The 57,671-nt window shown below is 49.0% G+C and carries 40 protein-coding genes (1 of these 40 running past the window's edge); 24 read left to right on the top strand and 16 right to left on the bottom strand.

What is annotated here, in order from left to right:
* Together MRY86_RS15505 and fucP are read right to left on the bottom strand one after the other, a co-directional pair.
* Positions 1-167, bottom strand: partial view of an ROK family protein gene (locus MRY86_RS15505; protein ID WP_293569271.1) — the 5' end (the start) only. 1,063 nt of this gene lie to the left of the window's left edge; only the first 167 of its 1,230 coding nucleotides appear in the window; its start codon is at positions 165-167; its stop codon lies off the left edge, out of view.
* Between the two features lie 363 nt (positions 168-530).
* Positions 531-1,754: an L-fucose:H+ symporter permease gene (gene fucP, locus MRY86_RS15500; RefSeq protein WP_293569273.1), complete on the bottom strand. Its 1,224-nt coding sequence runs from the start codon at positions 1,752-1,754 to the stop codon at positions 531-533.
* A gap of 292 nt (positions 1,755-2,046) precedes the next feature.
* Here fucP and MRY86_RS15495 point away from each other — a divergent pair, with 292 nt between their 5' ends.
* The 6 genes from MRY86_RS15495 to MRY86_RS15470 all read left to right on the top strand — a co-directional run bounded on the left by MRY86_RS15495 (position 2,047) and on the right by MRY86_RS15470 (position 9,845).
* Positions 2,047-2,940: a hypothetical protein gene (locus MRY86_RS15495; RefSeq protein WP_293569275.1), complete on the top strand. Its 894-nt coding sequence runs from the start codon at positions 2,047-2,049 to the stop codon at positions 2,938-2,940.
* Between the two features lie 39 nt (positions 2,941-2,979).
* Positions 2,980-3,852, top strand: coding sequence for a sulfotransferase (locus MRY86_RS15490; protein WP_293569277.1), 873 nt, complete (start codon positions 2,980-2,982; stop codon positions 3,850-3,852).
* A 12-nt stretch (positions 3,853-3,864) separates the two neighbouring features.
* Entirely contained in the window at positions 3,865-4,884 is a 1,020-nt protein-coding gene (locus MRY86_RS15485) for a hypothetical protein (RefSeq protein WP_293569279.1), read from the top strand.
* 77 nt (positions 4,885-4,961) lie between these two features.
* Positions 4,962-7,517, top strand: coding sequence for a hypothetical protein (locus tag MRY86_RS15480; RefSeq protein ID WP_293569281.1), 2,556 nt, complete (start codon positions 4,962-4,964; stop codon positions 7,515-7,517).
* On the top strand, positions 7,514-8,458 hold the full coding sequence (locus tag MRY86_RS15475; protein ID WP_293569283.1) for a hypothetical protein: 945 nt from the start codon (positions 7,514-7,516) through the stop codon (positions 8,456-8,458). The genes MRY86_RS15480 and MRY86_RS15475 overlap by 4 nt, the downstream gene beginning before the upstream one ends.
* Positions 8,433-9,845 (top strand): sulfatase-like hydrolase/transferase, encoded by a 1,413-nt coding sequence (locus MRY86_RS15470; protein WP_293569285.1) that lies wholly within the window; start codon positions 8,433-8,435, stop codon positions 9,843-9,845. The genes MRY86_RS15475 and MRY86_RS15470 overlap by 26 nt, the downstream gene beginning before the upstream one ends.
* On the opposite strand, the gene MRY86_RS15465 is transcribed toward MRY86_RS15470, so the two are convergent.
* Positions 9,826-11,256 (bottom strand): MBOAT family O-acyltransferase, encoded by a 1,431-nt coding sequence (locus tag MRY86_RS15465; protein WP_293571622.1) that lies wholly within the window; start codon positions 11,254-11,256, stop codon positions 9,826-9,828. The genes MRY86_RS15470 and MRY86_RS15465 overlap by 20 nt on opposite strands.
* Before the next feature lie 137 nt (positions 11,257-11,393).
* Between MRY86_RS15465 and MRY86_RS15460 the strand changes: the two genes are divergently transcribed.
* From MRY86_RS15460 to MRY86_RS15445, 4 genes are read left to right on the top strand one after another with little or no spacing between them, the layout of a single operon-like run.
* Positions 11,394-11,939, top strand: coding sequence for a carboxymuconolactone decarboxylase family protein (locus tag MRY86_RS15460; RefSeq protein ID WP_293571620.1), 546 nt, complete (start codon positions 11,394-11,396; stop codon positions 11,937-11,939).
* A 30-nt stretch (positions 11,940-11,969) separates the two neighbouring features.
* On the top strand, positions 11,970-12,764 hold the full coding sequence (locus tag MRY86_RS15455; protein WP_293571618.1) for an ABC transporter permease: 795 nt from the start codon (positions 11,970-11,972) through the stop codon (positions 12,762-12,764).
* A gap of 19 nt (positions 12,765-12,783) precedes the next feature.
* A complete protein-coding gene (locus MRY86_RS15450; protein ID WP_293571617.1) occupies positions 12,784-13,614 on the top strand; it encodes an ATP-binding cassette domain-containing protein in 831 nt (276 codons plus the stop codon).
* A gap of 49 nt (positions 13,615-13,663) precedes the next feature.
* On the top strand, positions 13,664-14,596 hold the full coding sequence (locus MRY86_RS15445) for a glycosyltransferase (protein ID WP_293571615.1): 933 nt from the start codon (positions 13,664-13,666) through the stop codon (positions 14,594-14,596).
* Positions 14,597-14,628: 32 nt separating this feature from the next.
* On the opposite strand, the gene MRY86_RS15440 is transcribed toward MRY86_RS15445, so the two are convergent.
* Together MRY86_RS15440 and MRY86_RS15435 are read right to left on the bottom strand one after the other, a co-directional pair.
* On the bottom strand, positions 14,629-15,441 hold the full coding sequence (locus MRY86_RS15440) for a hypothetical protein (RefSeq protein WP_293564710.1): 813 nt from the start codon (positions 15,439-15,441) through the stop codon (positions 14,629-14,631).
* A complete protein-coding gene (locus MRY86_RS15435) occupies positions 15,431-16,450 on the bottom strand; it encodes a hypothetical protein (protein ID WP_293564712.1) in 1,020 nt (339 codons plus the stop codon). Before MRY86_RS15435 ends, MRY86_RS15440 begins: the two co-directional genes overlap by 11 nt.
* 71 nt (positions 16,451-16,521) lie before the next feature.
* Between MRY86_RS15435 and MRY86_RS15430 the strand changes: the two genes are divergently transcribed.
* Both MRY86_RS15430 and MRY86_RS15425 read left to right on the top strand, forming a co-directional pair.
* Entirely contained in the window at positions 16,522-18,540 is a 2,019-nt protein-coding gene (locus MRY86_RS15430; RefSeq protein WP_293564714.1) for a glycosyltransferase, read from the top strand.
* A gap of 34 nt (positions 18,541-18,574) precedes the next feature.
* Positions 18,575-21,736, top strand: coding sequence for a hypothetical protein (locus MRY86_RS15425; protein WP_293564716.1), 3,162 nt, complete (start codon positions 18,575-18,577; stop codon positions 21,734-21,736).
* A gap of 67 nt (positions 21,737-21,803) precedes the next feature.
* Here the strand turns inward: MRY86_RS15425 and MRY86_RS15420 are convergent, their stop codons facing one another.
* From MRY86_RS15420 to MRY86_RS15400, 5 genes are all read right to left on the bottom strand, one after another.
* On the bottom strand, positions 21,804-22,187 hold the full coding sequence (locus MRY86_RS15420) for a hypothetical protein (RefSeq protein ID WP_293564718.1): 384 nt from the start codon (positions 22,185-22,187) through the stop codon (positions 21,804-21,806).
* Between the two features lie 118 nt (positions 22,188-22,305).
* Positions 22,306-23,640 (bottom strand): FAD-dependent oxidoreductase, encoded by a 1,335-nt coding sequence (locus MRY86_RS15415; RefSeq protein ID WP_293564720.1) that lies wholly within the window; start codon positions 23,638-23,640, stop codon positions 22,306-22,308.
* A 12-nt stretch (positions 23,641-23,652) separates the two neighbouring features.
* Positions 23,653-24,786: an acyl-CoA dehydrogenase family protein gene (locus MRY86_RS15410; protein ID WP_293564721.1), complete on the bottom strand. Its 1,134-nt coding sequence runs from the start codon at positions 24,784-24,786 to the stop codon at positions 23,653-23,655.
* Positions 24,786-26,285 (bottom strand): amino acid adenylation domain-containing protein, encoded by a 1,500-nt coding sequence (locus MRY86_RS15405; RefSeq protein WP_293564723.1) that lies wholly within the window; start codon positions 26,283-26,285, stop codon positions 24,786-24,788. Before MRY86_RS15405 ends, MRY86_RS15410 begins: the two co-directional genes overlap by 1 nt.
* The gene (locus MRY86_RS15400) at positions 26,269-26,532 is read right to left on the bottom strand and encodes an acyl carrier protein (protein WP_293564725.1); all 264 of its coding nucleotides are present in this window, start codon (positions 26,530-26,532) and stop codon (positions 26,269-26,271) included. Before MRY86_RS15400 ends, MRY86_RS15405 begins: the two co-directional genes overlap by 17 nt.
* A gap of 621 nt (positions 26,533-27,153) precedes the next feature.
* On the opposite strand from MRY86_RS15400, the gene MRY86_RS15395 reads away from it, so the two are divergent.
* Positions 27,154-28,914 (top strand): sodium:solute symporter, encoded by a 1,761-nt coding sequence (locus tag MRY86_RS15395; RefSeq protein ID WP_293564727.1) that lies wholly within the window; start codon positions 27,154-27,156, stop codon positions 28,912-28,914.
* 88 nt (positions 28,915-29,002) lie between these two features.
* On the opposite strand, the gene MRY86_RS15390 is transcribed toward MRY86_RS15395, so the two are convergent.
* Both MRY86_RS15390 and MRY86_RS15385 read right to left on the bottom strand, forming a co-directional pair.
* The gene (locus tag MRY86_RS15390; protein WP_293564729.1) at positions 29,003-29,878 is read right to left on the bottom strand and encodes a mechanosensitive ion channel family protein; all 876 of its coding nucleotides are present in this window, start codon (positions 29,876-29,878) and stop codon (positions 29,003-29,005) included.
* Positions 29,879-29,990: 112 nt separating this feature from the next.
* On the bottom strand, positions 29,991-30,596 hold the full coding sequence (locus tag MRY86_RS15385) for a hypothetical protein (protein WP_293571613.1): 606 nt from the start codon (positions 30,594-30,596) through the stop codon (positions 29,991-29,993).
* Between the two features lie 320 nt (positions 30,597-30,916).
* On the opposite strand from MRY86_RS15385, the gene tnpA reads away from it, so the two are divergent.
* The gene (gene tnpA, locus MRY86_RS15380; protein ID WP_293571611.1) at positions 30,917-31,315 is read left to right on the top strand and encodes an IS200/IS605 family transposase; all 399 of its coding nucleotides are present in this window, start codon (positions 30,917-30,919) and stop codon (positions 31,313-31,315) included.
* Here the strand turns inward: tnpA and MRY86_RS15375 are convergent.
* Positions 31,281-32,105, bottom strand: coding sequence for a hypothetical protein (locus MRY86_RS15375; protein WP_293566075.1), 825 nt, complete (start codon positions 32,103-32,105; stop codon positions 31,281-31,283). The genes tnpA and MRY86_RS15375 overlap by 35 nt on opposite strands.
* A 279-nt stretch (positions 32,106-32,384) precedes the next feature.
* On the opposite strand from MRY86_RS15375, the gene MRY86_RS15370 reads away from it, so the two are divergent.
* The 6 genes from MRY86_RS15370 (at position 32,385) to MRY86_RS15345 (ending at position 41,521) form a co-directional block, all read left to right on the top strand.
* A complete protein-coding gene (locus MRY86_RS15370; protein ID WP_293566077.1) occupies positions 32,385-33,035 on the top strand; it encodes an ABC transporter ATP-binding protein in 651 nt (216 codons plus the stop codon).
* Between the two features lie 12 nt (positions 33,036-33,047).
* Positions 33,048-34,523 (top strand): DUF389 domain-containing protein, encoded by a 1,476-nt coding sequence (locus tag MRY86_RS15365; protein WP_293566079.1) that lies wholly within the window; start codon positions 33,048-33,050, stop codon positions 34,521-34,523.
* Between the two features lie 15 nt (positions 34,524-34,538).
* Entirely contained in the window at positions 34,539-35,159 is a 621-nt protein-coding gene (pncA, locus tag MRY86_RS15360) for a bifunctional nicotinamidase/pyrazinamidase (protein ID WP_293566081.1), read from the top strand.
* A gap of 16 nt (positions 35,160-35,175) precedes the next feature.
* Positions 35,176-36,423, top strand: coding sequence for an ornithine--oxo-acid transaminase (gene rocD / locus MRY86_RS15355; protein WP_293566083.1), 1,248 nt, complete (start codon positions 35,176-35,178; stop codon positions 36,421-36,423).
* 249 nt (positions 36,424-36,672) lie between these two features.
* Positions 36,673-39,786 carry a tetratricopeptide repeat protein gene (locus MRY86_RS15350; protein ID WP_293566085.1) on the top strand — a complete coding sequence of 1,038 codons (3,114 nt, stop codon included), beginning with the start codon at positions 36,673-36,675 and terminating at the stop codon, positions 39,784-39,786.
* Between the two features lie 79 nt (positions 39,787-39,865).
* Positions 39,866-41,521 (top strand): hypothetical protein, encoded by a 1,656-nt coding sequence (locus tag MRY86_RS15345; RefSeq protein ID WP_293566087.1) that lies wholly within the window; start codon positions 39,866-39,868, stop codon positions 41,519-41,521.
* 79 nt (positions 41,522-41,600) lie between these two features.
* On the opposite strand, the gene MRY86_RS15340 is transcribed toward MRY86_RS15345, so the two are convergent.
* Entirely contained in the window at positions 41,601-42,434 is an 834-nt protein-coding gene (locus MRY86_RS15340; RefSeq protein ID WP_293566089.1) for an NINE protein, read from the bottom strand.
* A gap of 179 nt (positions 42,435-42,613) precedes the next feature.
* Positions 42,614-45,949, bottom strand: coding sequence for a WG repeat-containing protein (locus MRY86_RS15335; protein WP_293566091.1), 3,336 nt, complete (start codon positions 45,947-45,949; stop codon positions 42,614-42,616).
* Positions 45,950-46,252: 303 nt separating this feature from the next.
* On the opposite strand from MRY86_RS15335, the gene topA reads away from it, so the two are divergent.
* Positions 46,253-48,844, top strand: a complete 2,592-nt coding sequence (topA, locus tag MRY86_RS15330; protein WP_293566092.1) for a type I DNA topoisomerase — start codon at positions 46,253-46,255, stop codon at positions 48,842-48,844.
* Positions 48,845-48,848: 4 nt separating this feature from the next.
* Here topA and MRY86_RS15325 read toward each other — a convergent pair whose 3' ends face one another.
* Positions 48,849-49,367 (bottom strand): DUF4442 domain-containing protein, encoded by a 519-nt coding sequence (locus MRY86_RS15325; protein ID WP_293566094.1) that lies wholly within the window; start codon positions 49,365-49,367, stop codon positions 48,849-48,851.
* Positions 49,368-49,573: 206 nt separating this feature from the next.
* On the opposite strand from MRY86_RS15325, the gene sucC reads away from it, so the two are divergent.
* The 3 genes from sucC to MRY86_RS15310 all read left to right on the top strand — a co-directional run.
* Entirely contained in the window at positions 49,574-50,776 is a 1,203-nt protein-coding gene (gene sucC / locus MRY86_RS15320) for an ADP-forming succinate--CoA ligase subunit beta (RefSeq protein ID WP_293566096.1), read from the top strand.
* A 128-nt stretch (positions 50,777-50,904) separates the two neighbouring features.
* Positions 50,905-51,078: a DUF6435 family protein gene (locus tag MRY86_RS15315; protein WP_293566098.1), complete on the top strand. Its 174-nt coding sequence runs from the start codon at positions 50,905-50,907 to the stop codon at positions 51,076-51,078.
* A 1,002-nt stretch (positions 51,079-52,080) separates the two neighbouring features.
* The coding region (locus MRY86_RS15310) for an HYR domain-containing protein (RefSeq protein ID WP_293571610.1) at positions 52,081-57,671 on the top strand (5,591 nt) is incomplete at its 3' end.

Raw genomic sequence — 57,671 nt, 5'->3', positions numbered from 1 at the left:
GCCGTGACTTTAGGAACCGAAAGGTGCAAGGCTCTGCGAAGGTCGCCAATAGCAGCGGGGCCATGTTCTGCGAAGTAAGCCAGCAAGCGTTTTTTTTGATGGATCGACTTGTAGGCGACGCCGCTCATCTGATCGATGGATTGCTTTGTCAAAAACAACTTGTTCATACCAGGGTTCCTGTTTGATCATATTGACAAATGAAAGCAGTGAAGTTTCAGCATTTCCAGTAGCCAGGTGTCTATCTCAACCGCAATAACTCCATTTTGCTTACCTAAAGGGTCAGGTATTTATGGGCTCAATCGAACCAAGGGTAAATATCGCAGCTTGTTTTTTAAAAATATCAAAAAGAAGCATTTTATTTTTACGTATTTTTATTTTTACTGCTCTTTTTTGAAAATTTTTATTTCAAGAGGCAAATGTTCGGCAGCTATGATGGGCAGCTGGTGGAGCTGCCAAAGCCCTAAGTACAACAGCGCCATCAGGAAGGTTTTCCCTGATGGCGCTGTTGAGGTGAAAAGGTGGTCAGCAGTTTATTCCGCTACTACAAACCCTTTAGGGTGCATGTAGCCCCGGAAGCCATAGAAAGCCACAAACAGGAAGGACACCACGGGGATCCAGAAACTGGCCTGAATGTTAATAGACTCGGAGAGGATGCCCATGATCGGTGGGAAAACCGCTCCGCCCACAATGGCCATAATGATAAAAGACGAGCCCAGCTTGGTATGTTTGCCCAAGTCGCGGACGCCCAGTCCAAAAATTGTGGGGAACATAATCGACATAAAGAAGTTGACCGCAAGGATGGCGTAAACTGCCGCTGCGCCACCCAGCATAATACCCATTAGGCAAAGGCCGGCGGCAATCAATCCGTAAACGCCCAGCAGGGTGCTGTCCTTAATATAAGACATTAGGAAAGTGCCAATGAAGCGGCCGATCACGAACAGCAGAGTACCTGCTACCAGGTAAGCTCCGGAGGCTACTTCCTTACTCACGCCTGGCATCATTTCTGTAACAAAGTCGATGGTAATGCCCCAAAGCCCCGCTTGGGCACCAACATACAGCAACTGCGCAAGCACAGCCAGCATGAGGTGGCGAAACTTGAAAATGGCAGGGTCAAACTTCAGTTTATCGCCCTTGTCCGGCTCGGGCATTTGAGTGCGCCAGATCAGGAGGGCGACCACTAATACCGCCACGGCGATACCCACATAAGGTACGACCACTGCATTAGCGGCTTGTACTTTGGCCTCCTGCGTAGCCATGTCGCCTTCATTGCCAGAGAAGATAAGTAGTCCAGCCAGGTAGGGGCCGACTACCAGTGCAACGCCATTAAAAGATTGTGCAAAGTTGAGGCGCTGAGTGGCATTTTCTCTGGGGCCGAGAATGGTCACATATGGATTAGCAGCCGTTTCCAGAAAAGCCAGTCCGCTGGCAATGACGTAAAGCGCCAACAGGAAGAAGGCAAAGGTGAGCATCTTGGCTGCCGGTATGAAAAGCAGGGCACCTATGGCGTACAGCAGCAGGCCCAAAATGATCCCTTTTTTATAAGTGTATTTTTCCATGTACAGCCCGGCAGGCACTGCAATGGTAAAGTAGCCCAGGTAAAAGGCCGTCTCTACCAAGAGGGCCTGAGCCCGGCTGATGTCAAATACCGGCTGGAAGTGCGAAATGAGTGCCGAGTTGAGGATGTTGGCCAGGCCCCAGAGGAAGAACAAACTGGTGACCAGGATGAAGGGGATTAAGTGTGGATTCTTTTTCATGTACGCTAGGTTTTTTCGTTTCGTTAGTTTGATGACCGGCTATTACAGCGGTTTGTAATGCGATGATAGGATAATTTTTGGATTCAGGTGCAAAAAAAAATGGTGTACTATTAGCGAAACGAAAGAAGAACCGCATTAGGGCTTTGAAAGGATGACTTTGGTATGCAGCTGGGTTTTGGAGGAGGTAAAGTGCAGGAAATAAAGGCCTTCGGTTATATTCCGGAGTAGGAAAAACACAAAGTTTTTTTCTACTCTGGGAATGTCTGCCCGATAACCTATATTTGATTCCGTTATGGCAAAACTTATGCACTTCTTCAATCAAATACTTGGAAGGTCGACAGAGGTAGCCCCTTCACGGAATTGTTATATTCTTACCGGGATTCCGAGGGCTGGAACGACCTTAACCTGTAAGCTGCTGTCCGAACAAGAGCAGGTAGCAGGATTAAATGAGCCAATTCCCTTCCGTAACCTGCAATCCAGGCAAGATGGAGTTGACCGAATCTACAGAAGCTTTGCCCGTTTCAGAGAAAGTCTGATCCGGGACGCTTCCGCTCCGGTCCGTGGGCGCGACGGTAAGATTACTGATAACCATTTTGAAAGGGAGAAAGGGGGCGACCGAAAAAGGGTGATCAAGCGCACAGAAGTGGAATTTGAGCAATCCTTTAGAACTGATTTTAAGCTTTTTATTAAGCATAACGCTGTCTTTACACTTCTTTTAGAAGATCTCCGGCGGGCTTATCCCTGCTTTGCTGTAGTGCGTAACCCCCTTGCTCTGTTGGGTTCCTGGTCAACGGTGAGTGTGCCGGTCTCCCGTGGAAAGATAAGGTATTTGTCATTGCTGGACCCAGAGGCGCAAAGTGCATTGGAAAAAAGGCGGAAGCTGCTGGACCGACAACTGTTTTTACTCGATTACTACTTCAAGGCATACAGTGCCTTGCCAGGGCAACAAGTTTTGAGGTACGAGGATTTGATTGCCTCCAATGGCGGCATTTTGGCAAATATTATGGGGCAACCTTATGATCCTAAAACAGCGCTGTTCAGTAAAAATAAGGGTGAGGTGTACGCCCGCGATCACATGTTGAAGTGTGGGAGCACTTTGCTTGCAGATGAAGCGCACTATTGCTGGCATTTTTATGACCGAACTGAAGTGGAGGCGTTATACCTTTATTATGAAAGGCAAGCGTAGCCCGATTCTGTTTTAGAAGCCTTAATGTGTATAGGTAAGATGAATAAGCGTAAACGGATTATTACAAAGGACCATCCTCTAAAGGATATCCTTCCTTCACGATACTGGTCTCTTCGTGCTCATCTGGAAAGCAAATCTGCTTATGAGCAAATAAATCAGGGGCTGTTTTTTATTGGTTATCCGAGGAGCAGCCATTCTATCCTGGGCGCCTTACTGGATGCCCACCCTGAGGTAGTGGTGAGCCATGAACTGGATGTGCTTGCTTTTCTGGATGCTGGTTTTTCCAAGCGTCAGCTTATTCAAATGATGATAACCCGATCTCGTCAGTTTGCGAAAACAGGCAATCAATGGATGGGCTATAATTACAGGGTTCCCGGCGGGTATCAGGGCCGAGTGGAAACACTAAGGTTAGTGGGGGATAAACGGGGAGGGACCACTACAAAATGGTACAGAAAGGACCCCGCCTTATTTTCCAAACTGCATGAGCTTTTCCCGGAGACGGTCTTTGTGCATATGTACCGCAATCCCTTTGATTCCATCTCAACGAGCTATTTTCGGAGTGAGGCCCGGCGGCGCAAAAAATTCGGTGAAGCGGACTTGTATCGGAAGATCGATCACTTCTTTGATCATGCCAGGGTTATTCACGAATTTGAACAGCAGCAGCCTTTTGAGTTTCGGTCCATAAGGGCAGACGACTTTCTGGAGTCTCCCAAAGAAATTCTGACAGACCTGCTCGGTCATTTTTCCATCAGGGCAAGCCCGAAATACCTGGATAATTGCGCTAGCATCTTATTTGGAAAGCCGCCAAAAAGGAGGAATGAGTTAGAGTTATGGTCATCCCAAACGATTGCATACGTGCAAAAAAGAATGCCCGAAACACCCTATTTTGAAGGGTATCAATTTGCTGAATAGCGCAGAAAAGTTATGAATAGATCAGCACGCAGGGTTTTATTCCACCGGTCATGGACCAAATACAATGGGGGCACAAGCGGAGGGCAGCTCAAAGTCCGGGACGCGTTTGAGCATTTTGCTTCATCAGATCAGTTTGAACCTCAGGTATACTTTGGGCCGGAAACGGTTTGGTATGATAACCCTGGCAATGTTTGGTGGCCTTATCGGGAAAGGGCATTAGATAAATGGGAAATACAAGAAACGGACCTGCTCTTTTTCGCCGGCTGGGATTGGAAAGTGCTTCCGCCTGAGCAACGTGAAAAGCCTCCTGTTCCGGTTTTGAATATTGCGCAGCCTCGTCAGATTATGCTTCCGGATGCAAGACGGGATTTTTTAAAACACCCGGCTATCCGGATTGCCAAAAGCTCCCTGGGAAAGCAAAAGCTCGAAGAATACGGCGTCAATGGCCCGGTCTTTTTTATACCTGACGCGATTGACTTCAGCCTGATCCCGGAGCCACACCCCGAGCCTTCGCTGGATGTCCTCATCGTGGGCTTAAAGAACCCAAGAATAGCCAAAGTCCTGGAAAGGCGGCTGAAGTGGCACAATTTCCTCAAAAAGGATAAAATTAAGTATAGAATACAAGTACCGCCTAAGTTGCCTACCCGGCAGGATTTTCTAAACCTGGTCAATCAGGCCCGGATTGTAGTCTACCTCCCCCTAACAGAAGCGCAGGGTGCAGAGGGGTTTTATCTACCCGCTCTTGAAGGTATGGTCATGGAGAAGCTGGTAATTTGCCCTTACGCAGTAGGGAATGTGGACTTTTGTATACCGGGAGAAACCTGTCTGCAGCCGGTCTATAATGTGCGTTCTATTTTCGATGCCATCATTCATGCCTTTCGTATGCCTAAAGCAGTGAAAGCTGCCCTTATCCGTAATGGTAAGGCCATATCGAGCAATCATCAATTGGATAGGGAACGAGCCTCGCTGCTTAATCTGGCTAGCCAGGCAGATGAAATTTGGAACGCCCATTTCGGGCATAGGCTTGGCTAAACAGTCAAAATCTTTCTTAGTTTTGTAATCTGTTTTACCTTTTGTATTTGATACGATAAATCAAAACTTTGATTTTAATGTCTTTGATTTCTACACGATCCATTTCTGGAAGTACAGAATACACCGAAATGTCGAATATTTCCATTTCTGAAGGCATTCATGTTTTGATAGGGGTTCTGTCTGTCCTGGGGATGGTTCACTTCTTGAATATAGAGAAGGCACTTGGGCTTGAACAGCTATTATGGGTAGTAGTTATTGGCTTCATTGCTTACAATATTTTCTCGCAGTCTTTGAGGCTTCCTTTGTTGTTTGTTTTGAACGTGATTGCCATTTTTATACTTTTTGGTTGGATCGACGGTGGGCTGCTATTGCTTTTGGGGCTAGGGTTGTTTGCCATTGTTGATGCTGATACCTCAGTGCGCAACCGGACGGCCTTACTACTTATAATCACTGCTCTGTTAGCAACAGCCAGGCTTGGTTACCTCCCATTTTATCATGGTAGCACCCTGTTGCCGGTTTTGGGAGCGCTATTTATGTTCCGTTCAATTCTGTATCTGTATGAACAAAAGTATATTCAAGCATCCTCACCTATTTGGATAAGGCTAAACTACTTTTTCATTTTACCCAATCTGGTTTTTTTCATCTTTCCGGTAGTAGACTATAAGACCTTTACTCAGAGTTATTACAAAAAGCCAGCCTTTGAGACCTATAAAAAAGGAGTGTTGTGGATGGCAAATGGCGTCTTTCACCTCTTTCTGTACCGCCTGATTTACTACTACGCTATTCCGGATCCCGCAAAAATCAACAACGTTTATTCATGGCTGCAGTATGCAATCGCTTCATATGCGTTAATTGTGCGGCTAGCTGGAATCTTCCATTTCTCAGCTGGAGTTATTTGCCTTTTTGGGTTTGACCTGCCACCCACTTTCCGGCATTACTTTTTCGCCAACAGCTTCAGTGATCTTTGGCGTCGGATCAATATGTACTGGAGAGATTTTGTCATGAAAGTGTTTTATTACCCTATATACTTTAAGGTCAAGCAAATTGGAACAGTACGCGCAATTGTCGTAAGCATATTATTAACCTTTGTTGTCAATTGGTTTTTGCATGCCTATCAATGGCTTTGGTTAAAGGGGACCGTTTTGCTGACAGTACAGGATACGACTTTTTGGGCGATTTTTGGTTTAGCTGTCGCTGCTAATTCCTATTATCAGGCACACCGGCGGCCCAAGCGAAAAGACCCGAAATTGTTTTACTGGAAGGATAGTATCGAGTTATCTGCCAGGGTTTTAGGTGTTTTTAGTTTTATGACTTTTTTGTGGTCGTGGTGGACAGCTCCTTCAGTATCGGCTTGGCTCAAAGGGCTCCTGGTTTGGAAAACGGTCTCTCCTGCCCAATTGGGGGTGATTTTTGGAGTTGCCGGAGGTATTGTACTTGTAGGGACGCTTTTCCAGTTTTTAGAATTTCAGTACCGGCAAACAGCGAAACCTGTTGTGGGAGGGGGCAGCGATTGGAGGTATGCTTTTGCTACACTGGTCTTGCTCTTATTAGCTTCGGTTGGAGCAATTCCTTTTTTTCAGCAGTCAGTGGCTTCCAGTTTTGCTATTGATATTGAGCCTGTCCTAACGACAAAACTAAATGCACGCGATCGGAGTGCGCAGTTCCAGGGCTACTATGAAACCATGTTGGCTGAGAATTCAATATTGGATTCGCCTCTGGAAGAATTGAATAAAGATCGGCCCGAGCAATGGGAACAACTTCACACAACCGGAGCAATCATTAAAATGGATGACATAACAGCAAAGAGGCTTCGTCCAAATCTTGATATGGAATTTAAAGGTGGGCACTTTACCACCAATACTTTTGGCCTACGCGACCGGCCCACTACCCAACGAAAACCGGATGGTGTCTTCAGGATTGCTTTGCTGGGAGGGTCTATTGAGATGGGCAGCGGAGTAGATACCGACGAAACTTACGAAAACCTTTTTGAGGATCGGCTCAATGCCAGCAATTCTCTTGACAACTATGAAAAAGTTGAGATCTTAAACTTTTCAGTGTCCGGAATTCATCTTCCTCAGCACTTTGCGATTTTTGAATCTCGTGCAACTCCCTTCAAGCCAGATGCTGTCATCTACACTTCACATTCCAATGAAGCCAGCAGGATTGCTAAAAACCTGGCGAAGCTTCATTCAGCCGGGATAAATATTGAGGATGCTTATTTGAAAGAATTCTTTAGCTCACTAAGATTGCCTAAGGTGCCGTCTGCTGGAGATTACGCAGCGGCCCTTGAGCCCAAAATGGATACCTTCATTCATTGGGGGCTCAATAGGATAAAGACTCATGCTGACCAAATTGGGGCAATTCCGATATGGGCAATGGTACCTGCGCTGGATGGTGTAGAAACGCCGGCAGAGAATGACCGCTTGCTTAAATTGGCAAAACAGCTTGGTTTTCATATTCTGGATTTAAGGAACTACTACGAGGGGTATGAGGTCGAAGAGATTATTTTAGGCTCATGGGATAGACACCCTAACCAGCTTGGGCATCAGCTAATGGCAGAAAAGATTTACACTGAGTTTATGAACAATACCTCTCTTTTGGAAGCCATACGAAAAAATCCCCAGCAAAAATGAAAAGGTTTACAGCAAAACTTCTTCTTTTCCTTTTCCTCGTGGGCGGGGGGTACGGTGCCATTCAATACCGCATTAGCGCAAGTTCGGATGTTTACTACTGGAAGGCTACCGGGACAGCTTCGTCTATTGTGCTTGGAGGCTCCAGGGCAAAAAAAGGCTTAGTCACGTTTGTCTTAAAAGAGGAACTTGGACTTGAAGAACCCTTTATCAATTTTGCATTTAATGGAGCACAGTCTCCATATGGCTACGAGTATATGTCTGCTATAAAAAGGAAGATCGGACGTAGCTCGATGAAATCAGGTGAGCGCCGGTTCTTTGTTTTGTCGGTTTGTCCTGGCAACATTATGGACTTTGGAGGAGAACGCTATCCAAGAGAGAAGGACTTTGCTTTTTTTGACCTCTGGAATTTGACTATGCACCCCAACTTGGAATATTTATTCCGAAATCCAAGAGGAAGTAAAGCCTTGATGGAAGAGCTTGTTGAAGGAGAAAGGCAGAACAATAAAAAAATATTCAGAGATGGCACTGTGCTGTCCTTCGCAAGCAATAAAGATCAATTAAAACAACGACAAAATCATAAACGCAGAGAGAAGTTGATCAGATATGAGTTGATCCAATCGGATATAAGAGAAGCCGCATTATCAGAAATTATTTCCTGGTTATCGGAATATGGATACGTCGTTTTGGTCCGATTGCCGGTGAGCCCTTTAATGCTTAAGGAAGAGAACGAAGCATGTCCGGGCTTTGATAAAAAAATGGCGGCACTGGCAGAGGGCAACAGCAAAACGAAATATTTTAATTATACCACTCCAGATCTAATGAATAAGTACCTGTTTTTCGATGGTAACCACCACCTTGAAGGCAACAGTGCGATTCAGTTTTCTGCTGATCTAAGTGCAAAAATGCTACAGGAATATGGATTTCGCGCCATTTCAAAATAGGTTTCGGACCTTGCCGTTTACTCTTGCTTTGCTTCTCGTCATGGTTCTTGCATGTACCAACGAAAGGGAGGCCGTTTCACGCTCCGGAACATCAAAGCATCCTGATATCATATTCATCCTGGCGGATGACTTGGGCTATGGATCGCTAAGTGTATATGGCAGCAGAACGATTCATACCCCTCACTTAGACTCCATTGCTCGGGAAGGGATTCTCTTTACCCAGTTTTACGTAGCTAGTCCAGTTTGTTCCCCTAGCCGAGCTTCGCTTTTAACAGGTATGCAGCCATGGAGTGTGAATGTCCCAACCGTTCTGAGGCCTGGAAAGGTTGACCATACAAGCGGTATTGACTCTGAAGTGCCGCTACTTCCCCAAATATTGAAACAACAGAGATATCGTAGCGCGTTGATTGGGAAGTGGCATTTGGGGTATCAGGACACCCAGCATCCGCTTAAATTGGGGTTTGACCAATTTTCAGGCTTCCTGACCGGGCATATTGACTACATCAGTTATCAAGACCCTAACGGTATTTATAATCTTACGGACGGAGGGAAAGAAGTTAAGCCAGAAGGTAAACATCTCACCACATGGCTTACCGATAAAGCTATTGATTATATAAAGTCTTATGATGCGGCAGACCCCTATTTTCTGATGCTAAGCTACACCAACCCACATAAGCCTTTTTTGTTGCCGGGGGAAGCGCCTTTGTTCCCCCACAGAACTCGAAAACCGGATGTGTCTCCTGAAAAGTACGGAGCATTGGTAGAGCTGTTGGATCAAGAGATTGGCAAACTATTTGAAGTGATCTGGGAAAAAAATCCGAATACACTAGTCATCTTTTTGTCTGACCATGGCGCTCCGACAGGTGTGCGGGGCAATGGTGCCCTTCGGGGAGGGAAAGGAACCTTGCTTGAGGGAGGGATTCGAGTGCCTGCAATTGTACATTGGCCAGGTCATATCCACGGTAGCAAAGTGGTAAACACCCCTTACCACGTCTGTGATTTATACCAATCCATCATTAAGGCGGCTTCCTGTGTGCCATATGAAGAGGCGCAAGGCATTGTAATTTCAGCATTCCAAAATGCTGCCCCCCCAGAAGCCTCCTCTGCACCGGCTTTTAGATTCTGGTCTTTTCAAGATGTCCTGGCCATACGGAAGGGTGACCTTAAAGCGGTCTTTATTCCGGCAGAGGGATCAAAAAAAATGATTGATCATTACCTCAAGCCGGAGGAAGAACAGGTACTTCAACCGGTTACATCCAGGTATGGAGGGCATTACCCAATTTTGTTTGATTTGTCAGAGGACCCGTCTGAGTCTAATAACAAGGCACTTCTGGAACCGGAAATCACTTTGGAACTATATAACCTAATTAAAACTCAAAGTAAATAAACTGTACATCAGAAGGAATTCTCAGGAACCAAACTGCAAGCCCCATCAGAAGATAAAGGCTCCACCTGAGCCAGGTGTGCTTTAAGTTAAGCAACTCGAGGGTAGGGAGATGTTTGCGGGAGTATTCGAAAACTACGGCAAAGGCTAAGGCTGTTAGCATCACTTGTAATTTAAAGGAAGAAATCCCCGGATTCAGACTCACCGTAGGAGCCGTAAATATTTTACCGATCATCATGATGGCTTGCTCTGCCGAAGTTGAACAGAAAAAAATATTTGCAAGGGTAAAAGCGTTAAAGAAAAGCAGAAAGCCCAGAAATTTAATACCTCTTTTCCCAAGCAGTGCATTATCAAGAAAAGTACTTACAGGTTGCAGTGCCCGCTCAATGATCATATAAATGCCGTGCAATACCCCCCATATAATATAGGTCCAGTTGGCACCATGCCAAAGGCCAACAAAAAAGAAGATGTAGAGGGGCCCGATAGAGAGATGGGCAAGGTTCTTTTCATTAAGATTTAAAGGGATGTAGACATAGTCTCTTATCCAGTGGGTCAGGGTAATATGCCAGCCCCGCCAGAAGTTCCGGAATGAAGAGGAGAGCAGGATCAGCGGGTCGAAGTTTTTTGATAAACGAACGCCCAGTATCCGTGCTGTACCGACAGCCATATCCTGATAGGCCGAAAAATCATAGTAAATCTGGAAGAAAAACAAGTAGGAAGCAAATAGAACTGTCCATCCTCCGTGGTTGTCCGGAGTAGCATATACGGAACCCACGTACAGTCCGATATAGTCCGCCACGACCAGTTTTTTAAATAATCCCCAGAGGAACAACCTTAAGCCTCCGGTGACCCGTGCCGCATCAAATTTGTAGTTGAAATGTAATTGTGGCAACAAATCCCTGGCTCGTTCGATTGGGCCGGCTACCAACTGAGGGAAAAACGAAACATAGATAGCGAACTTACCGAGGTGCCTGACTGGTTGTTGGTTTTTTCTAAAAACATCGATCGTATAGCCAATAGTTTGAAAGGTATAGAAAGAGATACCTATCGGCAGCAGAAAATCCAGAAAAAATGGCTCGAAATCCGGATCGCGCAGCCGGATTAGCCAGGCAAACTGCTCGGAAAAAAAGTTGAAGTATTTGAAAATACCCAGTAAACCAAGATTTACGATTAAGCTGAGAATCAGCCAGCCTTTCCTTACTGATTGCTTTTTAGAGCTATGAATCCGGATCGCTGCCACATAATCCAAAACGGTGGAAGTCCAAAGCAGCACAATGTACCATGGATTCCAAAACATATAAAACCCATAACTGGTGAGAAGCACCCAAACCCATCGATAAGAGGTGTTTAGGGCAAAGTAAACAACAATAACGATAGGAAAGAGCAGAAGGAAATCAAGCGATTGAAATAACATTGGCTCGCTGCCTTTTGTCAGGTTCGATTTTTCAGTCCCTAAAGTATAAATTTTTTGCGTTGAGTTGCTATATTTCTAATTGTACTTCGTTGCTTTGTAAATGGCAATAATGAACGGTTTAATTTAGAGGAGTAACTATGGCTTATATTGATTCAGGAAATAATCGCATGGGAATTGTGGAGTTGCTGCTCTACAAACCGGTTACTGGAAAAATAATTTCTGAGTTTACTAATGCTTTATTGCAGGGGCCTTCGCCTTTATCAGTTGCTCAGCGGGAGATGATTGCTACCTTTGTTTCTCATCTTAATGGTTGTGAATTCTGTTACAAAATGCATAAAGCTGTAATGGAAAGTGCCGATGCCGAAGAAGGTGAAATACTGGAATGTGCCATTTATCAGGTGGAATCTGAAAAGGTTACGCCAAAGTTGAAAGCGCTGCTGAAGCTGGCTAAACTCATTCAGTCCAATGAACTGCATGCTATGGAAAAAGAGATCAGCAACGCTCATGCTGCCGGTGCCAGCGATGAAGAAATACACGATACAGTTTTGATTTCAAGCGCTTTTTGTATGTTTAACCGTTACGTTGACGGTTTAGGTGCAAACTTGCCGAAGGATGAGGGCGCTTACTCTTCCCTTGGTGCATTTGTGGCTAAACAAGGCTATAAATCATCTTTATCGAAATAAAGGTAAGCTTCGGCTACTTAAAAAACGGGTATGAGAACCTTCCTGAGAAAGATAAAAGCCTGGTGGTACCTGGTCAAGCAACTGACACAGGTGGAAATCATAGGCATGTACAAGAAATCCTTTCTGGGTATGGCTTGGATGTTCATCCTGCCTATTCTGGCGGTTATCATCTGGGTTGTTCTAAACGGAGCGGGTGTGGTAAATCCTGGTGAGACGGATATCCCTTATCCTGCCTATGTATTGCTCAGCACCTCTATATGGGGGTTCTTTCTGGAGGCTTACAAGTCTGCAAGCAATTTGCTGACCAAAAACGGGCGTATGCTGATTATGTCTGAAGTACCTTTTGAGCCCTTGCTGACGCAAAAGGTAGTGGTACACCTGATCAATTTTATCATCCCATTTGCTGTCAACCTGATCGTATTGCTGGCATTTGGCGTTCGGTTTTCTGCTATGGCCTTGCTATTTCCGCTTTCACTTATTCCACTATTGCTTCTGGGCATGGCGATCGGAATGGTTGTGGCAATTTTCCGGGTGATTATGGTGGATGTGGCCAATTTAGTTGACGAAGGGATGAAGCTGCTAATGTTCCTGACCCCTATCGTATACACTCCCAAAATTACAGCTAGCTGGCTGGAAGTAATCGTGGGGTACAATCCGCTAACGTATCTGATTGGATTTAGCCGCGACCTCCTGACAAGTGGTACGCTGTTCAGGCCTTTGGAATATCTGATTTTTTCAGGTATAAGTATGTTGTTGGTCGTAATTTCGTTCCGGTTCTTACTAAAATCCAGCACTCTTGTCCTGGAGCGGCTCATCAATAATTAATTCCACTTAACTTAAGCTCATGGCTGACCATCTGTTAGAAGTTGACCAACTGTCCAAAAAATTCTGCCGACGCCTAAAGCGCAGTTTGTATTATGGAATTACGGATGTAGCCCGTCAGGCTGTGGGCAAGCCGATAAGCACCACGCTTCGCCCTGAGGAGTTTTGGGCGGTAAATGAGGTGTCTTTCAAGGTTGCCCCGGGAGAGGTCATTGCGGTTGTTGGAGCTAACGGTTCCGGGAAGACGACGCTGATGCGGATTATTGCGGGCATTTACCACCCTACCAAAGGAAAGGTGCTTTACCCCAAGCCTTTAAAAGTAACGCCTATTTTTGCCCTAAATGTAGGGCTGCGCAACGAGTTTACCGGATTGGAAAACATCAAACTAAAGGCGGCTATTTTTGGCATGACGGAAGCAGAACTCAAACGTAAATTAGACTTTATTATCGACTTTTCTGAGTTAGAATATGCGCTCGCTACGCCAGTCGGCAACTATTCTTCCGGTATGCGCGCGCGCTTGTCCTATTCTGTAGCCATTGCTACGGAGCCAGACTTGTTCATTATTGATGAGGCGCTCGCGGTAGGCGATAGCCTTTTCAAAACCAAATGCTACGAACACCTCGGCGAGTATGTGCAGGAGAAAGAGCGGGCCGTATTGTACGTGACTAACCGGATCCGAAAAGTAATGGCACTTGCCAACCGGGTTTTGGTCATGCGTGGAGGGCGCTTACTACAGGACTCCCGGAATACCACAGAAGCACTTGAGTACTATATTAATGATATCGTAGGTGATAAAATGACAGACGATCTTAAAGAACTGAAATTAAAAAAAATCCGTCACTTCGAGATGTGAGCTACTGAAAAGTGAGGTTTTATGATCTGTCACTTAAATCTACTTTAAAATGCCTATCTGGTCAAAAACTAAGCAAAAACCTCATTGCCTGGTCACCATCACTTCCTCAGACTTTGTACCTGGCACCTTAGTCATGCTTTATTCCTTTTTCAAGCACAACAAGTGGTTTGATGGGGACGTAATCATTTATGCCTGCGACCTGAATTTGCAGGAAAAACAAATGCTTGAGCGCTTTCCTAATGTGATTTTTGCAGAGCCTGAAAAAGACCTTTCTGATGCTATAGAGCGGGTAGTAGCGGTAAGCCCGCAATTGGGCCCTAGAAAGATGATTTTTTACTCCCTAAATATTTTTCGGCTAAAAGGGTACAATCGCTATTTGTATATAGACAGCGACGTGTTGATCTGCAGCGATTTCAGTGAACTTATGGCAATGGATCATCCTATGATGTGCGTTCCTGACCGGGCTACTTATATGGGGAAAGCAAAGGACAGTATCACTTACTTAACAGTCCAGCCGCAAAGTACTACAGGTCAGTACTGGTACCGTACCTTTAATGCAGGTATTATGTTTTTCACAGCAGATTGGATCAACGAAAAAAACTATAGAAAGCTATTGGGGTTTTTGGTTCCTGAGTTGTACCAAGAGCTTAAACACCCAACAACTGACCAGTATTTGCTAAACAAGTGTTTTCATAAAAACTATCATCTTTTGCCGGGCACTTACAACTTTAGGTTAGGGCTCGCTGAAATAATGAAAGCGCAAGAAGGTTGTACGCTGGATACCGCCAAATTAATACACTTTGCTGGCAAAAGGAAGCCGTGGGTGCATCAGCATATTGAAAGAGCAATACCCAAAGTCCCCTTGTTCTATGAAGCAATGATGAAATGGCAAAATGCATATCATGAATACCTTGGTTTTGTAAAGCAATACGAAGATGGGCAGTCTGCACAATCTTTACTTAGCAAAGGAAAAGGTGAGTAGGATTGAGTGGGCAACCGGGCCTTCCCAGCCACTTAGACTAGCTGTTCTTCGGTGTAATAATCTAGATAGCTGCCTCCAAAGCGAAGCAGGCGTTCAGCAATGTTTGATCTAATTGAGTCATCATATATAGCATTCCGGTTTTTGTTTTCGAGAGGATGGTGAATACCTGAAGCTGAGGGCACAAGATGATTCAGCACTGCCCCATTGCTTTCGACAATATCCTCGTAGCGAACGATCTGATCTTTCCGAAGCAAGCGGTAAGGGAGGTAAAGTTCATGCAGCAGGCGCACCTGCCGGTCCAGTAGGTCAGGTATGCATTCTAATTCTTCAAACAGCGCGGGGCGCAGCCCTTTAAGCACCGTCAGGTTGCCTTTGGAGACCGGCGCCTGAATGGTATTCCAGGAGGCAATCGTGGAGACAGGATTACGTATAATTGTGTAAAGCGGATAGAGCAGGTTGAGGGGCTCCAGCAAAAAGGTAAAGTGCGCATTCTGCTTGATGATCAACGTGAAGTCTGGCTGAAGAGGCTTGTCAAAATGGATCCAGTCTTTTTTAACGGTACTGGCTCGTTTGCCCTGCTCCGCCTTACCAAAGGGGTTAGAGGGAATGGCGCCGGCTTTGACTTTGGACAAAGCCTTACCCTCTGTGAGCAGGCTCTGCCGCATGGCTGCGAAAAACTGCTGTGTTTCCTCAAGGCCCTGTTCCTGGCTCTGAAACATTCCCAGGTTCATGGGTTCATGCAGCGCAATGGTGTTCGGCAACTGATTGAGTAGGAAGCAACTCAATGTTGTGCCGGAGCGCGGCGGCCCGGTGAGGATGATATTTTGACCCGTATTATTGTCCATATTCGAAAAGCGATTGATCTGCCCAAAGCGCATCTGTCTGGTGCAGCAGGTCCAGCATGGATTGTTTTTCCTTTTTGATGTCGTGGTTGGCGGTGATGGCCTTGGCTTGCCGAATGAAAGCCTGCCGCTCGTTGTCCGGCATTCGGAGCGCCCGCAGGATGGCTTCCAAGATGGCCTCCTCGTTGTACTCCGGCTGTATGCAGGTCTTCTCAGGAATGCAAAAATCAATATTCCCAACAGCGTAGGGACAGATGACGAGCTTCTCCAGGTACATGCCTTCCAGGGCCGGCAGGTAGAACCCTTCTGCGCCCCGGCTGGCATCCAGCGGCAGATAAGCAACGGTCTTTGCCCGGTTGAGGAGTTGGAGGAAATCCTGCCGGGTAGGCAGCAGGGGAGGGGTTTGCGCTTTGATCTTCCACTTGCGCCACCGCCATCGGTTTTTGCGTAGGAGGCGCTGCTCCAGCCGCTTGGCAAGGCCCGGGTTTTTTAACCCTACGATGAGGAGATCCAGATCGGGACTGGGATTAGGCTCAGGGAGTAAAGTAAAGTCAATGCTGTCCGGTATGAGGAACACGGGCCCGTTGACGCCGTGGTCTTCCAGTATTTTTTTGCCAATCGAACTCTTAGCGATGCGGATGGCGGGGTGCTTTAAAAAAGCGTGCCTTTTGTCCGCCGGATTGGTGTGCCTTGGCTGGGCGATATTGAGAATGGGGACAGGCGGGTGTTCCCGTTCAGCTTGGCTAAGGATATTCCAGTCATGGCCGGAAAAGAAGAGCACATCGTCCGGGCAAACAGACCATGAGGCAATGCCTTGTTTCCGAAAAGGGCGCCAAACGTTGCCCGGATTGTCTACCCAGAGCGTTGAGGGCGGAAAGTAGACCTTAGGCTCAAACTGTTCTGAAGCTTGAAAATGAACAAACGCATCACGCACCTTCATCTGACCACCACTGGTTCCGCCATTGGGCTTCGTCCAGGTCCGGTGAAACAGTACTCTGCGTTTATCAGCCATAGATTTACCATATTTTTAAGGTCATAAAATTAACTTTTTTAACTTAGGGCTCAGAAATAGATGCACGAAATATGATATGGCTGGCTTCATTCCCTCGTTCGGGCAATACCTTTTTTAGAAACATTCTGTTTGAAGTTTACGGGTTGGAATCAAGTACGTTCCATCGGGAAGACAACTATCCGATGGATGAAAACTACGCCGCCTATCCCTTTGTGAAAACCCACCTGCTGCCGGATCAGTTGCCGGAGGAACACCGCGCCGCGCCCAAGGTATACCTTGTTCGCGATGGGCGGGATGCGCTCGTTTCTCTGGCCCACCACCGAAAAGATATTATAGAACCGGGTACGGATTTCTACACCAACCTGCTGGAGGCAACCCTCGCGCTTGGGGGCAGCTACTTCGGTGGCTGGTCCGAAAATGTGAAGCAATGGACGGCTGAAGCGGATGTTATTATCCGGTATGAGGACTTGATTGAAGATCCGCTTCGCGAAGTGGAAAAACTCCGAAAAGTGGTGGACTTACCTGAGCCCAACCGGGAAAGATTGCCAACCTTTGAGAAGTTGAAGTTTGGACAGCCTCAGTACGGAAGCGGGGCTACCTTTTTGGCACAGGAAGAAGAAGTGGCTGCATTGGCCCAAAAGAACTTCAGGAAGGGGCGGGCAGGGGCATGGAAAGAAGAAATGCCTGCCACCCTGCTGCCTTTGGTCTACGAGCTCCACGGCAAAACCTTGGAGCATTTTGATTATTGGCGAGGACACGAGCCCGGAAAATCCCTGACACCGGTAAGGGTATTAATGGAAGCCAATAAGCTTTCAGATGCAACTATGGATGGAGTCCGCAGGTATCAGGTAGAGCTACTACAGGCATTGCAGGCATTGCAGTTTCAGCTACCCACTTTTTTTACCGTCGATTGCATGATAGGAGATACCATTAGACCTTTAGATGCGGTAATTGAAATGCTCAACAAGGAGGTCGAATCAGGCATAGAAAATGAAGTCACGGATGAAGACTTTCTTCAGGAAGAGGCACTCTCCGGATATGAAAGCCTTTTGCTTCAGTTTAAGGGGTGGCTTGCCAATAATATCCCCCTGTCCATATACGAACCGATGCGGCGGTTGTACACAAGGTCGCCTGCCCGTTCTATCCTGCATTGGCTGAGCATCAATATCAGGCGCTTCCGCTCACGGGCAGAGCGAAAGCGTATTATTCAATCCTACGACCTGGTTCATATCCCACTGCCTCAGAACTACTTTTTTATTAAACACTTTAAGTTGCCAGTCGTTGGGACCGTACACGATCTGACACATTTGGTCTTTCCTGAATTTCACGAAAGGCATAACATTAAGCTTTCTGAAGCTGGAATGCGGTTCCTGCAAAAGGTGAATGCCCGGATAATAGCGGTCTCCAACGCTACAAAACAGGATATTCTCCATCAGTACTCGATTCGGGAGAACGATGTGCAGGTGGTTTATGAAGCCGCAAACGGTGATTTATTCCATCCTATAAAGGACCCCGCACACCTCAGGCTTGTCCGGGACCGGTACCGAATACCGGAAGGCCCCTATCTGGTGAGCCTTTCAACTATAGAGCCACGGAAAAACCTTGCTAATACCCTCGCCGCTTTCATTCAGCTTAAATCTACCGGAGGAGCCTACGAAGACTTAACCTTTGTGGTGTGCGGAAAACGCGGCTGGAAGGTGGACGCTCTTTACGACAGGGAGCATCCTTATGCTTCCTCCATCTATTTTACCGGTTATGTAGAAGATGAGGACCTTGCTGCGTTGTACTCAGGTGCAAAAGCCTTGTGTTATGTGGCCCATTACGAAGGGTTTGGCCTGCCGCCACTGGAGGCTATGCTTTGCGGTACGCCGGTGCTGTATGGCGACAACAGCTCCATGCCCGAGGTCGTAAGAGATGGAGGGATTGGCGTGGATGCAGGAAGTATAGAAGCCATCCGGGCAGGTATGGAACAGATACTACGCGCCGATGAAGCCGCTCTGAGAAAGACCGCCCTGCGCCGGGCCAGGGGGTTCTCCTGGCTGCGAACGGCCTATGAAACCTTTTTGACCTACCAGCAAGCCCGAAAATAAAAATCAACGACAAGCTCCCAAATATTAAACAAGTATGAAAACTCCAGTATCACAAACCCCCAACCGTACCCTAATCAGCGTATTCAGTATCATCTGGGTGCTGTTGGTGCTAATTGCTTACCTGGGGTTTCATCCTTATTACTTTACCAGCCTGGTGATGATACCCAATACAGACCTGATTGCTGCCAACACCGTCATTGCAGCAGGCGCCTGGGCCTGGTGGGTTTTCAGCGGGAAATCTGGCCGGACCCGTAAGGTGAATGGACTTCAGGTCTACGGATTGTTTTTACTCTTTCAGGTGGTCACGATGCTTGTATTCAACAACCGGTACAGCATTTTTGATACCCCGGCCGGGCTTTGGCGCTTTTTGGGGATAAATGTTCTGGTACACGGCGGTTTGTTTTTGCTTTACACCCTGGCCTACGTAGCCGGTCAGCCAGGAGTATCTTTCCTGTCCAACCGTCTCTCAAAAGGCACCACAAGCCTGCTCCGGGTTGCTATCGGTACTAGTTTTATCGGGATAGTGGTATTTTTACTGGGGGCTGTTCATCAACTCACTCCTATGGTTGCCGGAATTATGGCCCTTGGGGTTTTAGGGTGGCGTTACCGGGAGGTTTGGAGTCTCTGGCAGGGTACTTTACTAAAACGGCAAGCCTATAAATACAAAAATCGGTGGATGCAGCTGCCAATATTCTTTCTGCTGAGTACGCTTGCAGTCAATGGGATTGGAGCGGTCAAGCCCTTTCCCACTGGCTTTGATGGTGCAGCTTTGTATATGAATACCACTCAGCTAATCATTGATTACAAAGGGCTGATCGAAGGCGGGCAGGCCTACTACTGGCAACTTGTCCTTAGTCTTGGAGAGGTGCTGTTCGGGAAAGCGGTATTTTCAATCGGCATTGCGCATTTTTCCTTCCTACTGGTGCTGTTGGCTGCATTTAGGTTAGCCCGGCTCCTCTTGAGCAGAAGCTGGTCCTGGGCAGCTGTTGGGCTGCTGGCCTTAAACCCCAGCCTCAGTTTTCACTACCTTTACGATGAGAAAGTGGACCTGGGTTTTACCTTCATCACCCTGGCGGCAGTCCTTATGCTGATTGAGTTCTGGACGGGGACTGCCAAGCCTGATACTACGGATGGACCTTCCGCCAAGCTGCCCTTCGGCCTTTCGGCAACTCAGTGGATGCTGCTACTCACAGGGTGGCTGCTGGGCTTCGCCTTTGGCATTAAGTACACCGGCTTACTCGGTATTGTGGCCCTTTTTACCGTGATTGGCTACCGGCTTGGAAATTATTGGCTGGCGATGAGTATCGTTACTGGTTTTTCCGGAGTACTTTTCCTGTTCGGTGGAAATAATTTTGGCTATTTCCCTTTTGGGGAAACGGCACCCTACGTTCCAGGGCTGATTGGTTTGGGAACAGGTGTTGTACTGTTGGTGCCGGCATGGATGAAGGGGATAAACCTTAAAGCCTTACTAGGGGCTTTCTTTCTTTCCGGAGGGGCTGCTTTATTGTGTTTTGCGCCATGGGGTATTCGCAACTTGTCTGCCAATGGGAATGTGGGGGTTCAGACGATGCTGGAAGCCCCTTTTCCGACTCCGCAGATAAAAGTCGAATCACAAGAGGTGAGCTACCCGGAGAGGTTACTGGAGATCATCAAAAAACGTGCTGCTGACCAGGATGTTAGCCTTTCCTCTAAACAACAGGAGCAAATTGTAGGCTTCCTGCAGCAGTCGGGAGTTACGGGCCCTGAAAATCTGGACCGTACCCAGCTCCTGAGCTTTTTGAAAGAACAAGTAATCCTGCCCGAACAGCAGGAGAAAATTAAGGCGATGCGGTTGCGCCTTGCCGACCTTGATGGCAGTGAGCCGACGATAGGAGAAGCTGCTGAAGAACCAACTGAAGACTTGTTGTTCTCAGCCGGCGCTCTGGCAAAGCGGGAGGAGATTCAGCGTTATCTGGGGTATGAATCAGGTTTGCCCCTTTATGCCTCCCTGCCTTACGATTTGACCATGAATACCAATATTTTGAAGTCACAATACATCGATATTGGAATTTTATTTCTGGTTTTGTTCCCCATTTTGTTGTTTTCAGAAGGGAAAAACAGGCTCATTCCGAACTTAGCCCTGTTTGTGCTATCCATACTCCTGTTTTTGCTTGGAGTATGGACGGTAGACCATCAAGAAGGGTTGACAGTAGTGCAGGAACAACTATTACGGAGCGCCCCGCCTGCTTACGAAAGTTTTGTGAATGGTATATGGGGCCCCTTTAACAATACATTATTGCTTGCTGCAAGGCCATTAGCGTCAATATTTGAGGCCGCATCAAACATGGCTTTCTCCGGTGTTTTTGCCACACTGCTTTTGCTGGGCGGTTTAACAGGTTGGCTGCTTAAAATCCGCTGGAAAGGCAGTGCCGAGAAAGTCCGCTATCTGCTTTTATTCACGATCGCTTTTGGTGGACTTTGGCTGCTTATTGGCAGCGGCATTACCTGGTACGGCTTTCCAATGCTGGTTACCTTAATGATTTGTCTTGTTTATGGAGCGCAGTCTACGGGCTTTGAGTACAGAAACGTTCGGTCATGGGCAGTAGGCGCGACGCTGGCTGCTTATATTTTAATGAGTTATGCTTTAGTTTTTATATCTGCTTTGCAGCCTCCCAAAAATGCAGGCCTAATCTATCAGGAACCGGCCCTGCGGTCTTTTGGGGAAGGTTTAAATGCTACGGAAACCTTGTCATCTTTTAAGCCATATCTTGGTGAAGCCATTGATTACATCAATCAAAACGAAGAAGACAAAGTCTACCGGGTAGGCACTTTCTTCAACTATCACATCAATTTCAATGATCGCCGCGTACTGGAGGACAATCAGCTTGGCAAATATGACGAGATAATGCGGGCACTGGATGGAGAAGAAGATGCTTTTATCGATGTACTCAAAGCAGAGAGGTTCCGTTATATCCTGTTCGATATGAATACGGCTAGTCTGGACCGTACCCCTGAAAAGTCCCTCACAGAAAAAACCCGGCGTTTTTCCCAAATGCTGTTCACCTCCCCCAAAGTCCGACTCATATTTACGGATAATGTGGTGAAGGGCGAACCCGGTGAGACCGTACCGCTGGGGAAACATCGTATTCCCGGGCGGGCGGGTATTAGAGGGGAAACAGTTTACAGAGGGAGTTATCTTTTGTTTGAAATCAATTAGTGGGGCCAACCAAGAAAAAAGAGGGAAAAGCCAGTATGCCAGCTGATCCCTCTTTGATGTATTTGGATTACCTCTTTTTTATTGAAGCCTTTTGTTCATCCGTCAGGATTTCTGTTTGCACCTTCTGGAATATCTCTGCTCTTTTCGCTTTAAGATTTTCTGCTGTTAGGTCGTTTTCACGTATTAGTTGCTTTAAGGCTGTTTCTTGATCTGCAGATAACTTAATCCCCCGTCTGTCAAATCCTTTCTTGAGTTTGTCAAAAACGAAATCCTCTGTAGATTGGTCCTCAGGAATGGCAATTTGAGCCTTATCAGGATTAGGCTTGTCATTAGTTGACTCTGTACTAGCTGTTGTTTCTGTTTTACTATTGTTGTCTGGTGCACCTTCTGAGCAGGACACAAGAAAAATGCCCAGCATAAATGCAGAAAACAAGATTAATGACTTCTTCATTATCTTTGATTTTGTATGGATGATTAAATGAGCATCAAAATAACTCAATTCCTAGCAATCAAACCGAATACGATGAGGATTTTTGCTAGTATCTCCTCTTTCATTGAGATATTGTCTACTAGGGCATTAGGCATACCTCGTTCATTTTAGCCTCTTCACCATGACCGGTCAGGCTTTTAAATTTCTCGATCATCTCTGCACTTTTGAGCGTAGATATTGCCTTAAGGTACCGCTCATGGTTCTTAAAGAAATCACCGGCTAGGATCAGGTGCAGTATGGAGTAGGCGGTTTCAAACTTCCTGAAGCCAAAGTTCCGGTCTACCGTAATGTCAGAGAAGGCAATGGAGTTAGGCTCATAAAAGGTACAAATGAGTTCTTCCACCACCTGATAGCCGCCGGAAATATCCTTGTAAGCCTCTTCAAGGCGCCCTTTGCCATTGCCTTTCAGCATTTCATCAATCCCGCCTGAAACCAGCTTCGCACTCATCATACCCAGGTAGATGCCGCTGGAGAAGATGGGATCGAGGAAGCCGCTGGCATCGCCAACGATGGCAAACTGATCATCAAATTTTTTCTCGCTGTAATAGGAAAAATCACCATTACTGGCTACTTCGTCGATCATTTTGGCACCCTTCAGGACAGACATTACTGCCGGCGAAGACTGCACTTCCTGTAAATAGAGGGCTTTTTCCCAGCCATCACGCCCGTGCTCGGCCATCAGCCGCTTGCGCTCCTGTTTGGCATAGCTCATATTGAGCGCCACACCGATGCTCAAGCTGTCTTTGATCGGGATCATCCAGATCCAGCCCAGCTTTTCGCCGCCCAGGTGGACAATTTTGATGTTGCCATTAGCCAGACTGGCGTCGAGCTTCGTATCTACCCAGTGCGCCGATAGCGCTTGCCGCACATTTAGCCGCTTAAATGGCTTTTGTGTGCCGAGTTTTCGTGCGACAAAAGCATTCTGCCCACTGGCATCCACCAAAAAGCGGGCTTCAAATATTTGCGGGGCACCGTGATCAATTTCAACAGTGACTTTGACGCCCTGCGGCTCAAAATCCACAGCCGTTACTGCTGCGCCCTCGATAACGGTGGCGCCATTCTTTTCACTGTTTCTCAGCAACAGATCGTCAAAGTGGGCACGGCGGGCATGAAAGGAAAGGGCCTGCGGACCATCAATGACCCGGTTGAAACACCAATGTGACTCCTGGCTGGCATCCGTATTGGAAAACGTGACACCTGGCTTTCGGGTAAAGCGGGCTTTCATTTCTTCCAGCAAACCCAGTTCTTCAAAGAGGTCGTAAGTGAAGGGAAGCATGGACTCGCCAACGTGTTCGCGTGGGAAATGCTCTTTTTCCAGCACAAGAACGTCATATCCAAGACGGGCGAGGTAAGTTGCTGTGGACGAACCACTTGGCCCGCCTCCAATAATGATGATGTCTGCTGAAGTGTTCATGATGAGATGGTTTTACAGCCCTATCGACTGAGCTATGATTTGTTTTTGAATTTCAGATGTGCCAGAGTAAATAGTGCTGCTAAGTGCATCTGCCTGCGACCGGTTAAAGTCATCATCAAGATATTGCTTTTCCCCTAAGCAGTTGCAAAGGGCTACTGTCATTTTTTTGTACAATTCACTGATGAGGAGCTTAGAGGAAGCTGCTCCTCGCGGATTAGCTTTCTTTTGGCTCAGTTGCCAGGCCTGAGCGTACCCATTGAGCCTTATAGCATCAAGCTGCGCCTGCCAGTAGGCGATTTCCTGTCGGGTTGCCTCGCCAAAGGTGCCCGCATCGGTGTTTTTGATCAGCCGGACCGCTTTGTCGAGCAGCCGTTGCATATTTCCGATATGTGTAGCGCCCAGACAAGTTCTTTCCCATTCCATAGAGCGGTTGAAAACCAATGCGCCCCGCCCTAACTTTCCGATAACAAAACGATTTTCCACAGGGGTCTGATCAAAGAAAATATCTCCCAGCGGACAAGTATGCAAGCCTGCCTTTTCAAGAGGGGCACCGGTGGAAAAGGGGTGTTTTTTACGGTCGATGAGAAAGGCGGTAATGCCGCCCATGTGCGCCCGTTCAGGGTCATTGGCAGCGTAGGCAACCAACACATCGGCAACTGGTGCATTACTGGAGAAACACTTGTTGCCGTTCAGCATGAAATCTCCGGATTCAAGCGGCATGGCGGTTGTTTGCATACGAAAGGCGTTGGAGCCTGATGCTGGCTCGGTCATCGCATTGGCAGCAGTGAGTGCCCCATTGGATAAGCCTGGAAGGTACTCCGCTTTGAGTTCTTCCGTCCCAAACAACCAGACCGGCACTGTACAGGCCAGCAAATGGGCGCTAATGGCAAAGTTGAAGCCGTTGTCTTCGGAATGATACCCCAGGGTTTCAAGTGCCAGGAAAACATCCATTGCATCCAGCCCACGCCCACCGTATGTCTCCGGGATGGCGAGCCCCTGCAGCCGTTGCTCACCGGCTTTTGTCCAGGCTTCGGAGGGGAACGTTTTTGCACTGGGGTCAAGCAGTGGAGCCAGCTCCTGCCTGATGAATTCGGCAAGGGAAGACTGAAGTTGCTGCTGCTTTTCCGACGGTGCAAAAGTGTACATTATAGCAGTTGCTTTAGGGCCTGATAGTCGGTTTTCTGGCTGGAAGTCTGTGGGATTTCCGGCAGATGCACAAACCGGTCAGGCAGCATGTATTCCGGTATCCGGTCTGCCAGAAACTCCGTCAATAGGGTATGGGGCAGCGGGCCTTCCGGAGCTACATAAAACACCCATATCGCACTTACCGATTGTTCTTTTTCCAGTGCAAGACAGGCCGCCTGCGCGATGGCTTCATGTTGATGCAGAGCAGTTTCAATTTCGCCCAGCTCAATGCGGTAACCCCGCCGCTTTATCATTCTGCCTCTGCGCCCGTGGTACAAGAGATCGCCATTGGAATCGACTTCTACCAGGTCTCCGGTTTTGTACCACATTCGTCCCTGGTGCGCTACCAGGGCCTGACGGGTCTGCTCCGGCATGCCCAGGTATCCGGCCATTACAGAGGCGCCGGCCACCAGAAGCTCTCCGTTACCCGTGAGCTTATCGCTAATGCTCCCGTCCTCCTGTAGTATGGCGCACTGATCATAGGGGCAGGGCTGTCCGATAGGATAGGGGGCCTGCCGGTCGTCTGTACCGGTTGGCGGCAGTGGATGCCAGGTGCAGACGTTGGTTTCGGTAGGGCCGTAGAGGTTGTAAAACTTGGCAGCAGGCCATATTTCCTGTAGGGCTCTGAGTGCCGGAATAGGAAAAACTTCCCCCGCAAATAGCACCTGACGGAGTTTGCTGTGATCGTACCGGCTGGCTTTTCCAAACCGAGGCATTAATTGGAGAAGGGTAGGAGTGGCATAAATCGTAGTCACACCATATTCTGCTATATAGCTGCTGAGGAGCAAAGGGTTTTTTGACTCTGATGGCGTAAGGAGCAAAAGTGTACAGCCCGCACTCAGTCCGGCAAAGATATCAAAGATGGACAGGTCAAAGTGCAGAGGCGCAATGGAGGTAAGCGTATCCTCCGGCCGTAATACAAAAGTGTCGCGAGCCCAATCCACAAATGCCCGGGCCGCTTTGTGCGTTACCATTACGCCTTTAGGCAGACCTGTTGAGCCTGAGGTATAAAGCACATAGGCCAGCCCTTCTGGCCCGCTTAAGACGGATGCCTCTGCAGAAGACCGGTACAGGGCAAGTCCGTAGAATGTACGGAAAGGAATGACCAGTGCCGGGAAAGGGTTTTTAACGTCCTCTCTGGTCATAATAGCCTGAGCCTGACTTTGCTCAATGATGAATCGATTCCGTGAATCAGGCGCATCCACATCCAGTGGCAGATATGCAAGGTCTGCCATTAATATACCCAGGATGGCAGCGATGGCTTCCGGCGATTTATCCAGGTAAAGGGCTACGATACTGCCCTTGGGCAGGGAAAGTGCCTGAAGGGCAAGGCTTATCTCGTATGCCAGATTATGGAGTTGGCCGTAAGTGAAGTTCCTTTTTTCAATAGGAAACTGAATCGCGATACCTTCGGGGTTAGTTGCTGCCTGATGAAGAATGCTTTTATGCAGCCTTTGCACTGACTTGTTTGTGATTGACAAATGCCTCGATAATATTTATGGAGTCAAGGTTTTCCGCTGTAACCTCATGCGGCTCAAAGCTGATGTTGAAGGTTTTCTCCAGATACTCTACCAGCATGAGAGAAGAAATGGAATCCATAATACGATCACTAACAAGCAGCGTGTCGTCTTGCAGTTCTTCAGGTTGTAGGGGGAGATTTAATTCTGTCAAGAGGTACTCCCGGAGTTGGGTTTTAATTTGTGCCATTATTAGTTATGATTTGTTTTAACTTGTTCAGATATAAGTTTAAATATCCGAACAATTGTCGCTTTGCTTCCAAAAGTATTTATATTCCGGGAATTTGCAAAGGAAGCGAAGTTGCTTTTGAGGGGCTAATGCTGCTCCATATTTCAAAAGGTAACGGAACAGAGTAGAAAGAATTTAACAATGTGCCGTGCCCAAACTAGCAGTCAGTAGAAGTTTTCAAATCTACAGCAATTCAGCAAACGCAGCCTTATCTATTTTGAATATTGTCCAAATTTGGTGCATTGGGAACAAAACCGGGGCATTATCTGTATATACAAATAAGCAGCAGCGAATATTCTCTAATTTCATATTAGTGTAAAAACTAAAGGAAATTGGTGAATCTGTTAAGATTGCTTTAACATTTAACTTGTTTTCGTTAACTTTGCTATGCAATAATTGTACAACCGGGGCGCCAACCTCTGAAAATATATAAGAATGTATATTTCGAAGAAGGCAACTTCTTCTTAATAACAGTCGGGTGATTTCTTACAAGAGCGGGTCTTTATGACGCCGCTCTTTTTTAGCCCATGCCTCTGTGACCAAATTTTACTAAAACGAACGTTAAACTAACCAAACTAAATTATGGACCAATTCCAGCTCAGTGGGCTCGACATCGGTATCATGCTCGCCTACGCCGTACTGATTATCGGGTACGGTATCTACCATGGTAAACGCGATAGTTCTGAAGATTACTTCCTGGCCGGCAGAGGCATGACCTGGCCGATTGTGGGGATTGCTTTGTTTTCTGCTAATATTTCCAGTTCCACCCTCATTGGCCTGGCCGGAGATGCCTACAAAACCAATATCCACGTCTACAACTACGAGTGGTTTGCGGTGGTAGTTCTGATTTTCTTTGCCATCTTCTTCCTGCCGTTTTACCTGAAATCGGGCGTATACACCATGCCCGAGTTCCTGGAAAAGCGGTACGACCGGAAATCACGGTACTATTTCTCCTTCATTACCATCGTCGGTAATGTCATGGTGGATACGGCGGCGGGCCTTTATGTTGGCAGTATTGTGCTGAAGCTGTTGTTCCCGGCATTGCCCTCCTGGCAAATTATCTTATTGCTGGCCATTGCCGCAGCGGCCTACACCATTCCCGGGGGGCTTAACTCTGTGATTCAGACCGAAGTCATACAGGCGATTCTTCTAGTCATCGGCTCTTGTTTGCTGACCTACTTTGCCTTTCAGGAATTTGGTGGCGGATGGGGCGATATGATGGCTGCCCTCACGGAGCGCCTGCAATCGGGGAGCGTAGCCAGCGTGGAAGCCGCCCGGGCCGCCGGACATTTTGCGCCCAGTACTGCTGAGGAAGCCTTTAGCCTGGTTCGGCCGGGCAATGATGAGTTTATGCCCTGGTACGGCTTGCTTACCGGTGTGCCATTGCTTGGGTTCTATTTTTGGGCCAACAACCAGTTCATGGTACAGCGGGTGCTCGGTGCGCGCGACCTCAACCACGGCCGCTGGGGTGCCCTCTTTGCCGGATTGCTCAAACTGCCGGTCATCTTTATCATGGTAGTGCCGGGTGTGCTGGCCCTGCTGGTCTACAACGACCTCGATATTTCCGGTTTGAATTACATTACCGCAGATGGCACCCCTTGTCAGGACCTTTCTGAGTGCGCCAACCTGACTTATCCGGTATTGCTGATGCAACTGCTGCCTTCCGGTATCCTCGGGCTGGTCGTCGCTGGTTTGCTGGCCGCGATGATGTCTTCCGTATCTGCGACTTTCAACTCCGCCTCCACGCTGATCACTATGGATTTCGTGCGCAACATCAAGCCGGATATGACCAGTAAGCAGTTGGTCCGTGCCGGGCAGATTGCAACGATTATACTGGTGGTACTGGCTGCCGCCTGGGTACCTTTTATTGAGAAGGTGTCCGACTCGCTTTGGCAGTACCTGCAGCTGGTGATCAGTTATACAGCGCCTCCGGCAGTAGCCACCTTTGTCCTTGGCCTGTTTTGGAAAAGAGCCAGTGCCAGAGGGTCAATTGTGAGCCTGTTGTTTGGCTTTGTCTTCGCGGTGATTATGCTCATACTAAAGGTCTACGTAGGCGGGCTGCCCGAAGGTGAAGCCCCGGCCGGCTGGATTGCCGCCCTTACTGATATCCACTTCCTAACCATGGCTTTCATCATGTGGATACTTTGCCTGATCGTGCATGCTCTGGTGAGCCTTTCTTCTCCCGCTCCAACTGAAGAGCAGGTCAATAGCCTGACCTGGAACCGCCGATTGTTCCGGGAAGAAACAGAGGAACTGCGTAGCTTGCCCTGGTACCAAAACTATCGCTACCTGGCGATTATCCTGCTGTTGATTACGGCTGTGGTGGTGGGGTATTTTTGGTAGTGGGTGATCTGCCGCCGGCGTGCGTACTTGGTGTTGGCGGCAGATTTACCACCCTATCAACACAGCAAGCTTTCGAAAGGCGCGTATTCTAATTTTTCATCAGCTGCACAGGAATAGGCTTCCCTTCCTGGTAGATTTTCAGCTCAACAATATCAGCGGGGAGGCTAAATCCGTTTTCGGTTAAATTCAGAAGAATGCTGTTCATGACTTCTGTTTTCAAACGGGCTATTTGGCCTGTGAAATTATAGGAATTGATCCAGTAGAATACGCGGATGTTCACCGTGCTCGTACCGAATTCTTCCAGTAGCATAAAGGGTTCGAGGTCATTTCCCTGCTCGATTCGCTGATCAGCTCGTATGGACTTTAGAATAAGCCGACGGGCTTCCAGGATATCATTGCCGTAATCGATGCCAATCACGAAATCGTGCCGCAACAGCCCATCGCGGGTGTAATTGATCAGAGGGTTTTTGATCAGCATGGCATTAGGGATAAATATATCTTTCCCTTCAAAGGTCCGGATGTGGGTGTTGCGAAAATTCAAGGCTTTTACTATGCCGGTCAGGCCTTCGACCTCAATGTAGTCGCCGGTTCCAAAGGGCCTGCTGAAAGCCAGGAAAAAGCCGGCAAGAAAGTTCTCTCCGATATCTTTAAAAGCGAAGCCTAAAATTATAGCCGATACACCTGCGCCAGCTAGCAACCCACTTGCTGTTTTGCCAAGACCTATTTGATTTAAGAAAATGGTGATCCCACAAATCAGGAAAACCAAGAAAATCATCCTCCCGATAAAATTCACCAACAACCGGTCTTCCACCCGCCTGGAAAGCCTTTTCTGGGTAACCGAACGCAGAAATATCCCCAGAAACGTAAATGCAATCAACATCAATATGCCCAAGGCAATCTCCGGTGATTGATCAATTAGGGAGTTTTGAAATTCCTCAAACGAGGAAACGAATTCTTGCCACATGTTCTAAAATTTGGAATATAGGATTAGGTGCCCCTTCTTTTTGTTGAACCCGGGATGATACCGATAGTTTGGTTTGGTGGCGAATTCGTCTTTTCAGGTATTAAATTCTATTCTAAGGCTTAGCAAGCGCATACTGCGCCCCCAAGTTAAGCCCCGCTTTCAGCCACCTTTTTTGCAGTGTTCCAGACCGTACCTCGTTGTCTCCAAAGATTTGAAAGGTTCCCTGTGCAGATTCAAACCTGGAAACAACAACACTGGTGCCCAGGAATAGCTTCCACCGGCTTTGACCAAGGGTGCGGCGGTAGGCGAGCTGGATTTCAGGGGCGAAGGCGATATCGTTAGCGTCATTGATGGTCAATTCAGAATCGAAAAGGAGTTCGCCTGGGCTACCATTGAAAAGGACACCATGACCTAGCACAACATAACCCCGCACAAAGTAAGCCGCCTGAAGCCCCAACTGCACCCAAAAGCCATGCTTCTCATTGAATGACCGGTCATACCGCATGGCAGTGAGCAAGGCAAAGTGGTAGATGCCTGCATTAATATAATTCTCAGAATACCCCGATCCAAAGCGGTTGAAGTCCTTATCTATGTAAGCGTTTAGTTTATAGGAGTCCACTCCAAAGGCCAGCCCATTCACCCACCGCCAGTGTTCGGATAGCGGCAGGGCATGGCGCAGTTGGAATTCGAAGGTTGGTGATGCCCCTGAGTTTACCACGCCGCTTCCGCTTATAGGTAATGGGTGATCCCTATCAATCCACACGGCATCACTCCGCCCAGCCAGCAAATGAAGCTCCAAACTGGAGGACTGCTGGGCGGACAGCTGAGGTAGGTAAATGGCAAATATGGAAAAAGACAATAAACCATAATATGCCCGGGAACTTATTAATGTAAAAACTCGAAAAATGAAATCATCGTATTTTTTCTTAAATAGAGTTTTCCTCTTCATTTTTTGTAATTTATTGGTCTCAAAAATGGTTTAAAACCCCGCACTTTAATGCGGACATTTCATTTTGCTAAATTTATGCCAAAAGAGGCATGAGTAAGTACCGTAGAGGATCGCACACACTAACACGTTTAACTTGCCATGTAGTATGGGTGACCAAGTATCGGTATAAAGTGCTGCAAGAAGAAATAAAGCACCGTTGTCGGGAACTATTACTCCAAGACTGCGAGTCACTAGAAATAGAAGTTCTAAAAGGAGTAGTGAGTAGCGATCACATCCATATGCACATAGAGTACCCAGCCAAGCATTCGATCAGCGAAATCATGAAGCAGTTTAAAGGGAGAAGCTCCCGCTTGCTTCAGAAGGAATTCCCTTCACTGGAAAAACGCTTGATAAAACATCAACTTCTTTACCGCCCAATCTGCCTTAAAATGATTGGAAATGACAAAGAAGGTTTTATATCTTCTCTCCCACCCACTTCTTGGGGATGACGCTCCCATCGTGGTGCTTGATCAAATAGTCAATCACTATCGTTTTATTATCCGGCAATAACTCTATCGAACCCTCTGCATTGTATTCGGTCCGCTCTTCTATAAAATAGATGTAATGGGAGTTTCCTGTCAAGCGCCAAACTATAAATTCTTTAAACAGGCCCTCAACATAGGGTCCCACACCAGCCCAGTCTCTCCTGATAATCTGAATACGAAAGGTATCCAGAGGAGCATCTTCGTTTGCTCCCAGGTACTCACCATAAATAGGTCTGTATTTCAGTTCTTCTTCAATGGTTGATGCGGTGTAAGGTATAAAATGAATGGTCCGGGTGACTTGATCTACCCCCGTATCATCCGGGAAGCAATCCGTATTCGGTAATTCCTGTTCTACCTTAAGCGTGACATCAATATCCCCAGCAACATTTTGAAAGATAGTGCGGTGGATGCTGTCGTTAAAAGTCCTTGGATCCAGACCAATTTGCCATTCATAATAATCCATCTCAGAAGAATTGGGCCGGTAATACATAAAGTAAGACCCTCCTTCTGGTATAAATACGGTATCCCGCGTAGGGAGAAATATTTCTACGCTTTCTCCATTAGATGACAAATACCCTTTATTGAAAAAGCCAAAATCTGCACTAGTCCGTGTAGCCGTAAGGCAAGCATCATAATTAGAACATTCTGGGTTAGTGGGATCCAGGCAATCTTTCTTGCAACTACTTATGGCTAGCGCGAAAAATAGGCTTATGACATATCCCCCAATGACGAGAAAGTTGTTTTTAATAGGCATGATATTAGCTTTATTAGTATCGTCAAGGTCACATAAGTAGTTAAGTTGTAGAAAGCGGTCATATAAATACATAATCAGAGAGTTAATATAAAGTAGCGACAGAACTTAGCTTATGCTTTAAGCAATCCAACAATAGACTCTAATTTCTTCTCCACAGCACGCGTTAATTTGCCTGATAAATTTACGTTTTATTTTTTTTAAGTCAAAACAGGAAAGCACAGTACTTTCACGAAACCTGCTACTTTTTTCTATTTTTACCGCTCACAAAATCCACGGCTTGTGATTCAGGCATCAGGTATTCAAAAAGCATACGGGCAACTTCAGGTACTCAAAGGAGTAGACCTCTCGATTGGGAAAGGGGAGTTTGTTTCCATCGTCGGGAAGTCTGGCGCTGGAAAGAGCACCCTGCTCCATATTTTGGGCACCCTCGACCGCCCGGACAGTGGTGAGCTGCTGATCAATGACACGGCAGTTGAGAAAATGGGCACCAAAAAGCTGGCGGCCTTCCGCAACCTGAATATTGGCTTCGTTTTCCAGTTCCACCACCTGCTGCCGGAATTTAGCGCTGTGGAAAATGTGCTCATGCCTGCCCTGATCGCCAAAAAGCCGGAAGGGGAAGCCCGCAAACGGGCCGGAGAACTGCTGGACTACCTGGGGCTTAGCGACCGCCTGCAGCATAAACCAGGACAGCTTTCCGGTGGGGAACAGCAGCGGGTGGCTGTGGCGCGCGCACTGATGAACCAACCTGGCATTGTTTTCGCAGATGAGCCTTCCGGTAATCTCGATTCTTCTTCTTCTCAGGAACTGCATCAGTTGCTGTTTCAGCTCCGGGACGATTTCCAGCAGACCTTCGTGATCGTCACCCACAACGAAGAACTGGCGCAGATGAGCGACCGGCGGCTGGAAATGAAGGATGGCTTGTTAAGCTAATACCTCTACACTATGGCAACGACTCCGTCACCCAATTCGTCTTCCAGAACCATCGGCGAGGCCCTGTCTGACCTCTGGCAGGCTGCCCGAGAATGGTTCCACACCCTGCTTGACCTTGAATCCGGGCTTGACCGCGAAGGCACCATCATTGCAATCCGTAACAACAAGCGCATGCAGGGGGCTAATGCCTGGCTCCTCGGCTGCTCCATTATGATTGCTTCCCTTGGGCTTGACCTGAACTCCCCGGCTGTAATTATTGGTGCGATGTTGGTGTCGCCCCTGATGTCCCCTATTCTGGGCATAGGGTTAGGCGTAGCCATCAATGATAAGGACTCCATGTTCACCTCCATGCGGCACTTTGGGATCGCCATCCTGATTGCCCTGTTTGTGAGCACTTTCTATTTTTTCGTAAGCCCGTTTGGGCACATCACCCCGGAAATACAGGGCAGGACTTCCCCCACATTCCTGGATGGCCTGGTGGCTATATTCGGCGGTTTTGCTGGTATCATTTCCTCCTCCAGAAAGGATAAGACGAACGCCATACCGGGCGTTGCCATTGCTACGGCTTTGATGCCGCCACTTTGTGTGACGGGGTTTGGCGTGGCCGAGGTCTTCGAGCTTTGGATTAGAAAAGGCAGTATGGAGCCACAGGCTTTTAGTGCAGAAATCAACCGGGCATTTGGGATCATCGGCGGGTCATTTTACCTGTTTTTCCTTAACTCCTTTTTCATTGCGCTGACCACCTACATCATCATCCGGCTGCTGCGTTTCCCCTTCAAATCCTACGTAGATGCGCGGGAGGCGCGCCGCAACCGCATGATTACCGCCTTCTTCAGCCTGCTCGTTTCTCTGCCAAGTGGGATCATTTTGTACAATCTCTACGAGATGCAGCAAGACAAAGCGGAGGTGAAGGCCTTTGTAGATACCTACTTCCCACAAGCTTGCATCAATTATGAGTTGACCTCCATTGACCGGGATACCAATAAGCTGATCCTTCAGTTACTGGGGCGCCGCATTTCCGAAGACTCTGTATTGTATTATCAGGAGCTCCTGCACGAGAAGTACGACCTGAATACGCCGGTGCGCCTTTTTCCAATGCAGGCTGAAATGAGCCTGGAAGACATCAAGACCTCTCTGCAGGCACAGCGGCAGGAGGTGGTGAAAATGCTGGAAACCGAACGCCGTACGGCCAATTCCGCAGTAGAGGAGACGGAAGCCCTCAAACGCGCCCTGGCCCGCCGCCAAAGCGATTCTACCCTAATTGCCAAAAGCTTGCGGGTAGCGCGTGAATCCTTCGGTGCGGATATTGAGTCTATTCAGTTTGCCCCGGAAGCCCGCACCGTCAATGATTCGGCTACCGTCAGCCTGCCACCGGTTTTTATGGTCGATTGGGCCAATCGGCGGGGGACTGCGGTAAACAAAGAGCGGCTTGAGCGCATTCTCCGAATAAGCGCAGAGCTGGACACTTTGCAACTGATTTCGTATTAATAAAACCTATGCGCGATGAGAGCACTAATCTGTGTTGACATACAGAACGACTTCTGCCCCGGCGGCTCCCTTGAGGTCAGGGAGGGCGATCAGGTTATACCGGTCGCCAACAAGCTAATGGAACACTTTGACCTGGTGGTCGCTACCCAAGACTGGCACCCTGCCAACCACAAAAGCTTTGCCGCTATGCACCCCTGGCGCTACCCGGGCGATGTCATCGAACTGAACGGGCTGCAGCAAATCCTCTGGCCAATCCACTGCGTACAGGGCAGCTTTGGTGCAGAGTTTGCGCCTGGGCTGAATACGGACGCTTTTGAAAAAGTATTCGTCAAAGGTACGGATACCGAAATTGACAGCTACAGTGGTTTTTTCGACAACGGGCACCGCAAAGCCACCGGGCTGGGCGACTACCTGAAGGAAAAAAGCGTGGAAGAAGTTTACATTCTCGGCTTAGCCCTTGATGTTTGTGTGAAATTCACCGTACTTGATGCGCTCGGGCTGGGCTTCAAAACCTACCTCGTAGAAGATGGTTGCCGGGGCGTCAATCTCAATGAAGGCGATTCAGATAAAGCCCTTTCGGAAATGCGCGAAAAAGGTGCTATCATTGCGCAGTCAGACCAAATTATAACTTCCTAACAAGAAATTTTTACCCATGGTACAACAGGAAACGCTACGCTCCTCGAAGGACTACATCGCATTGGAAGACCGCTACGGCGCGCACAACTACCACCCACTGCCTGTAGTGCTCACCCGCGGGGAAGGAGCTTACCTCTGGGACGTGGAGGGCAAAAAATACTACGACTTCCTGGCGGCCTATTCCGCTGTCAATCAGGGGCATTGCCACCCGCATATCGTAGAGGCGCTGAAAAAGCAGGCGGAACAACTCACCCTGACTTCCCGGGCCTTCCACAATGATATGCTGGGGCCTTACGAAAAGTTCATCACTGAATTTTTCGGCTACGACCGTGTACTGCCTATGAACACTGGCGTGGAAGGGGGCGAAACGGCTGTAAAGCTGTGCCGCAAATGGGCCTACGAAGTCAAAGGCGTGCCCGCCAATCAGGCCAAGATCATCTTCGTGACCGGCAACTTCTGGGGCCGTACCCTGGGGGCAATTTCCTCCTCCACAGATCCCAGCAGTACCACTGGCTTTGGGCCGTACATGCCGGGCTACGAAATCATTCCCTACAACGACCTCCCCGCACTGGAAGAAGCCCTTCAGGACGACAACGTGGCAGGCTTTATGGTCGAGCCTATTCAGGGCGAAGCCGGCGTGGTGGTGCCCGATGAAGGGTACCTGCGCAAAGCATACGACCTCTGCCGTTCCCGTAATGTGCTATTCATAGCCGATGAGGTGCAAACTGGCATCGCCCGTACCGGAAAACTAATTGCCTGCGAGCACGAAGGCTTCAAACCGGATATCCTCATTCTGGGCAAAGCCCTTTCCGGCGGTGTATTCCCGGTATCAGCCGTACTGACCAGCGATGAGGTGATGCTGACCATCAAGCCCGGTGAACATGGCTCCACCTTTGGCGGCAATCCGGTAGCCTGCGCAGTGGGCATGGCTGCACTGGAAGTGGTCCGAGATGAGAAGCTGTCCGAAAGAGCAGAACACCTGGGCCAAATGTTCCGCGACCGCATGCAAAAGAACCTGGTGGAAAAAACAGACCTGGTCACGCTAGTCCGTGGCAAAGGCCTGCTGAACGCCATCGTCATCAATGACGAGGAGGACAGCAAAACGGGCTGGAACATCTGCCTGAAGCTAGCCGAAAATGGCCTGCTGGCCAAGCCCACACACGGCAACAAAATCCGCTTTGCGCCTCCTTTAATTATGACCGAAGAACAGCTCAGTGAGTGCTGTGACATCATAGAAGAGACCATCCTCAGCTTCCAGGCTTAAAACAAGCACGGAAGTAAGGCTGAGCCAGGAATAGCTGCCCGGGAGCAGTGGTTCCTGGCTTTTTTTGTGATCAACATGACTTCACCCGGTCCTCATCTGCCCGCAGTTCTGCGTAATTTTTTCCACCCGCGTGGCGTTATTTGTGGGTGCGAAGTTCAAAAAGCTGGCGTACGGATTATTTTTTTATAAATTCGTGATTCACACAACTGCTCCAGCCGCAGACGCAAAACGATGACAAAACGCTTAAGCATGCTACAAAGAATCGCCCCAATTTTGATGTTCCTCCTGTTGGGCTGGCCTGTTTTGGCCCAGCAAACTGCCGTATTTACCGAAGCGAATGAAGCTTACAAGACCGGTGAGCTGATGTTCGGGCAGGGCATCTACGGAAAGGCCCGGCTTCATTTTGAAAAAGCCCATCGCTTACTGCTGCCGGTAAATGAGCCGAAGGCAGAGCTCCTGAGGACAAAGGCAGAACTGAATATCGCCCGTACCGCCGTGCGGATGCAAGCGCCCGATGGCGAAAAGCTGATCCTCGAATTCGTACGCAAATATGCCCCTAATACCATTGCCAATCAGGCGCTGATAGAGGTAGCCGATTACTACTACAATGCCCGGCAGTATGAAAAAGCCATTGACTTCTTTTCCAAAGTGCCGACCACCGGCATGAGCCGGGAGCAAAAAGCTGAAGTAAAGTTTAAGCTGGGCTACGCGCTGTTTGTGGAGAAGAAATTCACACAGGCTAAGTCCAACTTCCGAAGCATCAAGGACCTGGAGAACGATTACTACTATCCAACCAACTACTACCTCGGGCTGTGCTATTTCTTTGAAGGCAGCTATGATGCAGCAATTTCGCAATTCCGCATCGTAGAGCGTTCCCGCAAATACAAGCCTCACGTACCTTACTATCTGGCTCAGATTTACTTTGCAGAGCGCCGCTTCGACGAGCTGATCGCCTATGCGGAGCCCCGGGTCAAGCAGCAGGGCGTGCTCAAGGAAACGGAAATTAAACAGCTTATCGGGCAATCTTATTTTGAAAAAGGGCAGTACCAAAAAGCCCTGCCTTACCTACAGTACTACGCTGAGCGCAACAGCCGGTTGCGGGAAGAAGAACTCTATCAGATCGGCTACACCTATTACCAGGTAGGCGATTATCAGAAAGCCATTCAGTACCTCAAGGATTTGGTTACCGTAGACTCAGAAATCGGGCAGAACGCGATGTTCATCCTCGGCGATTCCTACCTGCGCGTCAATCAACGGCAGTATGCCCGTAACGCTTTCGGCAATGCCAAACGCATGCCGTATGATGAGGATATTCAGGAGGATGCGCTTTGGAACTACGCCAAGCTCAGCTATGAGCTGAAGGACCCGCGCGAAGCCATCAATGCCCTTAAAGAGCTACGGCCTTCCTCCCCGCATTACATTGAGGCACAGGAGCTGATGAGCGAAATCTTCCTCAGCTACCGCGATTATCAGCAGGCGATGGACATCATTGAGTCTCTGCCCAACCGGACACCACAGCTACAGGAGACTTACCAAAAGGTATCGTACTACCGGGGCTTGCAGTTGCTGCAAAATGGCGAAATCAATGGCGCCAAGCAATACTTCGAAAAGTCGCTCGATGTTTCCATTGATGCCCGCACCCGTGCTCTGGCCATTTACTGGCTGGGCGATATCGCTCACCGGGAAGAAGCTTACAATGCCAGTATCCGGTTGCTCAACCAATACCTGACACTGGCTAAGACCCTCAGCAATATGCCCGATGAGGCCTCTATCTTCACCGCCAATTATACTCAGGGCTACAATTACCTCAAGCAGGAGGAATACACCGCTGCTCTCGGCTTCTTCGAAGAAGCCGTGGACGGCATAGACCGTAACCGTTCCTTCATCCGTAACGAGAAGGTGCGCAATCAGGTGCTTGGCGACGCTACCCTCCGGGCAGGCGATTGCCTCTTTAAGCGCAATCAGTACCTGCGTGCGGTGGACTACTACGACCGTGCTGTGAATAAGCAATACACCGGATTTGTGTACGCGCTTTACCAAAAGGCCATTATCGAAGGGCTGTTGGGGCGCACAAGCAGTAAAATCCTGGCACTGGAGCGTATTGAGCGTGACTATCCGGAGTCCCAGTATGCCGACGATGCCCTCTTGGCCCTGGGCACGACCTACCAGGAAATTGGTCAGCTCAGCAAAGCAGCAGCACCACTCAAAGAGCTGCTCCGGCGCTATCAGGGCAAATCGGAACTGGTGACTAAAGCGCTGATCCGCCTCGGCCTCATCAGTTACAACCAAGGCAACCTTGACGGTGCCATCAACTACTACAAGCAGGTCTTCTCCACCAACCCGGACGCCAGCGAGTCCAATCTGGCTATGGCGGCTTTGGAAGAGATCTACGTGGATGACCTGGGGCAGCCGGATGCTTACTTTGCTTTTCTGGAAACGGTGCAGGGCAATGTGGAAAATGAGGTCCGGGACTCCATCAACTTCCGGGCAGCGGAGTCTCAGTTTGAGAATGCCAACTACGAGCGCGCTGTTCAGTCCTACACGGATTACCTCCGGAAGTTTCCCCGTGGTTTGTACATCCTTCCGGCTACCTACCACCGGGCAGAGTCCTACGCCGTACTGCGGCAATACTCTAATGCCCTGGAGGACTACGCGGCTGTGGTGGACAAGGGGCCAAGCCCGTACTTTGTGAAGGCATTGGAAAAAGCAGCATTGATTGCCTACAATCATGATAAAGACTTCCTCATGGCCTATGACCTCTACACGGAGCTGGAGGAAGTGGCTCAATCTCCGGAGCAGCGGTTTGAAGCTCAGTTGGGTGCCCTGCGCTCGGCTTACCGGGTAGGCAAAAACGATGCGGTCTATTCTCTGGCCCGCAAAGTAGCCACTAACCCCAATGCCTCACAGCTACAGATTGCCACCGCGAATTTCTACCTCGGCAAGATGGCCTACGACCGTCAGGATTATGAGAATGCCCTCACGGCTTTCAATGAGGTCATCCGCCTGAGCGATAATGAACAAACGGCGGAAGCCCGCTACCTCAAAGCCTACATCTTCTACCTGCGCCGGGACCTGGAGCGGGCACAGGAGATTTGCATCAATGCCAACAAGGAGAGTTCGGGTTATCCGTTTTGGGTAGCCAAAAGCGTGATCCTGCTTTCGGATATCCTCCGGGAGAAAGGAGACCTTTACAATGCCCGGGCTGCACTGGAAGCGTTGCTGGAAAACTACGACGGCGACCAGAAGCTGGTTAGTGAGGCCAGAGAGAAACTCCAAACCATCAACAGCCTGATCAATCAGTCCAGCCGCCTGAATACCAGCCCGGAAGATGATGGCTTCATGGACACAGATGGTGGCCAGTAGCGACATCCTTAATGCCCTGTCAGACGGAAGGCAGGGCACTAAACCTTATTCCTCAGACTAAAAAATAGCGCATAGCCCGATGAAATACTGCAAGTTTATAATGTTCCTGCTGATTGGAGTTGCCTTTGCCCAACCTGCTTTGGCACAAGACCCGGACGACCTGCCTTCCGGCGAAATTGATATCATTAAAAGCTTCGATGCCCGCCTGGGCGATGCGGAGCGGTTTCGGGTAGACCCGGAATTGCCCCCCCTGGACACCTCCGCCCGCCGGCTGGAGTACGATGTGTTTTCCGGTACGCTGCCTGTAGAGTATCTGCCGCCAAAGATCAGGCCCCTCGCCATGAGGCGGGAAAAAACCGAAGAAGGCTACAACGGCTACATCAAAGCAGGCGGTGGTTTCCCAGCTGCTTTATTCGGGCAGGGGTATTACAACATTAACAATAACGACAACCTGAGCATTGATCTCTTCGCCAATCACCATTCTGCCAACAACGGGCAAAATGTCGAGAATCAGCGCTTCAGCAACAGCAACGGTGGCGTAGATGGGACCTACCACTTCGATCAGGGCTTTGCCGTCAATGCCCACCTTGAATACACCTCGAATACTGTACATTATTACGGCTACAATGAGGTGGCGGAGGCACTTGACGAGGTGATTACCTTCGACCCGGAAGAGGTACGGCAACGCTTCTCTATCTTTGACGGTCAGGCTAGTATTTACAATAGTGCCCGTACTGAGGCAGACTTCAACTACTACGCAGGCTTCAAAACCTACCTGATGAACGACAGCTATTCCCCTTCCCGGGAGAATGGCTTCGACTTGGTTTTCCGTGGCACCAAGTGGTTTGACGATACCCACCCGCTTTCGGTGGAAATACAGACCGACTTCACGAGCTACGATGATTCGGAAGGCGACCAAAGCCTGAACAACTTCTTCCTGCGGCCGAACTACACCTACCATGCCGACCGCTTTCGCGTGAAGCTTGGCTTTAACCTGGCTTCCAATGACGATAACTTCACCTTCTTCCCGGATATTGAGGCTACAGCCGTCATTCTGGAGGGCATCGTGAACGCCTACGTGGGCGCTGATGGTACTTTGCAGAAGAACAATTACCGTAGCCTGGCTACTTACAACCCATTTGTGGGCTCGCCCCTTCGCATTCGCAACACGTTGTATTACAGTTATTACGGTGGTGCCCGGGGCAATGTAGAGGGTATAGACTATGATTTTCAGGTTGGCTATCAGGCCGTTGATGACCTGGCCACTTTCCGGCTGCTCGATCCTTTCGATGATCATCCAAGGTTTGATGTCCTGTACCAGGATGGAAGTATCGTCACGATCAAAGGCTCCGTAACGGCTCCAATTTTTGAGGGCTTCAAGGCGATTGCGGCTTTCAGCCAAAACATATACACGCTTGAGGATGATCAGAAACCCTGGCATCTGCCGGCCCTTTCTGTCAATGCCGGGCTTCGCTACACTACGATGGAGGACCGGTTGACTGTTAAAGGGGACTTTTTCCTGGAAAACGGGGTGCCTTATCTGAACCCGGAGACCATGGAGGCAGACAACCTAAATGGCTTGTTTGACCTTAGCCTTGGCGCAGACTTCTTCTTTTCAGAAAAGTTTGGTGGGTTTATTCAAATCAACAACCTCGCCAACAACCGCCGGGAACGTTGGTTCCGCTACCCGATTTTCGGGATTAATGCTATGGCAGGGGTGATGTTCCGGTTTTAAGTGAGCAGCCCACAGGGTTAAATAAAAAACGGGCTGAAACTTCGGTTTTCAGCCCGTTTTTTATGCTGTACAACGGGGGTTAGCCACGCTGCTTCATCATCAGCTTTTCCTTTTGCTGAGCGAATTCTTCATCTGTGAGGATGCCCCGGTCGCGGAGCTTGCCTAACTCCACGATTTGTTCGAGCAGTTTATCGTTGGGAGCCGTTGCGGCATCTTTGGCGACAGGGGAGGGGCGGGGTGATTTTAACTCCAGTTCTTCCGATTCCTCCGGTGCCTCCAGCCCAAGTACCGGTAGCCGGTAGCCGTTGTCTACAAAAGCCTGAAAGGCCGGGCGGGAGCGCAAGAAAGCCAGGGCGTCGTGGTTATGGATTTTTTCTACCTGGTCAAAGCCGTATTCTACCGCCTCTTCCAGGTGCTGGAACGCAAGCTGTTCATCCTCCAGCATGGAATAAGTGGCCGCCAGGTTGTAGTGGATGGCCGCATTTTCGGGCTCAAGGCTCAGGGCTTGCTCAAAATCTTCAGCTGCCGCCTCAAAGCAGTAATCACGGAAGTTTTGGATGCCCCGCCGCTTTACGATTTCAAACTCAGATTGGTGGACCCTGCGGCGGCGGCTTGGTGCCGGGAAACGGTCGGTGTTTTGATAGTGCCTGCCATACCAATGGCGGTCTTTATCTTTATTGTAGCGGCGGTCAAAGTCCTCTCTGGGCATAGCGAAGAAGAGAACGGCATCCACAAGTGCCAGTATGGCAGGAGCGAGGACAAAAGGTACGCCCTCTTCAGCCGTAATTAAAATAGCAAAAAATGCAATTATCATGTATAGAATACCGAAAGCGCGTTGCCCCAGGTAAAACCGGTGCACGCCAAAAAAGCCAAAAATCAACGCCAAAAAACCTGCTACGTTCTTCTTCTTCATAGTTGGAATACTTTCAGAATTGTCCCGGTGTGCGGCACCGGATTAAACTAGCGTACAAAATATGGTATCACTTCGCCTTTTTCAACAACCTTATGCCAAGGGCGGTAGAAAATAGATAAACGCTGCTGTATTTATGGATATAAACCTTGAGCAACGTAAGGAAAGAAGCACGGGCTTACTTAACGGTTTAGTGCCCAGACCCACTGCCCGGACTGGTCGAAGTAGCCAATTTTATCACCCTTTTCCACGCGGTAGAGCCCTTCTCCTGCGTAGCTGATGTACTCATAATCAGGCTGCACCAACAGCTCGCCGTCCAGGCTGGCCAGCCCGTTAAAGCCCTGAATCCGGACCCGGGCGTACCCATCCCGGAAGGAGTCGATCTTGTCATAGCGGGGCGGGATGATCTCAATGCCTTTCTGGTTGATAATACCCCATTTCCCATTCACCTGTACGACCGCAACTCCGTATTGGAATTCGGTTGCTTGTTCGTAATAGCCATTATACGGACTGGCCTGTTCGGTAATGTAGTAAAACCGGTATTGTTCATCCCGTACCAGGCCTCGTCCTTCCTGGAAGTTGAGCAGACGGTCAAGACTAGGCTCGATGAGCATACTGCCGGATTGATCGATAAGTCCAGCTTTGCGCATACCCTTGTACACCACGGCACGGCCATCTTTGAAATCAAGGCATTTAGAGAAATCGCATGGGATAACCAGCCGCCCGGCCACATCTATATAGCCGCACTGCCCTTCCAGCTGAACTGCAGCCAGACCTTCTGAAAACGGGCTGGCTTTTGAAAAGCGGTCTTCTATGACCAGGTTGCCACGGATGTCAATATAACCGTACCCATTCTTTGTTTTGACAACAGCCAACCCTTCCCGGAATGGCTCGATGGATTTGAATTTTTGTTTGGTGACGGAGTTGCCCTGCTGATCAATCAGTTCGTAATGAACCGTGTGCCCCCCATCCTGTGCAATCGCAAGGCCGTTGCTGTCAAAGGCCTCGATATGGGTAAATCGCGGGCGCTGTAGATAGGCTCCGGTTACGTCAATCAAGCCATAGCTTTGATCTACCATGACCCGGGCGGTGCCATTTTGGAAATCATAAGCCCGGTCAAAATCCGGTTGGATCGCCATAGCGCCGGCTTCATTGATGTAGCCCATGCCATCGTCGGTTGCGACCCAGGCCAGCCCGTCGGAAAAACTCCCCACTCTGCGGTACTGCAAATCGATCATGATACGCCCCTGCTTATCCACAAAACCCCAACCTGAGCCCAGGCGAACGGCCGCCAGGCCCTGACTGAAGTTTTGAACTTCGCGGAAGCGGCAGGGGATGACTTCCATACCATCGGTATTTACGAAGCCCCAGAGCCCATTGCGGCGCACGGCCAGCCTGCCTTCGCTAAAGTACCCCAGTTCGTCGTACACAGCGCTGACTGTGATTTGCCCAAGGGTGTCCACCAGCCCATATTTGGGCTCTTTAATGTACACCCGGACCATCTGGTTGTCGGTGTTCTCCATAAATTGTACACCATCGTACTCACACGGGAGGATGATCTTCGCATCCCGGTTGACCATGCCCCACTTGTCGTGGCATGCCACAATACCAACCTGATTGACAAAGTCTTTGGCAAAAGTATACTGCGGAGGCACAACGACTTGTCCTTCCTGATCAAGGTAGCCCCATTCACAACCTTCACAGATAAGGTTGGCCTGCGCCTTAAACTCAATATCATATTGCGTATAATCCTGCATAATGCTAGGAGAAGCCAATGCTCTCAGGTAGTCGCGAATAAGCCCAAGGTGCAGCTCCGCATCCGTGTTGCCAGACAATTGCCCGCTGAAGCTGAAACGGGCAACGCCATTGACAAAATGCCCGATGTAGGCCAGGTCCCGCCGGGCAATCCGTCCGGTCTGATCAATCAGCCCATGCCTGCCATTGCTAAAAACACAGCGGGCCAAGCTTCCGCCCTGCCTAAAATCATTCAGGCGGATGTCCAGAAACTCCAGCTCTGTGACCATCAGCCCAATTTCATTGTTGACAATGCCGTAGGTGCGGTCGAACCGGAATCGGGTACGGTCAAAGCCTACAGTATGGGACTGAGGAATGCCAACCAAAGTGAGCCCCAGGTCATGCTCCACCTGTACGTAAGAAAACATGGGCTCAATCTGAACGCTCCCGTCACTCAGGCGGCGCAGCCCCCACCGGTCTTCCTCTGGTGCATAAAACCATTCGAAATACTTAAGGAGCTGACTGTTTTGAGTGGATGCTTCCAACTCGCCTTCGGAAGCCCGCTTTGATTCACCCCCTATTTTCACCTGAAAATGTTGCTGTAGCTGATTAGCGTCCCGCAGGTAGCCATCGGCGTCGAAAGTAAGGAGGGTAAGCTGTTCGCCCCCGGTCGGGCTTTCGGTATAAGCCCTGGCTTGCTGTTGCTCAAGCACAATGCGGTGGTAAGCAGGCGCAACGATCTCCTTTCCATTAATATGGACCAATCCAAATAGCCCGTCTTTTTTTACCACACAAAGTTTGTTCTTCAGGGGCGCTATATAGTCGTAGGCCATAGGGATAAGCAGTTCACCTTCCTTGTTGGCAACGCCCCACTGCCCATCCTGATTGACCCGGAAGTGGTTGCGGGTATAGGGTTGGATTTCATGGTAGGCTGGCGCAAAAACTTCCTGTCCGCACCAGTTGATGAGCCCCAGGCGGCGGTTGTCTTTTACAATCAGATAGCGTGGGGAGAAACTGTAGTAATCGTGATGCCAGTTGGGCGTGATCACCCGGTTGCAATAAAGGCTAAAGACTTTGTTGCCTTTTTCGCTGCTGAGTTTGATATACCCTTCATCAATTTTGCTATAGCTCTTAAATTCATTGGGGATTCGCTCAATACCGTAAAAATCTACTGCCCCCCAGTGATTGTCTTCTTTGAAGAAAAACAGACTGTCTTGGTAAACTTGAATATCTTCCGCCCGGTTGGCAATGATCTGCCGCCCGGTACCGGAGAGCAGGCCCAGTTGCTGATTTTTGCGGGTCAGGAAAAACGTTCCGCCAAAGGACTTGATTTCGTCGTATTCCGGAGGTGCGAGACGATGCCCAAACTGATTGGTGAGCCCCCATTTGCCCTTTTTCTGGAAAGTAAGGAAGTTTGGGCGAACGACGTGGACCCGCTCGTATCCTTTTTCTAAAATGACTTTGCCGAATAGGTTGACGACCATCCAGGCTTCGTTGTCCATAACCGCGATCAGCGTGGAGTCCAGTACTTTGATGTCCTCGTACCGGGGTTCCAGGATCCGCCGCCCGTTGTCACCGAGCAGCCCAACCTTGCCCTCAAACTGCATGACGGCATAGCCAAACTGCTTAAATTCGCCAATAGCATCATAAACCGGAGCCTGTACCAGCTCACCGGAGGCATCAATCAGCCCCCATTTGTTGTCCTTCTTGATCGGGAAATACCGCTGCCCAGGCAGTGAGCCACCAAATAGCAGTAAAGAGATCAGGATGAAAAACAGGCGCATAAGCAAAAGGTGGAAATGTCGTTTAGAATTTGATGATGTTTTTATAAAAGGTTTTCTTTGGCGGGGAGGGTTGGCATTTAAACGCGAAATTGAGGAATTAATTTTACATTTAAATGTTTGCGTTTTCACTCAGGTGCGTTTTGTTATATATGAAGAAAAACAAAAAGTGTCTGTTGTCGCAAATATACACTTTGATTCCAGTTTTTTGCGTATATAAGGGGCAGTGCCCTTCCCCCAGGCTTGAACAATTCATGAATTTTATACATTTGCAGTCATAAAAGCGCTTTGTACCAATAAAGAACTATGCCAAAGAACTTACTTATAGTAGAGTCGCCAGCCAAGGCGAAAACCATAGAAAAGATACTCGGCAAGGATTTTACCGTCAAGTCGAGCTTCGGTCACGTCCGCGATTTAGATAAGCGGGGCGGGGCAGTGGATATTGAGAATGACTTTGAGCCCAAGTATGTCGTTTCGTCCGACAAGAAAAAGGTAGTCAAGGAACTCAAGGACCTGGCCAAAAAGTCGGATGAAGTCTGGCTTGCAACGGATGAAGACCGCGAAGGGGAAGCCATTTCCTGGCACTTGTGCAAAGTGCTTGGGCTTGATGAAGCTTCAACCAAGCGGATCGTCTTTCGGGAAATTACCAAGCCGGCTATTCAAAAGGCCATTACGCAGCCACGCACGGTGGATGTAAACCTGGTCAATGCCCAGCAAGCCCGGCGGATTCTGGACCGCCTGGTAGGATATGAACTATCCGAAATCCTTTGGAAAAAGATCAAAGGCAAGCTATCTGCCGGCCGGGTCCAATCTGTAGCAGTCAAGCTACTGGTGGAAAGGGAGCGGGAGATTATGAACTTTGAGCCTTCACCGTTTTTCCGGGTCAATGCGCTTTTTGATGTAAAAAATGAGCAGGGGAAATCCGTAAAACTAAAGGCGGAGAACCCATCCCGCTTTTCCACCGAGAAAGACGCGGAGCAGTTCCTGCAGCAATGCCGGGAAGCGGTGTTCAGCATCACGGATATTGATGTGAAGCCGCTCAAGCGCCGCCCAACCGCACCTTTTACCACTTCCACCCTGCAACAGGAAGCCAGCCGTAAGCTGGGTTTTAGCGTGCAGCGGACCATGAGTGTGGCACAGCGGCTCTACGAGGCTGGGCATATTACCTATATGCGTACGGACTCCGTAGCGCTGAGTGAAGTCGCACTGAAGAGCATTGCCAAGGAAATCGAACATCTGTACGGCTCCCAGTATTTGAAAACACGCCGTTATAAAGGCAAATCTGCATCCGCACAAGAGGCGCACGAAGCCATTCGCCCTACCTATATTAACCGGCAAAATGCTTCCGGCAACCGGGACGAACAGCGTTTGTACGAACTCATCTGGAAACGGACCATCGCTTCCCAGATGTCCGATGCAGAACTGGAGAAAACCATTGTTAAAATCGGCATTAGCACCGTGCCGGATGCTTACCTCAAAGCGGAGGGCGAAGTGTTAAAGTTTGATGGTTTCCTGAAGGTCTATCTGGAGTCTACCGATGACGAAGACGAAGATCAGGAAGCAAAGGGCATGCTGCCGCCGCTGAAGGTGGGGCAGGACCTCAACCTCTTCAACATGACAGCCATTCAGCGGTTTACCCGCCCGCCATCCCGGTACACGGAGGCCGCACTGGTGAAGAAGCTTGAGGAGCTGGGTATTGGCCGGCCGTCCACCTATGCACCTACCATTAGCAAAATTATGGAGCCGGAGCGTGGCTATATCGTTAAGGAAACCCGGGACGGGACCGAACGGGCCTATCAGCTCCTAACCCTTACCAAGGCAGGCGAGATAAAAAAAGAAACCCTGACGGAGATGACGGGCGCGGTTAAGAACCGCCTGTTTGCCACCGATATGGGCATTACAGTAGCCGATTTCCTGAGCGAGCACTTCAAGGAAATCATGAACTACAGCTTCACGGCTGATATTGAGAAGCAATTTGACTCCATTGCTGAGGGTAGCAAGGAGTGGACCAACATGCTAAAGGCATTCTATGGGCCTTTCCACGAAACAGTGGAACAAACACTGGAAAATGCTGAACGCCCTACGCGGGAGCGGGTGCTTGGTAAAGATCCCGAGTCTGGCCGCACGTTGCTTACCCGCATGACCCGCAACGGCCCCGTAGCGCAAATCGGTGCGCCCGATGAGCTGGAAGAGGACGAGAAGCCCAAGTATGCCAACCTCCGTCATGGGCAGTCTATGGAGACCATTACTTACGAAGAAGCACTCAAGTTATTTGAGCTGCCCAGAGACATTGGTGAATACGAAGGAGAGCCAGTCCAAATCGGCGTTGGCCGTTATGGGCCCTATGTTCGTATGGGAGAGAAGTTTTTCGTTTCCATCCCAAAAGACGAAGACCCGTTGGAGCTTTCTCAAGAGCGCGCTTTTGAGCTGATTAAAGCCAAGCTGAAAGAAGATGCGCCCGTAGGTACTTACAAAGGCAAGCCGATTACCAAAGGCAAAGGCCGGTTTGGCCCCTTCCTGAAATACGATGGCTTGTTTGTGAATGTGCCCCGGAAATACGACTTCGACAATATCTCGCTTGAGGATATGCACGAGCTGATCGAGAAGAAGATCGAGAAAGAAGCCAACCGCTATATCCACCGTTGGGACGAGGAGAAAATATCCGTAGAGAATGGCCGTTGGGGGCCTTTCATCCGCTTTAAGCGCAAGAACGTCAAAATCCCAAAGGTGGATGGCGAGCGGATGACCTCGGAGGCGGCTAAAGACTTGACGCTGGAGCAGGTGAAAGCCATCATTGAGGCAGAGTTGCCTGGCTCGTTTAAGGAAACGAAGAAAAAGGCCGCCAAGAAAAAGGCACCTGCGAAGAAAAAAACGACCACTGCAAAAAAGAAAAAGTAGCCCCTCAGGCCTTCTTCTTGAAAGACCAGGTCAGGTGCATTTTGCAGACCACATCACCATGGGTATTACGCCCGGTGGTCAGTACGGTAACATCCTGCCCGGTACCGGTGGCTATTGCCCGGTCCACGGCAGCGTTGATTTCGGCACCCGCATTACAGGTAAACGTAGTGCGGGTGTCGGCTTTTTTGATAAATGTGGCTTCGAATCCTGTAATCAGCATGGAAACCCTGCCTTTCCCGGTAAGGGCCAGCAAGGCTAATGTGCCGGTGGAAAGCTCTGCCGCTCCGCTTAGTGCGGCGAAGTAAGTGGACCGGAAGGGATTTTGAGTTGTCCAACGGTAAGGGATACTGACCACGCAGGAATCTGTATCGCAGCGGTCTACCCGGATGTCCCAAAACCAGCAGGAGGGCAGTTGTTTTAGGAAAAACAGGCGCATTTTCCAGGAGGTATTGAAGTCGCGCAGCCGTTTTTGAACAGGCAGGGTGGTATTGGAAGCAGGCTTAGGGGATGCATTGGTGGCCATAGCAGCACTTTTGTTTAAAGGTGTTAGCACAAGGCTATCTGATAGTCAGTTCATTATCTGGATCAGTGCCATGAGAATAAGTCTCAAAGTACGAAAAAGCCCGGATAGTCAAGGGGCTTAACTTTGCCATTTTGCGGCCAAAAGCTTCTGATAGCTGCATAAAATCACTACATTTGGGCATCCATCACAAACCATATTAATAGCGCATGAACCTTCACGAATACCAAGGAAAAGAATTGCTGAAGAGCTATGGCGTAGCCATACAGGAAGGCCTCGTAGCCAATACCTTAGACGAGGCAGTCGATGCTTACGGAAAGATCAAAGAAAAAACAGGCTCCGGCTTTGCTGTAGTCAAAGCTCAAATTCATGCCGGCGGCCGCGGCAAAGGCGGTGGTGTTAAGCTGGTGAAAAATGAGGGCGATCTTAAGGAAAAGGCAGACGCTATTCTGGGCATGATGCTGAAGACCCCGCAGACGCCGGGTGGAATGGAAGGACCGGGCAAGCTGGTCAAGAAAATCCTGGTCGCCGAAGATGCATATGTGCCTTCTCCCGACGAGTGCGACGAGTTCTATGTTTCTGTCCTTATGGACCGGGAGAAAAAGTGCAATGTCATTATCTACTCCACTGAAGGGGGCATGGACATTGAAACGGTAGCAGAGGAAACACCGCACCTGGTGCACAAAGAGTACATTGATCCCACGCTTGGCCTGCAAGGCTTTCAGGCACGTAAAATTGCGTTCAACCTCGGCCTGAGCGGAAAGTCGATGAAGGAAATGGTGAAGTTCATCAGCTCCCTGTACAAAGCTTTTGTAGGTGCAGATGCCTCCCTGTTCGAAATCAACCCTTGCCTGAAGACTGGAGATGATCGGATCATTGCCGTAGACTGCAAAGTGACACTCGATGACAACGCATTGTTCCGTCATCCTGATCTCGCTGAGCTTCGCGATACTGATGAGGAAGACCCAACCGAAGTGGAAGCTAAAGAGTACGGCTTAAACTACGTTCAGCTGGATGGCAACGTGGGCTGTATGGTAAATGGCGCGGGCCTGGCTATGGCGACGATGGATATCATCAAGCTTTCCGGTGGCGAACCCGCCAACTTCCTTGATGTCGGGGGTACCGCTGATGCCAAGCGCGTGGAACAGGCTTTCCGCATTATCCTTAAAGATCCGGAAGTCAAAGCGATCCTCATCAATATTTTTGGTGGTATCGTCCGTTGTGACCGTGTTGCACAGGGCGTTGTGGATGCCTACAAAAACATGGGCAATATCGACGTGCCGATCATCGTCCGTTTGCAGGGCACCAATGCAGATGTCGCTAAAAAACTGATAGATGAGTCAGGCCTTGCCGTGAAATCTGCTATCCTTTTACAGGAAGCAGCAGACCTGGTGAAAGAAGCTGTGGCTTAAAATAGAGGTTCTTCCTTGCGGAGAATAATTAACTGATAAACAGCCGGATACTGCTTGATTGTGGTATCCGGCTGTGTTTTTGAAAACCATTTTTAGGAATCGCTGTTTCCTGTCTAAACCGAAAAGCTATGTTTGGACTATTCAAGAAAGACCCAGTCAAAAAACTGGAGAAAAAGTACTTAAAGCTAATGGAAGAGGCGATGGAAATCCAGCGAGGAGGTGACATTAAAGCCTATGCCCAAAAGTCTGCCGAGGCGGAAAAAGTTGCTGAAGAAATCGAACGCCTTAAAAGCGAAAAATAATAACCGGGCTTAGCTTTAAGCCTGGAGAATTCAAAAAAATGTATGGTGATACCGTCTTTTAGGAGAAGTTATTTTGTAAGCCATTAGACAGATTTACGTTTATTTCATTGTTGGTCACACAAGGCTTTGAAAAGTCAGGTGCAGTGCTTACATTTGTAACATTATAATACGAAATGCGAAAGCATCTAGAATAAATCCAAGCTCTTTCAAGTATGCACATCTAAACCACTCACTGTGGTACTGACAGTATGCACAAAACAGTAACCGTCAAAGTATTGGGTTGCTTGTTCAATTCAAATCTTTTCAAGGTCGCTGTTTTTGTTTTCTAATTGAAGCTGTCATATTTAATTGCAGCATTAAGCATGAAGACATTTATGCACCTGGATGAATTTAAGAAGAGCTGCGGGTACTTTCAAGCTTACAGGCTAGGATTACCTTGCAGGCTTCACTACTCACCGGTGAATAAAGGTATACTTACGATTATTCCCTCCTTACCTAAACGTATATCGTCTCCACGCACGTAGTTGCTGCTCATTATAACTCAATGTTAGGTACAGATAGGATATCTGTGTCCACATTTCACTTTGCTTCAATACAGGCAATTGCCCTATTGGAGGTTCAAATTTTTTATCCACGGATAAAGAATTGGTGTGGATCCAAATACGGTTGCATTAACATCGGCAATGCAAAGTGTTGTCCTTGGATAGGTGTGCCTGGCTGGAAGGTATATGTGTTCCTTCAGGCTTTTAAGCGGCATTATATCTAAGGTTGCTAAGAGATGCTAACATAGTATCTCTAAATACTAATAGTATGCACATTTACAGCTCACCTCGATTAGAAATCATTTGATGCAAAAACCAAATGAATGAAGGGAGCAGGTAAACTTTAAAACCTCTTTTGCGGACATTGAACTTAATGGTCATAAGACCTAATAATATACCTATGCCTATATATGACCTATGGGCATAAGCAAACGCTAAACAATCACAAACCTCAATTCTTATGAATTACACTAACACTTTTTTTCGAAGGCGGAAGCCTGAGGAAAGTATCTTGTTTACAAGATGCTATCAGGCGATTCCTCTTCCACGGCAGGTAGATTCCCTACTACACTCGGCGTGGAGACCAGTTGCCTTCATCCTGTTGTTCGCTTTTTCAACAGGCAGTTTGGGCGCACAAACGCTGCTTAAAGCCTGGGATTTTGGTGGAAATAGTGGTGATGAGGTCTCAGTATTGGCTACCACCAATGCTTCGGGAATCAATGCCACAGCCGGCGATGTTAGACGTGGAGGCGGTCTCAACACGGATGGTACACCAGCACGAGCCAATACCTTTACTGCTCGTAACTGGGATGGCTCCAACCTGGCAATAGCAAGGGGCGCTGCTGACTACTACAAAATCACGATTCGCCCCAGCAACGGAAACTGCATGACCCTCACCGAGCTAAAGCTTTATTTGGGTACTTTCATGGGAGCCCCTATCCCTAACGCTGTAGTTTACAGTGATGCCGGAGGCGATAATTTTAACACTCCGTTGGCCACTTTTTCCGTTTCGGGGGTTGGTCAATACACGGTACCACTCACGGGTCCTGGTTTTGAACAGGTAACCGGAGCAGTATCCTTTCGGGTGTATGGTTTTCACGATGGCAGTCAGAGCGCCTTTGATCAGCTTTGGCTTGGGAATACCGCAGACAATGGAGTTGATGATATTGAATTCTACGGTTATGTAGGGCCGACACCGGGCACATTGAGTACTGTCGTTTTTGATGACCCACATTGCTATGGAGAGTCTCAAAATACCCTGCGGCGTCTGCAGGTTGGCGGTGCCAGCCTGAACACGGATGAAGTTGTTGTCTGGCGTATTGTCAATTTCACACCTTTCCCTGGCAGTGATACGCCGGCGTTTAGCAGTGGTGAATACACGCAGGCAGACAATTCGGCCACCAATGATGAATTTGCCATTTTTAATAATGGCTTCAGTTTCCGGCCTTCCGAACTGGCTACCGGTGTGAATAATATGCCGCTTTATGGCACGTATGAGCTCGAGGCCTTCATTCGCAACACGGAAACCGGTTGTGAAGGTGGTGTGCTGTCGGGGCTAACCAAAACCATTAACCAGGTGCCAAACATTGGTATTCAGCCTTTTGCACAAAACCCCTTTAATGCCGTGTGCCTTGGAGAGGAAGCGCGTTTTCTGGCTTCTCCTGCCGCTGCCGGCAGTGCAATGACTCCGGCTGTTCAGACTTACAAATGGTCTTTCTCTGGCTCCCCATCCGTTATGGATTTCGGGCAGACGGCTGCAGATGGGCTTACAAAACGTAATCAGGGTGCTACTTACAGCATGACAGACCTCGGGACGCAGACCGTTGATCTTGATGTGACCTTTGTAAATGGTTGTACTTCGACCGCGCCTACGCATACCATTACGGTGAATGATAACCCCAGCGATGCTTTCCGTCTTGCGGGTACATATGTGACCTTTCCCTTCATGGAGTCGCTGGATTTTGATAACGACCACAACGCCTGCCCCGGCGATGTATTCGAATACGGGACAGAAGCAAATACAGCAAGCATTAATACCGTAAGCTGGACCCTCTCCGGCGGTGGCAATATCCTTGCCGGTGAGAATGCCCGCAATATTCAAATTGAATGGACAACGCCGGGAACCTATACCCTGTCTTTCCAGGTGACGAATATTGCGACCGGCTGCACCGCTTCCAACTCTCTTGAGGTGACGGTACAGGATGCGCCGTCGATCACAATTGGCTCTTTTGGTGGCAATCCATTCGATGCGCTTTGCCCGGACGAGCAGGGCGTATACCTGGCTTCCATTTCTTCTTCGGGCCCTCCGCCGGTGGCCAATTATTCCTGGACATTCAGCAGTAATGCCAGTAGTCCGGTTACAGAACCAGGTGCAGGAGGCAGTGGCGGCACCGGCCAGTTGGCTACCGATGGTACTCCACGCCGTATTGGTGCGACTTGGGCTAACCCGGGCGCAGAGTCTGTCAACCTTGATGTCACCTACGTTAACGGTTGCGCTGTGAGTGCGCCTCAGCTGGATGTGGCGATTAATACTCCACCGAGCAATATGTTCCGTTCGGCAGGCACTTTCGTTAGTTTCCCATTCAGTGAAGACTTGGATTTTGATGCAGATCACAACGCCTGTCCTGGCGATGTATTCGAATACGGAACAGAAGCTAATACGGCCAGCATCAATACCGTAAGCTGGACACTTTCCGGCGGAGGTAATATCCTGGCTGGCCAGAACGCACGCAATATTCAGATTGAGTGGACAAAACCGGGAACACATACCCTGTCTTTCCTGGTCACAAATATTGCGACCGGCTGCACCGCTACCAATTCCCTCGAAGTAACGGTACTGGATGCGCCGGCAGTAACGATCAATTCCTTTGGTCAAAACCCATTTGACGAAGTATGCGAAGGTGATCAGGCCATCTTTTTGGCATCGATCTCCTCTTCCGGCCCGCCACCGGTAGCCAATTACAGCTGGAGCTTTTCCGGCAGCCCTGCTGAAGATCCGGGCGCAGGCACAGGAGGCACTGGTCAGTTGGCATTGGATAATACCCCACGGCGTATTGGTGCCACCTGGGCTGATGCCGGCTCAGAGTCGGTAGATCTAATGGTAACTTATGACAATGGCTGCTCAGTAGATGCGCCAACTCACACGGTAACAGTCAACCCGTTGCCAACAGTTGCAATTCAACAGTTTGCAGGCAATCCCTTTGCGGAGGTGTGCTCTGGTGAGACTGGCGTTTACCTCGCGAATCTGGGCAATCCTACTCCCGGAGGAAACGTAAACACCTATAGCTGGAGTGTGAGCCCTGCAGCACCAATTACTCTTGCCGGACAGTCAGGTGACGTGAGTGGGCGCCGCCGGGCTGAGATTGCATTCCCACCAAATATGGGCACAGCTCCGGTATCTTATACTGTAGAACTGACGATTGAAGATGCCAATGGCTGTGTGAATACCGCTACTCAGGTGGTAGAGGTACGCCCGGAACTGAAGCTGGCTTTCGACTTTAAAAACCCTCCAGGTTTTGCCAACAATGAGATTTGCAACGAAGGTACTGTAAATATCGACCTTGACGTCTTGCCAGAGCAGGTGGGGCACTTCAACGAAGGAACTGATTTCGAAATCCGCAACGTTATCGTGCGGCACCGCGAAGGCAGCTCTGGCAGCTTTACCAATGGCTATGGTCCCGTAAACGGTGGCACACTGAATGGCGGAGATGTTATCTCCGGAGTGAATGAGACACTATCTCATAGTGAGGAAGTGCCAGTATTCATACAGTATAATTTTGTTTTGGAAGACTTGATCTGCGGCACGCAGGATTTCCGTTCTGTGGTCGTTGAGGTTCGCCCGCAGCTAAAGCTGGCGTTTGACTTTTCTGCTCCTCCCGGCTTTGCCAACAACGCCCTCTGCAATGGCAGCACCGTTGATATTGGTGTAGACGCCCTGCCTGCTCAGGCAGCCCTTTACGGATTGGGCAGTGATTATCAGGTGGAAGTAGTAGTGGTACGCCACCGGGTAGGTAGCACAGGTGGCTTCACCAATGGCTATGGCCCCATTATGGATGGTACATTGAGCAATGGCGACGTGATCACTCAAATCAATGAGTCCCTGTCGCATGACGAAACGGCTTCCGTATTTGTACAATATAATCTGGTGTTGAAAGACCTGAAATGTGGCAGTAATGACTTCCGGTCAGTGGTAGTGGAGATCAAGCCACAACCAAAAATCGGTTTTGTCTTCAATAACCCACCGAGTGCTTTCTGCCCGAATTCAAATGAAATTTGCAACGGAGATGAGGTGAACTTTGACCTCGTATCTGAAGCAGATGGGCTGGTGGAAGGAACGGACTTTGAGTTCCGCTTACTCGGCGCAGCTTACAAAATAGGCGGTGACTGCCAGGGCAGTGGCTATACCAATGGCTACGGACCAGTAAGCGGCGGCATCTCCGGCGGCACTACGCTGTCTGATTATGTAGCAACGCTCAGCCATAGCGAAACGGATATCGTTTGGGTCCGTCTAAGCTTTGTAGCAGAGGATCTATCCGGCTGTGGCAATGATGATTTCCGCAGTGTTTGGGTAGGCGTATGGCCTTCACCAGCGGGTACAATCAGCAATTCTGGTCCGGTATGTGCCAATGCGGATGCCTTCCTGACTTTCGAAGGTACAGTTGGCCAGCCGCCTTACGAGGTTGCTATTGCTGAACTTAATGGTGGCAACTATACCTCCGCTGGTGCTGGTAACGGTAATCCGTTCTGGACCCTGCAGGGACTGGACCCCGGTTCTTACACTTATACGCTGACCGCCATCCGGGATGCCAATGGCTGTGAAACTACAGGATTGAACCAGCAAACTACCGTAGTAGTGTTGCCTGAACCTGTGATTAGCTGCCCCGAGAGTATTACAGTACAAACCAGCAATAATGGTACTGGTGATTGCACAGCTTCAGCGAGTTGGACCAATCCAACTGAAAGTGCTGGTGCATGCGCGCCAATTACACTAACCACTAGTATTGATAATGGCACACCGCAAACAGTCGTACAGGGGGAAACCTTCGCAACTACCCTGAGCGGTGGTGAGCATACCGTTACTTATTTAGTGACAGATGGCAACAACAACCAGGACAATTGCAGTTTCACCGTAACGGTTGAAGATGACGAGCGCCCATCCAGTATCGCACTGCCTGATGTCGTTCTGACAACAGAGGAAGATGGTGCTGAATGCCCCGGTGTTGCCAATACCAGCCTGGTCGTTGATCAGGTTAATCCGATTGCCACCGCAGCGGATACTTGGAGCTACTTCGTGCACGGCGTGGAAATTGACGGTTTCAATGACATCACCGACAATTGCAGCGATCCATCAGACATTGAAATCTTTGTTTGGGAAATCAACGAGATTTCCACTGATGCTTGCGAAAGCAGCTTCAAGGTGTTCTTCCGCTATTACGATGAGGCCGGCAACTGGCGTCAGCGTGGTAAGGAATTTACTATTGTCGACGATACCCGCCCGAGCAGCATCGCTTTGCAGGACATGACTTTCACCACCGATGAGGGTGCAACCTGCCCCGGATCAGCAGATACCGATCTGGTAGTTGACCAAAGCAACCCGATTGCTACGGCAGCGGATAACTGGAGCTTTACCGTACACGGCAACACCGTACAGGGCTTCAATAATATCACCGACAATTGCAGTGATCCTTCTGAAATTGAAATCTTCGTTTGGGAAATCAACGAAATCGCTACGGGTGACTGCGAGAGCAGCTTCAAGGTGTTCTTCCGTTACTTCGATGCCTGCGGTAATTTCCGTCAGCGCGGACAGACCTTTACGATTCAGGACAACACCAAGCCGGACTTCAACAAAGGTGGGTTCTCTGAGGAGTTCACGCTGACTACAGAGGAAGGTGCGGACTGCCCGGCCAACGCCACCGTAGACGGCCTGGAAACAGGCGACGTACTGACGCCAGGCGTACCTGCCTCCTTTACGGTAGCGGGTGTAGGCTTTACTACACCAACGGACATGGTAAGCGACAACTGCGTAGCGCAGAGCGACCTGCTGCTGACCGT

Origin of the sequence: Phaeodactylibacter sp., assembly GCF_022763345.1 — a bacterium.
GTDB lineage: Bacteria > Bacteroidota > Bacteroidia > Chitinophagales > Saprospiraceae > Phaeodactylibacter.
The sequence above is the reverse complement of the archived record's forward strand: the minus strand, read 5'-3'. Positions and strand labels throughout refer to the sequence as shown.

What these genes read in the sequence shown, in the direction of transcription:
- MRY86_RS15480 (WP_293569281.1), top strand. Translation starts at nt 4,962, where the DNA reads ATGTCTTTGATTTCTACACGATCCATTTCTGGAAGTACAGAATACACC.
- MRY86_RS15315 (WP_293566098.1), top strand. Translation starts at nt 50,905, where the DNA reads ATGTTTGGACTATTCAAGAAAGACCCAGTCAAAAAACTGGAGAAAAAG.
- MRY86_RS15400 (WP_293564725.1), bottom strand. Translation starts at nt 26,532, where the DNA reads ATGGCACAAATTAAAACCCAACTCCGGGAGTACCTCTTGACAGAATTA.
- topA (WP_293566092.1), top strand. Translation starts at nt 46,253, where the DNA reads ATGCCAAAGAACTTACTTATAGTAGAGTCGCCAGCCAAGGCGAAAACC.
- MRY86_RS15415 (WP_293564720.1), bottom strand. Translation starts at nt 23,640, where the DNA reads ATGAACACTTCAGCAGACATCATCATTATTGGAGGCGGGCCAAGTGGT.
- MRY86_RS15365 (WP_293566079.1), top strand. Translation starts at nt 33,048, where the DNA reads ATGGCAACGACTCCGTCACCCAATTCGTCTTCCAGAACCATCGGCGAG.
- rocD (WP_293566083.1), top strand. Translation starts at nt 35,176, where the DNA reads ATGGTACAACAGGAAACGCTACGCTCCTCGAAGGACTACATCGCATTG.
- MRY86_RS15450 (WP_293571617.1), top strand. Translation starts at nt 12,784, where the DNA reads ATGGCTGACCATCTGTTAGAAGTTGACCAACTGTCCAAAAAATTCTGC.
- MRY86_RS15390 (WP_293564729.1), bottom strand. Translation starts at nt 29,878, where the DNA reads ATGTGGCAAGAATTCGTTTCCTCGTTTGAGGAATTTCAAAACTCCCTA.
- MRY86_RS15470 (WP_293569285.1), top strand. Translation starts at nt 8,433, where the DNA reads ATGGATTTCGCGCCATTTCAAAATAGGTTTCGGACCTTGCCGTTTACT.
- MRY86_RS15460 (WP_293571620.1), top strand. Translation starts at nt 11,394, where the DNA reads ATGGCTTATATTGATTCAGGAAATAATCGCATGGGAATTGTGGAGTTG.
- MRY86_RS15425 (WP_293564716.1), top strand. Translation starts at nt 18,575, where the DNA reads ATGAAAACTCCAGTATCACAAACCCCCAACCGTACCCTAATCAGCGTA.
- MRY86_RS15340 (WP_293566089.1), bottom strand. Translation starts at nt 42,434, where the DNA reads ATGAAGAAGAAGAACGTAGCAGGTTTTTTGGCGTTGATTTTTGGCTTT.
- tnpA (WP_293571611.1), top strand. Translation starts at nt 30,917, where the DNA reads ATGAGTAAGTACCGTAGAGGATCGCACACACTAACACGTTTAACTTGC.
- MRY86_RS15455 (WP_293571618.1), top strand. Translation starts at nt 11,970, where the DNA reads ATGAGAACCTTCCTGAGAAAGATAAAAGCCTGGTGGTACCTGGTCAAG.
- MRY86_RS15485 (WP_293569279.1), top strand. Translation starts at nt 3,865, where the DNA reads ATGAATAGATCAGCACGCAGGGTTTTATTCCACCGGTCATGGACCAAA.
- MRY86_RS15350 (WP_293566085.1), top strand. Translation starts at nt 36,673, where the DNA reads ATGCTACAAAGAATCGCCCCAATTTTGATGTTCCTCCTGTTGGGCTGG.
- MRY86_RS15445 (WP_293571615.1), top strand. Translation starts at nt 13,664, where the DNA reads ATGCCTATCTGGTCAAAAACTAAGCAAAAACCTCATTGCCTGGTCACC.
- MRY86_RS15430 (WP_293564714.1), top strand. Translation starts at nt 16,522, where the DNA reads ATGATATGGCTGGCTTCATTCCCTCGTTCGGGCAATACCTTTTTTAGA.
- MRY86_RS15440 (WP_293564710.1), bottom strand. Translation starts at nt 15,441, where the DNA reads ATGGACAATAATACGGGTCAAAATATCATCCTCACCGGGCCGCCGCGC.
- MRY86_RS15345 (WP_293566087.1), top strand. Translation starts at nt 39,866, where the DNA reads ATGAAATACTGCAAGTTTATAATGTTCCTGCTGATTGGAGTTGCCTTT.
- MRY86_RS15495 (WP_293569275.1), top strand. Translation starts at nt 2,047, where the DNA reads ATGGCAAAACTTATGCACTTCTTCAATCAAATACTTGGAAGGTCGACA.
- sucC (WP_293566096.1), top strand. Translation starts at nt 49,574, where the DNA reads ATGAACCTTCACGAATACCAAGGAAAAGAATTGCTGAAGAGCTATGGC.
- MRY86_RS15325 (WP_293566094.1), bottom strand. Translation starts at nt 49,367, where the DNA reads ATGGCCACCAATGCATCCCCTAAGCCTGCTTCCAATACCACCCTGCCT.
- fucP (WP_293569273.1), bottom strand. Translation starts at nt 1,754, where the DNA reads ATGAAAAAGAATCCACACTTAATCCCCTTCATCCTGGTCACCAGTTTG.
- MRY86_RS15465 (WP_293571622.1), bottom strand. Translation starts at nt 11,256, where the DNA reads ATGTTATTTCAATCGCTTGATTTCCTTCTGCTCTTTCCTATCGTTATT.
- MRY86_RS15475 (WP_293569283.1), top strand. Translation starts at nt 7,514, where the DNA reads ATGAAAAGGTTTACAGCAAAACTTCTTCTTTTCCTTTTCCTCGTGGGC.
- MRY86_RS15420 (WP_293564718.1), bottom strand. Translation starts at nt 22,187, where the DNA reads ATGAAGAAGTCATTAATCTTGTTTTCTGCATTTATGCTGGGCATTTTT.
- MRY86_RS15395 (WP_293564727.1), top strand. Translation starts at nt 27,154, where the DNA reads ATGGACCAATTCCAGCTCAGTGGGCTCGACATCGGTATCATGCTCGCC.
- MRY86_RS15410 (WP_293564721.1), bottom strand. Translation starts at nt 24,786, where the DNA reads ATGTACACTTTTGCACCGTCGGAAAAGCAGCAGCAACTTCAGTCTTCC.
- MRY86_RS15490 (WP_293569277.1), top strand. Translation starts at nt 2,980, where the DNA reads ATGAATAAGCGTAAACGGATTATTACAAAGGACCATCCTCTAAAGGAT.
- MRY86_RS15335 (WP_293566091.1), bottom strand. Translation starts at nt 45,949, where the DNA reads ATGCGCCTGTTTTTCATCCTGATCTCTTTACTGCTATTTGGTGGCTCA.
- MRY86_RS15375 (WP_293566075.1), bottom strand. Translation starts at nt 32,105, where the DNA reads ATGCCTATTAAAAACAACTTTCTCGTCATTGGGGGATATGTCATAAGC.
- MRY86_RS15435 (WP_293564712.1), bottom strand. Translation starts at nt 16,450, where the DNA reads ATGGCTGATAAACGCAGAGTACTGTTTCACCGGACCTGGACGAAGCCC.
- pncA (WP_293566081.1), top strand. Translation starts at nt 34,539, where the DNA reads ATGAGAGCACTAATCTGTGTTGACATACAGAACGACTTCTGCCCCGGC.